Genomic DNA, 55,863 nt, shown 5'->3' on the forward strand with positions numbered 1-55,863 from the left:
CAGGCCGCCCCGTTCCGCCGGATGCATGTCCGCGGCGGCCTCAACCTCTCCCCCACCGGCTATGGCTGGGCCAGCGGCGGCTACATCGCCGACAGCCGCATCGACGGCCAGATCGGCCCGTACTCCCAGCAGCAGTGGTACACCCGGGACAGCTCGGTCGGCAGCTGGCTCAACGGCGTCTGGAACATGGTGTTCTCGGGCGTCGAGGGCGCCCCCGCCCAGAGCTTCCCGAACCCGCCGTACACCACCCTCGACACCACGCCCGTCTCCCGCGAGAAGCCCTTCCTGTATCTCAGCGGCGGCGAGTACCGGGTCTTCCTGCCGTCCCTGCGCACCCGCGCACGCGGGGTGACCTGGGGCAACGGCACACCTCGCGGCAGCTCACTCCCCCTGTCGCGGTTCTACGTCGCCAAGCCGGGTGTCTCGGCGGCGACGCTGAACCAGGCCCTCGCCCAGGGACTGCACCTGCTGCTGACCCCCGGGATCTACCACGTCGACCGGGCGATCCAGGTCAACCGCCCCAACACCGTGGTCCTGGGCCTGGGTTACGCCACCCTCGTGCCGGACAACGGCGTCACCGCGCTGAAGGTCGCCGACGTCGACGGCGTGCGACTGGCCGGCTTCCTGATCGACGCCGGGCCGGTCAACTCCGCGTCCCTGCTGGAGGTCGGCCCGACCGGCGCGTGGCGGGATCACTCCGCCAACCCCACCACCGTGCAGGACGTGTTCATCCGCATCGGCGGCGCGGGCCCCGGCAAGGCCACGACCTCCATGGTCATCAACAACCGGCACACCATCGTCGACCACACCTGGGTCTGGCGCGCCGACCACGGCGAGGGCGTCGGCTGGGAGACCAACCGCGCGGACTACGGCGTGATCGTCAACGGCTCCGACGTCCTCGCCACCGGCCTGTTCGTGGAACACTTCAACAAGTACGACGTCCAATGGTTCGGCGAGCGCGGTCGCACGGTCTTCTTCCAGAACGAGAAGGCGTACGACGCCCCGAACCAGGCCGCGATCCAGAACGGCACGGTCAAGGGGTACGCGGCCTACCGCGTCGGCGACGCGGTGACCGCGCACGAGGGCTGGGGCCTCGGCAGTTACTGCTACTACAACGTCGACCCCACGATCGTGCAGCACCACGGCTTCGCCGCACCGAACCGGCCTGGAGTGCGCTTCCACGACCTGCTCGTCGTCTCACTCGGCGGCAACGGCCAGTACGAGCACGTCATCAACGAGACAGGGGCGGCGACATCGGGCACGTCGACCGTGCCGTCCACCGTGGTGTCGTATCCCTGACGCTTCTTGACGGTACGTCAGGTGCGGGCGGCCACCACGGCCTCCCGCACCGCCGGGGCGATCTCCTGCGCCCAGCGGCCGAGCGTGACGTCGGCCGGGGTGCCGTCGTCCACGCGGAAGTGGACGAACCCGTGAGCGCCGAACTCCAGGACGGCGCCGGTGAGTTCCTCGATCCACTGCGCCACCGAGCCGCCCCGCCACACCCCGTCGGCGTCGCGCGGGGCGGCGACGGAGGTGGCGGTGATGACGCCGGGGAGGTTGTAGACCGTGACGACGTCGGCGGGATCGCGGCCCGCCTTCAGCGCGGCCTCGTCGATGACGGGCCGGGAGTCGCGGTAGCGCGGACTCAGCCAGTCGGCGGCGTGGCCGGGGATCCAGCCGTCGGCCACCCTGCCGGTGGCGGCGAGCGACTTCGGCCCCACCGAGCCGGTCCACACCGGCGGCACCACGACCGCGGCCGGTTCGAGGCCGTGCACCTGGTAGAACTCCCCCTCGAACGTGACCGGTTCGCCGCCACCGCCGAGCAGCCGGATCAGGGTCACGGCCTCCTCGAAGGCCCGCACCGCGGCTCCGGGCCCGAGCCGCTCGACCCCCAGCCGGGCGATCTCGTCCCACAGTCCGCCCGCGCCCATGCCCAGCACCAGCCGGCCGCCGGTCAGCGCGGACAGCGAGGTGACCGTGCGCGCCAGCATCGGCGCGGGGCGGCTGGGCAGGTTGCTGACACTGACCAGGGCCGAGACCCGCTCGGTCCGGCCGAGGACGACGCCGATCTGGGCGTACGCGTCGAGCCTGGCCGCGTAGTAGGGGTGGTCGGAGACGGTGACCAGGTCGAGGCCCTGCCGGTCGGCCTGCACGGCGTGCCGGAGCGACTCCTCGATCTCACCGACAGCGGTGCTGATACCGGTACCGAACAACGGCTTGTGCAATGACATGGCGGATTCCGCCCTCTCCCCGTCGACTGTGTACCCCGTGCCGGAGCACCCTTTCAGTTCGCACCACGAACGTTATTTGTTCGTGGTGCGAACCGACAACGGGACCTGCGACCTAGGTCCGCAGCCCCAGGGCTACACAGCCGTCACTCCGGACGGCGCCGGAGCGTACCCCGTCGGCCGGGCCGTGAACGTGCCCCGGCCCTGGGTCCGGCTGCGCAACCGGGTCGCGTAGCCGAAGAGTTCGGCGAGCGGCACGGTGGCCGTGACGACCACGGAACCCCCGCGCGCCGCCGAGCCGGTGACCCGGCCGCGCCGTGCGGCCAGGTCACCGAGGACTCCGCCGACCGCGGCGTCCGGCACGGTGACCGTGACCTCGGCGACCGGTTCGAGGAGCACCATGGCGCAGGCGCGCAGGGCGTCCCGGAGCCCGAGCCGGCCGGCCGTACGGAAGGCCGTGTCGGAGGAGTCCTTCACATGGGTCGCCCCGTCGGTGAGGGTGACGCGCAGCCCGGTCACGGGGTGACCCGCGAGCGGCCCCTCGGCCAGGGCGTCCCGGCAGCCGGCCTCGACCGCCCGGACATACTCCTGCGGCACCCGTCCGCCGACGACGGCGGAGCGGAACTCGAACCCGGTGTCGCCGTCGCATGACTCCACGTCGAGGACGACATGCGCGAACTGCCCCGCTCCGCCGTCCTGTTTGACGTGCCGGAAGACGAACCCGGACACCCCGCGCCCGACGGTCTCCCGGTGCGCCACCCGCGGTCGCCCGGCGTTGACGTCCAGCCCCTGATCACGCCGTACCTTCTCCAGCGCGACCTCAAGGTGCAGTTCGCCCATGCCGGACAGCACCGTCTGCCCGGTCTCCGGATCGGTCCGCACGACGAGCGACGGGTCCTCCTCGGCGAGCCGGGCGAGCGCCTGGGTCAGCCGGTCGGTGTCGGTGGACCGCACGGCCTCGACCGCCACCGAGACGACCGGTTCGGCGACGCTCGGCGGTTCGAGGACGAGCGTCGCGTCCGGCGCGCACAGGGTCGACCCGGCGCGGGCCGCCTTCAGTCCGACGACCGCCACGATGTCCCCGGCGACCGCCCGCTCCAGCTGGGCGTGCCGGTCGGCCTGCACCCGCAGGATGCGCCCGATGCGCTCGGTACGCCGTACGCCCGAGTCCCACACCGTGTCTCCCTTCTCGATGGTTCCGGAGTAGACCCGCAGGTAGGTGAGCCGTCCGGTGGGGGTGGCGTTCACCTTGAACACCAGCCCCGCGAACGGCGCCGCCGGGTCGGCGGGCCGCTCCTGCCCGTCGCCCTCGCCGGTGCCGCGCACGGCGGGTACGTCGAGCGGGGACGGCAGATACGCCACCAGCGCGTCGAGCAGCGGTTCGACACCGCGGTTGCGGTAGGCCGAGCCGCACAGCACGACGACCCCGTCGCCGGAGCGCGTGAGATCGCGCAGCGCCTCGCCGAGCGTCCGGTCGTCCAGCGCCGAGCGGGCGCAGAACTCCTCCAGCGCCCCCGGATGCAGCTCGGCCACCGCTTCCTCCAGCAGCCGACGCCGCCGCGCCGCTTCCCCGGCAAGCGCCTGCGGGATCTCCCGTACGACCATGTCGTCGCCGTCGGCCCAGGTCAGCGCCCGCATCCGGACCAGGTCGACGACCCCGCGGAAGCCGTCCTCCGCCCCGATGGGCAGCTGCACGACCAGCGGTGCCGGATGCAGCCGCTCCCGGATGGAGGCGACGGCGGTGTCGAGGTCGGCGCCCGCGCGGTCCATCTTGTTGACGAACGCGATCCGCGGGACGCCGTACCGGTCGGCCTGCCGCCAGACGGACTCGCTCTGCGGTTCCACGCCCGCGACGGCGTCGAACACGGCGACCGCGCCGTCGAGCACCCGCAGCGAGCGCTCCACCTCGTCGGCGAAGTCGACATGGCCCGGGGTGTCGATCAGGTTGATGCGATGACCGTCCCAGGCACAGCTGATCGCCGCCGCGAAGATGGTGATGCCCCGGTCGCGCTCCTGGGGGTCGAAGTCGGTGACGGTCGTGCCGTCGTGGACCTCACCGCGCCGGTGCGTGGTGCCGGTGGCGAACAGGATCCGCTCGGTGACGGTGGTCTTGCCCGCGTCGACATGGGCGAGGATGCCCAGGTTGCGGACGGTGGTGAGAGGGTTGATGCGAGTACGCACGGCCCGAGGCCTTTCGAGGTGTTCCGGGAAAAGGGCAGCGCGATTCCCGTACGAGACACTCGACTTGACGGTGCGTCAGGAGTTCGTGACGGGCATCCGGTACCGGCCGCGCAGCAGGTACCGGGCGGCGGGAGACACGAGGATCACCTCGTAGCGGGCACGGGAGGCGACGGCAGCGGTGCGCTCACACACGGCCGGGCTCCCCTCACTCGTCATGGATCTCGTCGTACGGCACACCGAGCCCGGTCAGGGGCGGCGTGCGGTTCGTGGTGAGTGTAGGGAGCGGGCGGGCCGGTCGGCACGCGAATATTCGACCGCCCCCAGGGCATCGCAAAACAGCTTGTGCGGGCCGAGGCGAACCTCGACCCGCACAAGCTGCGGTTACTCTCTGTGTCCGAGGGGGGACTTGAACCCCCACGCCCGATAAAGGGCACTAGCACCTCAAGCTAGCGCGTCTGCCATTCCGCCACCCGGACTAGGTGTCTGCCGCCTGGCCGGGGTGTTCCCCGCGGCGACATGGACAACAATACCAAGCTTTCGGAGCGCCTTTCACCTGCATATCCGTGCACCGGGGAGCCGCTTCGCGCAGACTGCGGGGGCGGGTCGGCCGGGTCACCGTGCGCGACCCGGCGATTGCGCGCGGCGGCTCATTTCGCCCGCTCGTGGTACATCTTCCGCGTGTGCTCGGTGTGGGCCCGCATCGCCTCGGTCGCACGCTGTTCGTCGCGGTCCGCGATGGCCGCGATCAGTTCGCGGTGCTCGATCCAGGACTGCCGGCCGCGCTGCCGGGCGACCGGCGTGTAGTACCAGCGGACCCGCCGGTCGACCTGGGCGGCCAGCTCCGCGAGGACCGCGTTGCCGGCCAGCTCCATGATCTTCGCGTGCAGCCGGGCGTTCATCGCGACGGCGGCGTCCACGTCGTCGGCCGCGACGGCACGCTCACCCTCCGCGCACATCTCCTCCAGGACGGCGATGGCCGCGGTACCGGCGTTGGCCGCGGCGAGCCGGGCCGCCTCGGCCTCCAACAGCGTCCGTACGGTGAGGAGCTGGTCGGCCTCCTCCTCGGTCGGCTCATGCACGAACGCACCCTGCGCGGGCCGAAGATCGACCCACCCCTCGGTACTGAGCCGCTGCAACGCCTCCCGCACCGGCTGCCGCGAGACACCGAGATGCCCGGCGAGCTCACTCTCGACCAGATGCTGGCCGGGCTGGAGAGCACGCGTGGTGATGAGTTCGAGGAGCGCCTCATAGACACGGTCACGCAACGGGCCGGGGCGTTCGAGCTTGGGCACCGCACCCTGCGGCAGGCCAGTCGTCGACAACATCACGGCCCCTCCTCGTCAGCATCGTCGCTGTGTGCAGGAGCCAATTATGAATTGGCTTTCGCCTACAGTCTACGGCGCACAACGCGCCGGAGGACCGGGAGTTGTGGGGCACCGGAGCCGGACCGCGGAGTGGCCTAAGTCTTGCTGCGCTTCATTCCATCCTGTAGACAATATTTCGTCGACACAGTTCGACAGTTCCGCGGTACACCCTCGACCGAACGGAGCTCGCCCCGCATGAAAGTCGCAGTCCTCGGCGCCGGAGCCATCGGCGCCTACGTCGGCGCCGCCCTGCACCGCGCAGGCGCCGACGTACACCTCATCGCCCGTGGACCGCACCTCGCGGCCATGAGGCACCACGGCGTCCGCGTCCTCTCCCCCCGCGGCGACTTCACCGCACACACCCACGCCACCGACAACCCCGCCGACATCGGCCCCGTCGACTACGTCTTCCTCGGCCTCAAGGCCACCTCCTACGCGGCGTGCGGACCACTCATCCAACCCCTGCTGCACGCCGACACCGCCGTCATCGCCGCCCAGAACGGCATCCCCTGGTGGTACTTCCACGCCCACGGCGGCCCCCACAACGGCCACCGGCTCGAAAGCGTCGACCCCGGCGGAACCGTCAGCGCCGTCCTCGCCCCCCAACGCGCCATCGGCTGCGTCGTCTACGCCGCCACCGAACTCGAAGCCCCCGGCGTGGTCCGCCACCTCGAAGGCACCCGCTTCTCCATCGGCGAACCCGACCGCAGCCTCTCCCCCCGCTGCCTCGCCTTCAGCCAAGCCATGCAGGCCGGCGGGTTGAAATGCCCCGTCGAACCCGACCTGCGCAACGACATCTGGCTCAAACTCCTGGGCAACATCTCCTTCAACCCCATCAGCGCCCTCGCCCGCGCCACCATGCGCCAAATGTGCCACCACACCGCCACCCGCACCGTCATCCACACCATGATGGAAGAAACCCTCACCGTCGCCGCAGCCCTCGACTGCCACCCCGACATCACCATCGAACGCCGCCTCGCCGGCGCCGAAAAAGTCGGCGACCACCGCACCTCCACCCTCCAAGACCTCGAAGCCGGCAAACCCCTCGAACTCGACGTCCTCCTCACTGCCGTCATCGAACTCGCCACCCTCACCCACACCCCCGTCCCCACCCTCACCACCATCCACGCCCTCACCGACCTCCTCACCCATCGGGCGGGCACCCCCATGAACGTGCTCGTGGGAGCGGACCGCACAGCCCCTCGGGCCGCGGCCACCCAGGGCTGACCGGCCCCCCGCGACACGGCGGCGGGACCCTGAGCGGCGGGGAGCGCCCCCTGCGCCGCAGGGGTCCCGCCTCAGTCGTGTGTACGGCCCATGGCGCATGGATCTGGATCAGATATGGATCCTGTATACGATCGGCCGTATACTTTGTGCACCAACTGCCCCTACCCGGAGGCGACATGGAAGATCTGCATCCCGAGGTGGTCCTGGCAATGGCCGCCCAGGCGCCCGACGGCATCGTGATCATCGACGGCGAAGGACTCATCCGCTACTGGAACCAGGGCGCTGAGCGCATCTTCGGTTTCTCGGCGGCCGATGTGGACGGCCGGAGTCTGGACGTCATCATCCCCGAGAAGCACCAGAAGCGGCACTGGGACGGATTCCAGGAGGCCATGGACCGCGGGACCAGCAAGTACGGCGAAGCCGACCTGCTGAACGTCCCCGCGCTCGCGGCGGACGGGCGCAGGATCTCCATCGAGTTCAGCGTCGTCATGCTCCCCGCCGCCGACGGCGCCATGTACTGCGGAGCCGTCATCCGGGACGTGACCGCACGGCGTGAGCGGGAGCGGGAGTTGATGCGTCGGCGCGCCGAGGCGGCCGTCTGAATCGCTCCACGCGCAACTGAGTGGGGGCCGTTGCCCGAAGGCAACGGCCCCCACTCAGTTGTCCCTGCCTACACGATGACGCCGCTCTCCTTCAGGCGGCCGATGGTCTCCTCGTCGTAGCCGAGTTCGACCAGCACCTCGGAGCTGTGCTCGCCCAGCAGCGGGGCGCCGGTGATGTCGGGCTTGAAGGAGGAGAACTTCACCGGGCTGCCCACGGTGAGGTAGGTGCCGCGTTCCTTCTGCTCGACCTCGACGACCGTGCCGCTCTTGCGCAGGTCCTCGTCGTAGGCGATCTCCTTCATGCTCATCACGGGGGCGCAGGGCACCTCCCATTCGCGCAGGATGTCGACCGCCTCGTACTTGGTCTTGTCCGCGAGCCACTTCTCGATCTCACCGAAGATCTCGAAGATGTGCGACTGACGGGCGCGCGCGGTGGCGTACTCGGGGTCCTCGGCCCATTCGGGGTGGCCGATCACCTCGGCGGTGCGCTTCCAGTTCTGCTCCTGGACGGTGAAGTAGATGTAGGCGTTCGGGTCGGTCTCCCAGCCCTTGCACTTGAGCACCCAGCCGGGCTGGCCGCCGCCGCCCGCGTTGCCGCCGCGCGGGACGACGTCGGTGAACTCGCCGTTGGGGTACTGCGGGTACTCCTCCAGGTGGCCGACCCGCTCCAGGCGCTGCTGGTCGCGCAGCTTGACGCGGCAGAGGTTGAGGACGGCGTCCTGCATGGAGACGGAGACCTTCTGGCCCTTGCCGGTCTTGTTGCGGTCGATGATCGCGGTGAGGATGCCGATCGCCAGGTGCATACCGGTGTTGGTGTCGCCGAGGGCGGCGCCGGAGATGGTCGGGGGGCCGTCCCAGAAGCCGGTGGTGGAGGCGGCGCCGCCGGCGCACTGGGCGACGTTCTCGTAGACCTTGAGGTCGTTCCAGGACGACTGGTCGTTGAAGCCCTTCACCGAGCCGAAGATCAGGCGCGGGTTGAGTTCCTGGATACGCTCCCAGGTGAAGCCCATGCGGTCGAGGGCGCCCGGCGCGAAGTTCTCCACCAGGACGTCGGCGTCCTTGATGAGCTTCTCCAGGACCTCCTTGCCCTCGGCGGTCTTGGTGTTGATGGCGAGGGAGCGCTTGTTGCTGTTGAGCATGGTGAAGTAGAGGGCGTCGAGGTCCTCGATGTCCCTGAGTTGACGGCGTGTCACATCACCGCCGTTGGGGCGCTCGACCTTGAGCACGTCGGCGCCGAACCAGGCGAGCATCTGTGTGCAGGCGGGACCGGCCTGGACCCCGGTGAAGTCGATCACCTTGATTCCGGCGAGCGGCTTTTCACTCATGTCTGCTTCCTTTACGTGAAGTTACGTGGTCGAGGCGGTTGTCCGGGCGGTCACTTCTTGGCCGGCGTGATGTTGCCGACGGTGATGCCCTTGGGGTTGAGGTGTGAGATGTGGCCGCTCTCGGTGCCGGCCGAGGGGTCGATCACGCAGTCGATGAGCGCCGGGCCGCCGGAGGCGAGGGCCTCGGTGAGGGCGGCGGTGACCTCGGCGGGGGTGGTGGCGCGGTAGCCCTTGCCGCCGAACGCCTCGATGAGGAGGTCGTGGCGGGCCGCCGACATGAGGGTGGTGGGCGAGGGGGCGTCGTCGTACGGGTTGGTGTCGTCGCCTCGGTAGACGCCGCCGTTGTTCATGATCACGGTGACGACGGGGAGCCGGTAGCGGCAGATCGTCTCGATCTCGATGCCGCTGAACCCGAAGGCGCTGTCGCCCTCGACGGCCACGACCGGCTGTCCGCTCTCGACGGCGGCGGCTATGGCGTACCCCATGCCGATGCCCATGACGCCCCAGGTACCGCTGTCGAGGCGGTGGCGCGGTACGTGCATGTCGATGACGTTGCGCGCGATGTCCAGGGCGTTGGCGCCCTCGTTGACGAGGTAGGTCTCCGGGCGGGCGTGGATGACGTCGCGTACGGCCTTCAGGGCGCCCATGAACTGCATGGGGTGCGGGTCGGCCGCCAGGCGCTGGGCCATCTTGGCGACGTTCTGCGCGGAGCGCGCCCCCAGTTCGTCGCGCCAGGCCGAAGGGGCCTGGATCTGGCCGGGCTTGGTGCGTTCGGCGAGGGCGTCGAGCACCGACTCGATGTCGCCGACGAGCGGGGCGGCGATGGGCTGGTTGCTGTCCATCTCCTTGGGGTCGATGTCGATCTGGACGAACTTGGCGTCCGGGTTCCAGCCCGCCTGGCCGTGGCCGAGGAGCCAGTTGAGGCGGGCGCCGATCAGCATCACGACGTCGGCCTTCTTCAGCGCCAGGGAGCGGGCGGTGGCGGCCGACTGGGGGTGGTCGTCGGGCAGCAGGCCCTTCGCCATCGACATCGGTACGTACGGGATGCCCGTCGACTCGATGAACTCCCGTACCTTGTCGTCCGCCTGGGCGTAGGCCGCGCCCTTGCCGAGGACGACCAGCGGGCGCTCGGCGGAGGCCAGCAGCTCGATCGCGCGGTCCACCGCCTCCGGCGCGGGGAGCTGGCGCGGCGCGGGGTCGACGAGGCGGCTGAGGGTGCGGTCGCCCTCCGCCTTCGGCAGGATGGCGCCGAGCACGGCGGCAGGAATGTCGAGATAGACGCCGCCGGGGCGCCCGGAGATGGCGGTACGCAGGGCGCGGGCGATACCGCGGCCGATGTCCTCGACGCGGCTCACGCGGTAGGCGGCCTTGACGAACGGCTGCGCGGCGGCGAGCTGGTCCATCTCCTCGTAGTCGCCCTGCTTGAGGTCGACGAGGTGACGCTCGCTGGAGCCGGAGATCTGCACCATGGGGAAGCAGTTGGTGGTCGCGTTCGCCAGGGCGACCAGGCCGTTGAGGAAGCCCGGTGCCGACACCGTCAGGGCCACGCCCGGTTTCTTGGTGAGGTAGCCGGCGGCGGCCGCCGCGTGTCCGGCGTTGCTCTCGTGCCGGAAGCCGATGTAGCGGATGCCCTGGGCCTGGGCGAGACGGGCGAGGTCGGTGATCGGGATGCCGACGACCCCGTAGATGGTGTCGACGTCGTTCATCTTGAGCGCGTCGACGACCAGGTGGTACCCGTCGGTGAGCTCGGTCGGCACGTCGGCTGCTGCCGCGGTCTCCTGTGTCGAGGGGGCGGTCATGGTCCGGGGTCCTCCTTGGGCAGGTCCTGCCGGTGCGGCTACTCCTCTCACCATCCGCAGCGCGTGCGCGCCCGTCCAAGACCCATCGGCGACCAGCCGATAAGCAACTTCTATCGAGAGCCGTGGAAGGGGCTCGCAACTCCCTTGATAGAGGCCCGTTATCGACCGTTCGGCAGTGCGTATTGGACGCCCGCCGAAGGCCGCCGCAGGCTCGCAGAGGACTGTTCCGTCGGACCTGGCGCTAGGGGGTGGGGGCATGGCCGCTGTGATCGCGGCATCCGTGCGCGGCGCGGGCCGGTACCGGCCTCCGGCACTCACCGGTCTCGTCGACCTGCTCGACCGGCAGGTCCGGGAACGTCCCTACGCCCGTGCCCTCGTCGTCGGTGGCGGGCGGGTGCAGCTGTCCTACCGGGCGCTCGCCGGGCTGGCCGACGACCTGGCTGCCCGGCTCGGCGGGGCGGGGCTGGGGCGGGGTGACGCGGTCGGGGTGCTGTCCGCCAACACCGCGGAGTTCGTGGTGGCGTTGCTCGGTGCGGCGCGGGCGGGGCTGGTGGTCGCGCCGCTCGACCCGGCCCTGCCGGGGACACAACTGTCGGCGCGGATCGGGGCCTTGGGGGCGAGGGCGGTCCTCGCGGGGCCGCCGGTGAGCGATGTCCGGCCGCCCGTTCCTGTCTGGCCACTGCGGGTGGATGCCTCGCGAGCGGGTTCGGCGTCGGTCGCGCTGGCCCCCGGGCAGGCGCCGCGGGTGCTGGGCGCCTCGGCCGAGTTGTCGGGTGATGACGCCCTGGTTCTCTTCACCGCCGGGACCACCGCCCTCGCGAAGATGGTTCCGCTCACCCACGCGAACGTGACGGCGTCCGTGCAGAACATCTGCGCCACCTACGAGTTGGGGCCGGGTGACGCGACGGTCGCGGTGATGCCGTTCTTCCACGGGCACGGGCTGTTCGCGGCGCTGCTGTCGTCGCTGGCGAGCGGCGGCTGTGTGCTGCTGCCCGAGAGGGGGCGGTTCTCGGCGGGGACGTTCTGGGACGACATGCGGGCCGTGGCCGCCACGTGGTTCACCGCGGTGCCTGCCATTCACGAGATCCTGCTGGACCGCTCGGAGCAGGAGTACCCGGGGCCGCAGGCGCCGCCACTGAAGTTCGTCCGCAGTTGCAGCGCGCCGCTCAACACGGCGACGCAGCGGGCGTTGGAGCGAACGTTCGGCGCGCCCCTGCTCTGCGCGTACGGGATGACCGAGGCCTCCCATCAGGCGACCAGCGAACCCCTGCCGGGGCGGGGCGAGTTGCGGCAGGGGTCCGTCGGCCGGCCGACCGGGGTCGAGGTGCGCGTCGTCGACCGCGACGGACGCACCTGTCCCGTGGGCGTGGAGGGCGAGGTGTGGGTGCACGGTCCCACCGTCGCCCGTGGCTATCTCGCCGACCCGGACGAGTCGTCGTACAGCTTCGTCGACGGGTGGCTGCGCACGGGTGACCTCGGCACGCTGGACGAGGACGGGTATCTGTCGCTGACCGGGCGGATCAAGAACCTCATCAACCGGGGCGGGGAGAAGATCGCGCCCGAGCATGTCGAGGACATCCTCGCCGGGTGCCCGGGGGTGGCGGAGGCGGCCGTGTTCGCCGTACCGGACGGGACGTACGGGCAGCTGGTGGGTGCGGCCGTGGTGGTGCGGGACGGTGACGTCGGGGTCGCGGAGATCCTGCGGTACTGCCGGGACCGGCTCGCCGCGTTCGAGGTGCCCGACCGGGTCGAGGTGGTCGCCGCGCTGCCGTACACCGCCAAGGGAGGGCTGGACCGCAAGGCCGTACAGGCGCGGTATGCGCCGTGAGCGTCAGGGGACGGCCTGGACGAGGGGGGCGGTGGTCGGGAGGGGGCGGGCGAAGACGTCGTCCAGGGACAGGCCCGTCGCCGCGTCGACGAAGGCGCGGGCGGCGACCGAGCCGGGGGTGCCCGCGTGGATCGCCACCGAGACCTGGGCGCCGGCCGCCGGGTCCACGAGGGGCAGCGCCCGGGTCCGGCCCACGACCGGCAGCGCCCGCAGCCAGGTGTGCGGCACGATGCTCGCCCAGCCGCCACCGCCCACGTGTGCGTAGAGGGAGGCGATCGAGTCCGTCTCGATCTGCGGGGTCACCACGAACCCCTTCTCGGCGAAGACGGTGTCGACGATCTGCCGGATCCGCATGTCGGGCGTCAGCATCGCGAGCGGCAGCTGGGCCGCGTCCGCCCAGGAGACGGTGGCGGACTGGGCGACGGGCTGGTCGTGGGAGACCAGCAGCATGTACCGCTCCTGGTAGAGGGGGACGACCTGGAGTCCCTCCTGGTCGCCGGGGTCGAAGTGGGCGATCGCCACGTCGAGTTCGAAGTCCCTCAGCTGGCGGTGGAGTTCCTTCGTCGACAGCCGGGAGCGGACCTGCACCTTGGCCAGCGGGTGGGCGGCGCAGAACGCGGCGACGGGCAGCGCCAGGGTCGTGGACGCCGTGGGGTCGGTGCCGAGCCGCAGCGTGCCCGTGATGCCGGACTGGACGGCGGCGACCTCGGCCTTGAAGGCGTCCTGCTCGGCGAGGATCCGCTTGGCCCATACGACGAGACGCTCGCCCTCCGGGGTGAGGCCCTGGTAGGTGTGGCCTCGGTTGATCAGCGTGACGTTGAGCTCCCGCTCCAGCTTGGCGATCGCCGCCGAGAGCGCCGGCTGCGACACGAAGCAGGATTCGGCCGCCCGGGCGAAGTGCCGTTCCCTCGCCACCGCCACGAAGTACTCAAGCTGCCGGAACAGCATGAACGACTCCTCTCTCGCCGGGCAGGCCGGGACTGTAGACGGTCGACGCAGATACTGTATGCAGTATCCGTTCGACGTGTACAGCCCCGGACACGCCCCGCGTCAAGGTCGACGCCGCTCAGCGCAGGAGCTTCACCGCGGCGACCACCAAGGGGTCAAGACCCTCCGCCCCGGCATCGGCGTACTCGTACAGCCGGGCCCGCATCCGCGGGTCCCAGAACCGGCCGATGTGCCCCGCGATCTCCTCGGCGGCCCGCTCCTCGGGCAGATGCCGGAGGTTCCTGGCGATGTCGTTCGCCATCCGCTGCTCGGACGGCACGGTCGCTGTCATCTCAGGCCCCCACCGTCGCGAGGCCCACCTGCACGGCGGTCACCTTGTACTCCGGGCAGTTGGTCGCCCAGTCGGAGTTCTCGGTGGTCACGACGTTCGCACCGGTCACCGGGTGGTGGAAGGTCGTGTAGACGACCCCGGTCGGCATCCGGTCGGAGATCTCCGCCCGCAGGGTGGTCTGTCCCACCCGGCTGGCCAGGGTGACCATGTCACCGTTCTTGATGCCGCGGTCCTCCGCGTCATGCGGATGCAGCTCCAGGATGTCCTCGGCGTGCCAGGCGACGTTGCCGGTACGGCGGGTCTGCGCACCGACGTTGTACTGGCTGAGGATGCGGCCGGTCGTCAGGACCAACGGGAAGCGCCGGGTGCTGCGTTCGTTGGTCGGCACGTACGACGTGACCACGAACTTCCCCTTGCCGCGCACGAATTCGTCCACGTGCATGATGGGCGTACCCTCCGGGGACTCCTCATTGCACGGCCACTGGACGCTGCCCAGCTTGTCGAGCAGGTCGAAGGAGACACCGGTGAACGTCGGAGTGACGGCGGCGATCTCGTCCATGATCTGGCCCGGGTGGTCGTACGCCATCGGGTACCCCATGGCGGTGGCGATCTCGCTCACGATCTGCCACTCGTGCTTGCCCGTCTTGGGCTTCATCACCGCGCGGACACGGTTGATGCGGCGCTCGGCGTTGGTGAACGTGCCGTCCTTCTCCAGGAACGAGGCTCCCGGCAGGAAGACGTGCGCGAACTTGGCCGTCTCGTTGAGGAACAGGTCCTGGACGACGACGAGTTCCATCGCCTCCAGGGCGGCGGTGACATGCTTCAGGTTGGGGTCGGACTGGGCGATGTCCTCGCCGTGGACGAACAGGCCGCGGAAGGTGCCGTCGATGGCCGCGTCGAACATGTTGGGGATGCGAAGTCCCGGCTCGGCGAGGAGGGTTCCGCCCCAGAGGTTCTCGAAGACGGTGCGGACCGCGTCGTCCGAGACGTGGCGGTAGCCGGGGAGTTCGTGCGGGAAGGAGCCCATGTCGCAGGAGCCCTGGACGTTGTTCTGCCCCCGCAGCGGGTTCACTCCGACGCCGTCGCGGCCGATGTTGCCGCAGGCCATCGCGAGGTTGGCCATACCCATGACCATGGTCGAGCCCTGGCTGTGCTCGGTGACGCCGAGGCCGTAGTAGATGGCGCCGTTGGGGGCCGTCGCGTACAGCCGTGCGGCGGCGCGGAGTTCGGCGGCCGGTACGCCGGTGATCTCCTCGACCGCCTCGGGGCTGTTCTCCGTCCGCGCGACGAACTCGGCCCAGTCGTCGAAGCCTTCACAGCGGGCGGCCACGAAGTCCCGGTCGACCAGCCCCTCGGTGACGACCACGTGGGCCATGGCGTTGACCACCGCGACATTGGTGCTGGGCCGCAGCTGGAGGTGGTGCTCGGCCTCGATGTGCGGGGAGCGGACCAGGTCGATGCGGCGCGGGTCCACGACGATGAGCTTGGCGCCCTCGCGCAGCCGGCGCTTCATACGGGAGGCGAACACCGGGTGGCCGTCGGTGGGGTTGGCGCCGATGACCATGATGACGTCGGCCTGCGCCACGGAACGGAAGTCCTGGGTGCCCGCCGACTCGCCGAAGGTCTGCTTGAGGCCGTATCCCGTCGGGGAGTGGCAGACGCGGGCACAGGTGTCGACGTTGTTGTTGCCGAAGGCCGCGCGGACCATCTTCTGGACGACGTACACCTCCTCGTTGGTGCAGCGGGAGGAGGTGATGGCGCCGACCGCGCCCGAGCCGTGCCGGTCCTGGATCTCGCGCATACGGCGGGCGACCGTGCCGATCGCCTCGTCCCACTCGACCTCGCGCCACGGGTCGGTGATCCGGTCACGGACCATGGGCTTGAGTCGGCGGTCGGGGTGGGTGGCGTAGCCGAAGGCGAAGCGGCCCTTCACACAGGAGTGGCCCTCGTTGGCGCCGCCGTCCTTGTACGGGACCATGCGCACGAGTTCGTCGCCGCGCAGCTCGGCCTTGAAGGAGCAGCCGACACCGCAGTACGCGCAGGTGGTGACAACGGACCTGGTGGGCATGCCGAGTTCGACGACCGAGCGCTCCTGGAGCGTGGATGTCGGGCATGCCTGGACGCAGGCGCCGCAGGAGACGCACTCGGAGTCCATGAAGGACTCCCCCGCGCCCGGCGAGACCTTGGACTCAAAGCCGCGCCCCTCGATGGTGAGCGCGAACGTGCCCTGGACCTCACCGCAGGCGCGGACACAGCGGGAGCAGGCGATGCACTTGGCCGGGTCGAAGTCGAAGTAGGGGTTGGAGGTGTCCTTCTCGGCATCGAGGTGGTTGGCGCCCTCGTAGCCGTAGCGGACCTGCCTGAGGCCCACCACGCCTGCCATGTCCTGGAGTTCGCAGTCGCCGTTGGCGGGGCAGGTGAGGCAGTCGAGGGGGTGGTCGGAGATGTAGAGCTCCATGACGCCCTGGCGGAGTTTCTCCACCTTCGGCGTCTGGGTGCTCACCTGCATGCCGTCGGAGCAGGGGGTGGTGCAGGAGGCCGGGGTGCCGCGGCGGCCGTCGATCTCCACCACGCACAGACGGCAGGAGCCGAAGGCGTCCAGGCTGTCGGTGGCGCAGAGTTTGGGAATGTCGACCCCGGCCTCGGCGGCGGCGCGCATCACCGAGGTGCCTTCGGGCACCGTCACCGGCAGTCCGTCGATCTCGACGGACACCGTGGCCGGGCCCGGTCGCTCCGGTGTTCCGAAGTCGGGTTCCTTGAGGAGCGTCATACCGTGCCCTCCGTCCTCGTGTTCACGGGGTGGATGTCCAGGAGCCTGCGCCCGCCGAGGAAGTCGTCGGGGAAGTGGGCGAGCGCGCTGCGCACGGGCATCGGGGTCAGCCCGCCCATGGCGCAGAGCGAACCGTCGGTCATCAGGTCGCAGAGGTCTTCGAGCAGGGCGAGGTTCTCGTCGCGGTGCGTGCCGGCGACGATCTTGTCGATCACCTCGACACCGCGTACGGCCCCGACCCGGCAGGGGGTGCACTTGCCGCAGGACTCCTCCGCGCAGAACTCCATCGCGAACCGGGCCTGCGCGGCCATGTCCACGCTGTCGTCGAAGACGACGACACCGCCGTGCCCGAGCATCGCGCCGGCCTCGGCGAACGCCTCGTAGTCCATGGGCAGTTCGAACTGCGACTCCGGCAGATACGCGCCGAGCGGCCCGCCGACCTGAACCGTTCGCACCGGGCGTCCGGTGCGGGTGCCGCCGCCGTAGTCCTCGATCAGCTCGCGCAGCGTGATGCCGAACGCGGTCTCCACGATCCCGCCGCGCGCGATGTTGCCGCCGAGCTGGAAGACCTGGGTGCCGCGGGAGCGGCCGACGCCGAGGTCCTGGTAGGCCTGGGGGCCGTCGGCGAGGACGACGGGGACGGTGGTGAGGGTCAGGACGTTGTTCACCACGGTCGGCTTGCCGAACAGGCCCTCGATCGCCGGGATCGGCGGTTTCGCCCGGACCATGCCGCGCTTGCCCTCCAGGCTCTCCAGCATGGAGGTCTCCTCACCGCAGATGTACGCGCCGGCGCCGACGCGTACATGCAGGTCGAAGTCGAGCGTCGAACCGAGGATGCCCTGGCCCAACCAGCCCTGCTCGCGGGCGAGTTCGATGGCCTCGCGCATCGTGGCGATGGCGTCCGGGTATTCGGAGCGGATGTAGAGGTAGCCCTCGGTCGCGCCGACGGCGTGGGCGGCGATGGTCATGCCCTCGATCAGCAGGAACGGGTCGCCCTCCATGACCATCCGGTCGGCGAAGGTCCCGCTGTCGCCCTCGTCGGCGTTGCAGCAGACGAACTTCAGCTCGTCGGCGCAGTCCAGGACCGTCTTCCATTTGATGCCGGCCGGGAATCCGGCGCCGCCGCGACCGCGGAGTCCCGACTCGGTGACGGCGGCGACGACCTCGGAGGGGGCCATGTCGAGGGCGGCGCGGAGTCCCTTGAGCCCGCCGTGTTCGACATAGTCGGCCGGGGAGAGGGGGTCGGTGATGCCGACCCGGGCGAAGGTGACCCTCGTCTGCCGTGCCAGCCAAGGGAGTTCGTCGACGAGGCCGAGACGCAGCGGGTGGTCCGCGCCGTCGAGCAGGCCGGCGGCGAGAAGTCCGTCGACGTCCTCGGGGGCCACGGGGCCGTAGCCGACACGGCCCCGCGGGGTGACCACCTCGATCATCGGCTCCAGCCAGAGCATGCCGCGCGATCCGTTGCGTACGACGTCGATCGCGAAGTCGCCGCGTGTGGCGGCGCCTTGAAGAGCGGCGGCGACCTCGTCCGCGCCGACGGAGCGGGCCGCCGAGTCGCGGGGGACGTAGACCACGGCCGCGGAGTGGGAAGCGTCGCTCATCATCACACCGTCCCGTTGAGGATCGAGCCCAGGCGGGCCGGGCCCACCCTTCCGTACAGCCGACCGTTCGCCTCGACCGAGGGCCCCAGTGCACAGTTGCCCAGGCAGAAGACCTGCTCGACGGTGACCGTGCCGTCCGCCGTGGTCTCGCCGAGCGTCAGTCCGGCCTCGCGCGCATAGCTCACCAGACCGTCGGCGCCCAGCGCCTGGCAGGCCTCGGCCCGGCAGATGCGGACCGTGGTGCGGCCCGCGGGCTCGCGGCGGAAGTCGTGGTAGAAGGTCACCACTCCATGGACGTCCGCCCGGGAGAGGTTGAGTTCGTCGGCCAGGACCGGGATCGCCTCTTGTGGCACATGCCCCAACTCGGCCTGCACGGCGTGCAGTACGGGCAGCAGCGCGCCGCGTTGACCCCGGTGATCGGCCACCACCCTCCGGACCACGCTCTCGACCGTCACATCACTCCCGCTGGTCGTCATGATCGCTTCGCCTTCCGTCACACGGGTCCCCGGCGAGGGCTGAAGGAGACTGAGACAATACCTCATACAGGCTTCTGTATACAGACGACAGTCGCAGAAGACCGTGGCTCTCGGCAGGCGTCCCGCGCCGATGGTCTACAGGCCACGCCATGTTGCATACCAAAACCTGTATCCTGACGCCGTCGTCGGCAACGCCCGGCGGCTGACCCTCTCGACGGCAGAACAGGACGACCATGCGCGAGGCACTCACGGCTGCGGCGACCCGGCGCGTCACCCGCCCGGCACCACTGCGCCAGGCCGTGTACGACGCCCTGACCGAGCTGATCGTCAACGGCTCCCTCAAGCCCGGCCAGCACCTGGTCGAGGCCGAGCTCGCCGAGCACCTCGGGGTCAGCCGCCAGCCGGTGCGCGAGGCCCTCCAGCGCCTCCAGACCGCCGGCTGGGTCGATCTGCGGCCCGCCCAGGGCGCGTTCGTGCACTCCCCCACCGAGGAGGAGGCGGCCCAACTCCTCGGCGTCCGCGCGGTCCTGGAGACCTACTCGGCACAACTCGCCGCCCAGAACGCGAAGCCCGAGGACGTCGAGCGCCTCTGGGAGCTCCACCAGGAGGGCGTCGACGCGCTCGCCGAGGGTGACGTCGATCGGCTGGTCGCCGCCAACACGACCCTGCACTCCTTCATCACCTCCGTGGCCGCCAACGACGTCCTCGCCGAAATGCTCGGCCAGGTGGGCCAGAAGGTGCGCTGGTACTACACGCCCATCGCCAAGCCCCGCGGCAAGGAGGCCTGGAACGAGCACAGCCAGCTCATCAAGGCCGTCGCCAAGGGGGACGCGGACCGGGCGGGCGAGGTGATGCGCAAGCACGCCGAGCGCACGGCCGACTTCTACCGCAAGCAGTTCGCCGCAAAGACGGAGCGGGGCTGACACAACTCGTCGCCTTCCTAAGGGAGTTCCGGATTTCGGAGTCCCGAATGCCGGGAGTACCGGATGCCGGGAGTTCAGGCCGGCTTGGGTTCCGGACGGCGGGAGTTCCGGACGGGCGGGGGTTCAAGACGGCGGGGGTTCAAGACGGCGGGCGTTCAAGACGCCGGGCGTTCAAGACGGCGGGCGTTCAAGACGGCGGGCGTTCAAGACGGCGGGCGTTCAAGAGGGCGTCAAGGAGGCGGTCGGGCGGGAAGCGGTGACGCCGACCGCCTGCGGGGCCTGAACTCCCGTGCTCCCGGCGGCCCGTAGCTCGCGCAGCCACGGCAGGACCGTACGCCGCACGATGTCCTGCCCGGCACCGTCCGCGCCGAGCATCGCGTCGGCAGGGACGAGAACCGGGTCGGCGAACACCGTGGACGTCCCACTGCCGTACGGCCCCGCGCCGCCGGGCCGGGCCGGCACGAACAGGTCCGGGGCATGCGCCGGAACACCCCACAGCGTGAGACCGTCGGGCGTGGCGAGCGGACGGGAGGACCACACATAGCTGTCGGCCTCCCCGGCCGCCACCACCCGGTGCTTACGGGCCCGCAGCGCGACGACGCCACCGGACCGGACGGCACTGGAGTGCGGCGCGAGCAGGTCGTCCTCCCCTTGCGCCTCCGTCTCCGCGAGGGCGAGGCTGCTGAGATGGCGGCCGGCCGCGATCTCCGTACGCACCCACGAGCCGCCGTACGCCTCGATGACGGCGACCGCCGCGTAGTGGGACCCGAGGACGGCCGCCGTGGCCGGGCAGACGCGTGCGGTACGGGCCACCACCTCGGCGGCCTCCGGCAGCCCCTGTCCCCCGCCGCCGTACGACGTGGAGACGGTGAGCCCCAGCAGCCGGGCACGTCCGAGGGCCGTCACCGCGGCGCGGGGGAACCTGCCCCGCACGGCTGCCAGTTCGGCGGCCGGAGTGACGACACTGGTCAGGACTTCTGAGAGAGCGGTGCGGTAGGACACGGGGCGACCCCCTCGGGAGTGGCTGTTGGACCACTGTTGGACTACTGCCGATCGATGATTGCATACAGTATTCTGCATCCGTGTCCCGGCACCAGAGGTCGGGGCCGGGAAATTCCTTGCCACTTCCACGTCACGTCCACGAGGGAGAGAGGGCCCATGCCCGACACACCCGCAGTGACAGCCCACGGCCCCATCGCGCGACCCGCACCGCTCCGCCAGGCCGTCTACGACGCCCTCACCGAGCTGATCATCAACGGCTCCCTCAAGCCCGGCCAGCACCTCGTCGAGGCCGAGCTCGCCGAGGAACTCGGCGTCAGCCGCCAGCCGATCCGCGAGGCGCTGCAACGACTCCAGACCGCCGGCTGGGTCGATCTGCGCCCTTCCCAGGGGGCCTTCGTGCACTCCCCCACGACCGAGGAATGCGCCCAACTCCTCAGCGTCCGGGCCCTGCTGGAGACCCGCTCGGCGCGGGACGCCGCCCGGCACGCCACCGCGCGCGACGTCGCCCGGCTGTGGGAGCTCCAGCAGGCCGGCCTCACCGCCCTCGCGGCCGGGGACGCCCGCGCGATCGTGGAGGCCAACGCCGACCTCCACGGCCACATCACGCTCCTGTCCCGCAACGCGGTCCTCGCCGAGCTCATCCCGCAGGTCGACCGCCGCGTCCGCTGGTACTACATGCCGATCGCCAAGCCCCGCGGCCAGGACGCCTGGCACGAGCATGCCCTGATCATCCAGGCCATCGCCGACGGCGACCCCGACCTGGCCGAGGACCTCATGCGCCGGCACACGCGGAACACGACCGACTTCTACTGCGAGCAGATCGCGGCGGTGACCGGGTCAACGCGTCGGGTCGACCTCGTGTAGCCGACCCGTCTTCACGTCGAAGACGAAGCCGCGCACGTCGTCGGTGTGCAGCAGGAACGGGCTGGTGCGCACCCGCTGCATGGACTGCCGTACGTCCTGGTCGACGTCCCGGAAGGACTCCACGGCCCAGGCCGGGCGCTGGCCGACCTCCATCTCCAGCTCGGTGCGGAAGTCCTCGGTGATCGCCTCCAGACCGCAGCCGGTGTGGTGGATCAGGACGACGCTCCGGGTGCCCAGCTTGCGCTGGCTGATGGCGAGGGACCGGATCACGTCGTCGGTCACCACCCCGCCCGCGTTCCGGACGGTGTGACAATCACCGAGTTGCAGCCCCAACGCGGCGTGCAGATCGATGCGCGCGTCCATGCACGCCACGACGGCCACCCCCAGAACCGGGCGGGCGTCAATGCCTGGGTCGGTGAACCCGGTCGCGTAGTCCCGGTTGGACTTCACGAGCTGGTCGGTGACCGACATCAGATGACCCCCTGCGTCTTGAGCAGCGGCAACTCGTCCAGCGTCAGGCCGAGTTCACCGATGTAGATCTCCTCGTTGTGTTGGCCGAGGAGGGGTGAGGGGGTGATGTGGGTGGGTGAGTCGGAGAGTTTGAGGGGGTTGCCCACGGTGGTGTAGGCGCCGCGTTCGGGATGCTCGACGGTGACGATCATGTCGTTCGCGGCGAGTGAGGCATCCTCGATGATCTCCCTGGTCGACAGGATCGGCCCGCAGGGAATGTTGTGCGCGTTCAGCTGCTCCAGCACGGCCCACTTGGGCAGGGTGACCGTCCATTCCTCGATCAGCTGGAACATCTTCGCCAGCTTCGGCAACCGCGCCTGAGGAGTCGCCCACTCAGGATCCTCGGCCAGCTCCGGGCGGCCGATCAGCTCACTGAGGGGCTGCCAGCCGACCGGCTGGACGATGACATACACGTAGTCGTTGGGCCCGCCCGGAGCACACCGCACCGCCCACCCCGGCTGCCCGCCCCCCGAGGCATTGCCCGAACGCGGGACCTCGTCCCCGAAATCATCGTTCGGATACTCGGGCAGCGGCCCGTGGGCGAGACGCTGCTGGTCACGCAGTTTGACGCGGCACAGGTTCAACACCGCATGCTGCATCGCCACGTTCACCCGCTGACCCCGCCCGGTGTGCCGACGCTGCAACAGCGCCGCCAGAATCCCCGCCACCGCGTGGATGCCGGTCCCGGAGTCACCGATCTGCGCACCCGTCGCCATCGGCGGCCCGTCCGCGTCCCCGGTCGTCGCCATCGACCCGCCCATCGCCTGCGCCACCACCTCGTACGCCTTGAAACCGGTGTACGGGCCCTCACCGAAACCCTTGATCGACGCATACACGATCCGCGGATTGATCTCCCTGATCCGCTCCCACGTGAACCCCATCCGGTCCACCGCCCCCGGCCCGAAGTTCTCCACCAGCACATCCGACCCACGGATCAGCTCCGTCAGGATCTCCTTGCCCCGCTCCGTCTTCGTGTTCAGCGTGATGCTGCGCTTGTTGCAGTTGAGCATCGTGAAGTACAGCGAGTCGACACCCGGGACGTCCCGCAACTGCCCGCGCGTGATGTCCCCGCCCGGCGCCTCCACCTTCACCACATCCGCCCCCAGCCACGCCAGCAACTGCGTCGCCGACGGACCCGACTGCACATGCGTCATGTCCAGGACACGAACACCCTCAAGAGCCATTGTCATGCTCGCCACCCCATCCCTATTCGTTTTGCATATTGCATACCGGCAGAGAGTTGAGTTCGTCGCTGCCGGGCGGCGCCCTCGCGGGGCGCCGCCCGGGGCGTGCCTCACGGCATGAGCTGGTACTCCGGGAAGTTCCCGGGGAGGCGTTCGTCCGCAGGGCCCTGGGTCACCGCGCGCACCAGCAGCTCACCGCCGACGAACGCGCCGCGCCAAGAGGCGCCGAAGCCGCCGAACAGTTCGTCGCGGTCGCCGCGGGAGCGCGGCTTGCCGTGGCCGACCTTGAACGCGCGGATCTGGGGTGAGAGCCGGTCGAAGGTCGACTGGTCGTCCGTGGACAGGGTGGCGACCAGGGCGCCGTTGGAGGCGTTCATGGCGGCCAGCAGTTCGGCCTCCGTGTCGACCAGGACGATGGTGTCGACCGGGCCGAACGGTTCCGCGTGGTGCAGCGGGGAGGACGGGGGCGGGTTGAGCAGGGTGACGGGCTGGACGTAGGCCGAGGTGTCCTGCCCGGGCAGGAAGCGGGCCTCCTCGGGCGCGCCGCGGTGCAGCGGAACGGCGCCGCGGTTGATGGCTTCGGCGATCTGGTCGTGCAGTTCCTTGGCCTTGGCCGCGTTGATGACCGGGCCGAAGTCGAGGGCCGGGTAGGGGTCGTCGGCCTTCGCCACGGCCAGCGGGTGTCCGACGCTCAGTGAGCGCACGGCCGGGAGGTACGCCGTGAGGAACTCGTCGAACAGCTCGCGCTGGACGACGAAGCGCGGGTACGCGGTGCAGCGCTGCTTGCCGTAGTCGAAGAGCTTGGGGATGACCGCCGTGAGCGTGTCCCAGTCCGAGTAGTTCCAGATGCCCCAGGTGTTGAGTCCTTCCTGTTCGAGGATGTGCCGCTTGCCGAGGTCGGCGACGGCCGTGGCCACCGCGGCGCCGGTGTCGCGGCCGCCGACGAAGGAGACGCAGCCGATCTCGGGCGCCTTCACCAGCGCCTCCGACAATTCGCCGCCGCTGCCGCTGACGAGGGTGACGGGTATCCCCTCGCGGGCGGCGAGTGCGCAGGCCAGGGTGAGACAGGCGACGCCACCGTCGGTCGGGGTCTTGGCGATGACCGCGTTGCCCGCCAGTGCCTGGACCAGCAATGCGTGAACGAGCACGCTCATCGGGTAGTTCCAGCTCGCGATGTTGGACACCGGGCCGTCCAGCGATGCCCGGCCCTCGACCATCGGCTCGATGCCGTCGACGTACCAGCGCACCCCGTCGATGGCCCGGTCGACGTCGGCCTGGGCGAGCCGCCAGGGCTTGCCGATCTCCCAGACGAGGAGCAGGGCGAGGAGCTCGCGGTGCTGGGTGAGGGCGTCGAGGGTGGCCGCGACACGGGCCCGGCGCTCGGCGAGCGGGATGTGCCGCCAGGCCCGGTGCTGGTCGAGGGAGGCGCGGACGGCGTGGTGGGCGGCTTCCCGGTCGAGGCGGGGCGGGCCGGCGATGGGGCTGCCGTCGACGGGGCTGGTGGCGGGCAGCGCCCGGCCGTCCGCCTGCCAGGCGGAGTTCCAGAGGTTGAGGACGCGGTCGTCACGGAACGCCTCGGGGGCGACGGCGAGGCAGCGCTGCCAGGCGTCGTCCCAGGTCGTACCGGACTTCACCACGAGGGGGGTGGAGTTGAGGCTCGAGTTGAGGGTGGATGTCATGCGGTGTCTCCGCTCTCGGTGCACAGTCGGGGGCGGGGGGGGTGAGGTGTGCTGGGATTCCGTGTCGAGCAGGCCTGGTGTCAGCGGCCTGATTCCAGTCGGGCGAGCACCAGGCGGGCCGTCTCGGTCGGGGTGTCTCCGACCTGGACGCCGGCTGCCTCCAGGGCCGCCTTCTTCGCCTGCGCCGTGCCGGAGGAGCCGGACACGATGGCGCCCGCGTGGCCCATGGTCTTGCCCTCGGGCGCGGTGAAGCCGGCGATGTAACCGACGACCGGCTTGGTGACGTGGTCGCGGATGTAGGCGGCGGCGAGCTCCTCGGCGTCGCCGCCGATCTCCCCGATGAGCACCACGAGTTCGGTGTCGGGGTCGTCCTGGAAGGCGGCCAGGCAGTCGATGTGGGTGGTGCCGACGACGGGGTCGCCGCCGATGCCGACACAGGTCGAGAAGCCGATGTCGCGCAGCTCGTCCATGAGTTGGTAGGTGAGCGTGCCCGACTTGGACACCAGGCCGACGCGGCCGGACCTGGTGATGTCCGCGGGGATGATGCCCGCGTTGGACTGGCCCGGAGTGATCAGGCCAGGACAGTTGGGGCCGATGATCCGGGTGCCCTTCCCCTTCGCGTACGAGGTGAAGGCCACGGAGTCATGGACGGGGATGCCCTCGGTGATGACGACGGCCAGCCCGATGCCGGCGTCGGCGGCCTCGACGACGGCAGACTTGGCGAAGGCGGGCGGTACGAAGACGACGCTGACGTCGGCGCCGGTCGCCCGGATGCCCTCGGCGACCGATCCGAAGACAGGGACGGCTCGTTCGTCGAAGTCGACGCTCTGCCCGGCCTTGCGAGGGTTGACGCCGCCGACGATGTTCGTGCCGGCCGCGAGCATGCGCCGGGTGTGCTTCATGCCCTCGCCGCCCGTCATGCCCTGGACGAGGACCTTGGACTCCTTGGTGAGAAAGACGGCCATGCGCCGCTCCTTCAGCTGGTGTTGGCGAGTTGGGCGGCGCGGCGGGCGGCGCCGTCCATGGTGGTGGCCTGCTGCACCAGGGGGTGGGCACGGCCGTCGAGGATGGCGCGGCCCCGGGCGGCGTTGTTGCCGTCGAGCCGCACCACGAGCGGTTTGGTCAACTCGACCGCTTCCAGGGCCTGCACGATGCCGTCGGCGACGGCGTCGCAGGCCGTGATCCCGCCGAAGACGTTGACGAACACCGACTTCACGGCCGGGTCGGAGAGGATGACGGACAGGCCGTCGGCCATGATCCGGGCCGAGGCGCCGCCACCGATGTCGAGGAAGTTGGCAGGGCGGGCGCCGCAGCCGGCGACTACGTCGAGCGTCGACATGACCAGGCCCGCCCCGTTGCCGATGACGCCGACCTCGCCGTCCAGCTTGACGTAGTTGAGTCCCTTCGCGGCGGCCGCCGCCTCCAGCGGATCGTCGTGCGCGACACTCTCGTCACCCCAACGGGCCTGCCGGAAGCGGGCGTTGTCGTCCAGGGTCACCTTGCCGTCCAGGGCGAGGATCTGCCCCTGCCGGGTCCGCACGAGCGGGTTGACCTCGACGAGAACGGCGTCCTCGCGGACCAGCACCTGCCACAGCCGTACGAGGACGTCGACGGTCTGTGCCGGCAGCCCGGCCGCGTCGGCGATCTCCCCCGCCTTCGCGGAGGTGACACCCTCGACCGGGTCGACATGGATGCGCGCGACCGACTCCGGTCGGCTGGCGGCGACTTCCTCGATGTCCATACCGCCCTCGGCGGAGGCGATGGCGAGAAACCTGCCCGCCGCGCGATCGAGGACGTACGAGACATAGAACTCGGCCTCGATGTCCACGGGTTGGGCCAGCATGACCTGCCCGACCGTGTGTCCCTTGATGTCCATGCCGAGGATCTGACGTGCCGTCAGCTCCGCCGTGGGCGGATCGGCGGCGAGCCTCACACCGCCCGCCTTGCCCCGACCCCCGGTCTTCACCTGCGCCTTGACTACTGCACGGCCACCGAGCCTGCGGGCGATCTCGCGTGCTTCCGCCGGCGAGTCGGTGACCTCCGCACGCGGCACCGGGATGCCGTGTTCCTGGAAGAGCCTCCGGGCCTGGTGCTCGTAAAGGTCCATGATTCGGCTCCCGTCTTAAAAGTGGTGCACGACCCCTGGACATCACCCATCGGATGCGGGATAACAATCTTCATACAGTATTCGTCGACTGTATGCAATGTGCCAAGCGAGGTGACCATGACAGCGATGGCTCTTGAGGGTGTGCGTGTCCTGGACATGACGCATGTGCAGTCGGGTCCGTCGGCGACGCAGTTGCTGGCGTGGCTGGGGGCGGATGTGGTGAAGGTGGAGGCGCCGGGCGGGGACATCACGCGCGGGCAGTTGCGGGACGTCCCGGGTGTCGACTCGCTGTACTTCACGATGCTCAACTGCAACAAGCGCAGCATCACGCTGAACACGAAGACGGAGCGGGGCAAGGAGATCCTGACGGAGCTGATCCGTGGGTCGGATGTGCTGGTGGAGAACTTCGGGCCGGGGGCGGTGGACCGGATGGGGTTCACGTGGGAGCGGATCAGGGAGATCAATCCGCGGATCGTGTATGCGTCGATCAAGGGTTTCGGTGAGGGCCCGTACACCGGTTTCAAGGCGTACGAGGTGGTGGCGCAGGCGATGGGCGGGTCGATGGCGACGACCGGGGACGCGGAAGGGCCGCCGATGGCGACGGGTGCGCAGATCGGTGACTCCGGGACCGGCATCCACGCGGTGGCGGGGATTCTGGCGGCGCTGTTGCAGCGTCGGCACACCGGGCGGGGTCAGCGGGTGAACGTGGCGATGCAGCATGCGGTGTTGAACCTGTGCCGCGTCAAACTGCGTGACCAGCAGCGTCTCGCCCACGGGCCGCTGCCCGAGTATCCGAACGATGATTTCGGGGACGAGGTCCCGCGTTCGGGCAATGCCTCGGGGGGCGGGCAGCCGGGGTGGGCGGTGCGGTGTGCTCCGGGCGGGCCCAACGACTACGTGTATGTCATCGTCCAGCCGGTCGGCTGGCAGCCCCTCAGTGAGCTGATCGGCCGCCCGGAGCTGGCCGAGGATCCTGAGTGGGCGACTCCTCAGGCGCGGTTGCCGAAGCTGGCGAAGATGTTCCAGCTGATCGAGGAATGGACGGTCACCCTGCCCAAGTGGGCCGTGCTGGAGCAGCTGAACGCGCACAACATTCCCTGCGGGCCGATCCTGTCGACCAGGGAGATCATCGAGGATGCCTCACTCGCCGCGAACGACATGATCGTCACCGTCGAGCATCCCGAACGCGGCGCCTACACCACCGTGGGCAACCCCCTCAAACTCTCCGACTCACCCACCCACATCACCCCCTCACCCCTCCTCGGCCAGCACAACGAGGAGATCTACATCGGTGAACTCGGGCTGGGTGACGAGGAATTGCGGCTTCTCAAGACAAGCGGGGTGATCTGACGTGACCTGAGTGAGGGAGGGGCCGAGCGACGGTGCGCGTCGGCAAGGCCCCGGGACCCGTGTGCGCACGAAAGGCATTTGGACAGGGGGCGCTGGCCAGATCTTTCGACGCAAGGAGTGCTTGACCAAGATGACAACCATCGACTACTCGACGTCCGTCCCGTATCGGGAGGTGACGGACCACAATGGCCGCGTGTATCGCATCGGAGAGTCCGATGTCGACATCATGGGCCGCCGGCGCAGGTGGATGGTCCTCCTGCCGTGGGTGGGCATGATGGGCATCAGCTCCGCCGAGTACGCGTTCACGTCGGCGGAGGACACCCTCCACGATGCTCATCTGTGGAGCAGCGGACACATCTTCTGGCTGATGGGCGTCTGGGTGTTCTTCCAGGCGGCCGTGGCCTTCCCCGCCGGGCAGTTGCGCGAGAGCGGCAAACTGCCCGCCCGTACGGCGATGATGCTCGGCGCCGTGGGCACGATGCTCGGCTATCTGTCGCTGGCGTACGCGCCGAACGTGCTCGTGGCCTACTTCGGCTTCGGCATGTGCAGCGGTATCGGCGCCGGTCTCGTCTACGCGACCTGCGTCAACATGGTCGGCAAGTGGTATCCGGAGCGCAAGGGCGGCAAGACCGGCTTCGTCAACGGCGGGTTCGCCTACGGCTCGGTGCCCTTCGTGTTCCTGTTCACCTCGTACATGGACCTGAGCAACTACCAGACCGTGCTCGCCTGTGTGGGCATCGGCCTGTGCCTGGTCGTGGCGTCGGCCGGCTGGTTCTTCAAGGACCCGCCGAAGAACTGGTGGCCCGCGCACGTCGACCCGCTCAAGGTCACCGACGACCCGAAGATCCGCCGGGCGCTGGAGAAGAACCCGCCGTCGCCCAAGCAGTACACCCCCAAGGAGGCCTCTCGTCAGCCCGTTCTGTGGATGATGTGGTTCTGCCTGCTGTGCACGGCCGGCATCAATATCTTCGGCATCGCCTTCCAGGTGCCGTTCGGCAAGGACATGGGCTTCGCGGGCGGGATCGTGGCCACCGCGATGTCCCTGAAGGCCATCGTCAACGGCACCGGCCGTGGCGTCATCGGCTGGATATCCGACCGCTACGGACGCCGCAACACGCTGATCATCGTGTGTCTGGTGCTGGGCAGCGCGCAGTTCGGCGTGCTGGTCTCGGGCCAGATGGGCAGCATGCCGTTCTTCCTCTTCTGCTCCATGGTCTCCGGCTTCGGCGGCGGCGCGATCTTCCCGCTGTTCGCGGCCATGACAGCCGACTATTTCGGTGAGAACAACAACGCCTCCAACTACGGCATGGTCTACAGCTCGAAGCTCATCTCCGGTCTCGTGGGCTCCGGAATGGGTGCGATCGTCGTCGACGCATGGGACTACAAGGGCGCGTTCGTGCTGGCCGGCTCCATCGGCCTGTGTTCCGCCGTGCTCGCCGTGTTCCTGAAGGCGCCCGGCACGCCGAGGACCAGCCGCGGTATAGCCCCCAACCCCCAGCCGCTCGGCGAGGAAATGGCCTGACCCGCATCGTCTGAAACGTATGGCCTGACACGGAGGAATTGGCCTGCAATGACGGCAGATCCGATCGCAACGAACAGCTCCCCCGACGCCGCACACCGTCCCTACCGAGAAGTGACCGACGCACACGGCCGTGTCTTCCGCGTCGGCGAGACCGACCGGGACATCCTCGGTCACTCCCGCAAGCTCATGGTGTATCTGCCGTGGATCGCCATGATGGCCATCAGTGTCTTCGAGTACGCGTACGGCTCGGCGGAGGACACCCTGTCCCACGCCCATGGCTGGACGCAGAGCAACACCTTCTGGATCCTCAGCGTCTGGGTCTTCTTCCAGGCCGGTATCGCCTTCCCGGCGGGCTGGCTGCGGGAGAAGGGCCTGCTGACGGCCCGTCAGGCCATGTACGTCGGCTCAGGTCTGTGCGCCATCGGGTTCCTCGCCCTGTCGCACATGAGCAACGTATGGCCGGCGATCCTGGGCTTCGGCGTCGTCGGGGGCATCGGCGCCGGGCTCGTCTACGCGACCTGCATCAACATGGTCGGCAAGTGGTTCCCCGAACGCCGGGGAGCGCGAACGGGGTTCGTCAACGGCGGCTTCGCGTACGGGTCACTGCCGTTCATCTTCATCTTCAACTACGGCTTCGACACCGCCAACTACCACCGGGTCCTGGACCTGATCGGCTGCTACATCATGATCGTGGTCTTCGGGTCCGCGTTCTTCTTCAAGGATCCGCCGAAGAACTGGTGGCCCGCGGACATCGATCCGCTGACGTACGCGGGCAACGGCAAGAACGCGACAAGCCTCGCCAAGAACCCTCCGGCGGCGAAGCAGTACACGCCCAAGGAGGCCATCAGGACCGGCATGCTCCCCCTGATGTGGGTGTCCATCGTGATGACCGCGGGGGTGTCGATCTTCGGGATCTCCTTCCAGGTCGACTACGCGAAGGAGGTCGGCTTCGGCCCGCTGGTGGCGGCCTCCTCGATGGGTGTCATGGCGGTCATCAACGGCATCGGCCGCGGTGTCGTGGGCTGGCTGTCCGACAAGTGGGGCCGTAAGCCGACCCTGGTGTTCGTGATCGTCGTGCTGGGCCTGGCCCAGTTCGGCGTGATCTGGGCGGGCGACGTCAGGAGCGAGTCGCTGTTCCTGTTCTTCGCCTTCCTCTCCGGTTTCGGCGGCGGCGCCTTCTATCCGCTCTTCGCGGCGCTCACGCCGGACTACTTCGGGGAGAACTACAACGCCACCAACTACGGCCTGGTGTACAGCGGCAAGCTGATCAGCGGCCTGTTCGGCGGTGGTCTGGGCTCCATGGTGGTCGCGGCCTGGGGCTACGACGGGGCGTACGCCCTGGCCGGCGCCGTCTCCATGCTGGCGGCGGTGCTCGCCCTGCTGCTGCGGCAGCCGGGCCGGACGCCGGTGCCGAGGCCGGAGCCCGTGGCGTAACGGCACGCGCGCGTGAGGAGGCCCTCCCCGGGAGCAGTCGGCGGGGAGGGCCTCCTCACGTGGGTCTGTGAGCGCGGCCCGTCAGCACTTCTCGCGCAGGGAGTGCAGATAGGCGCTGGAACGGCGGGCGAACGTGAACGACTCGGTGGGCTGGTCGTGTTCGGCCTGCCAGTGGTGGGCCAGGCGTTCACCGCGCAGCCGGGTCACGGCGGAGAGGAAACGCTGGTAGTCGATGTCGCCGTCACCGACGTCGGTCATGCGGTAGCCGTAGGTGTCGGCCGGGTCGCTGACCCCGTCCTTGACATGGAACAGCGGGTAGCGGTGGGGCTGCCTGAGGACGTAGTCCAGCGGCTCGAAGGGGGCCGGGCTGCCGTCGGGGCGCTTGGAGAAGCGGAACTGGCCCGAGTACGCCCAGAAGATGTCCATCTCCAGGAACACCAGGTCAGGGTCGGTCTCGGCGAGCAGGACGTCGTAGAGGCGGACCTTGGGGTTGTCGGTGGCGAAGGAGAATTCCTCGGAGTGGTTGTGCTGGTAGAACTTCATGCCGCGGGCCTTGGCCGCCGCGCCGTAGGTGTTGAAGTCCTCGGCCGCTCGTTTCCAGGCGTCGACGGTCGAGCCGTAGCGGAACGGGCCGGAGGCGGTGCCGATGTGCCTCAGGCCGAGGGCCTGGGCGTCGTCGAGGACCTTGGTGAGGTTGTCCGCGAAGGTGTAGGCGTTGGGGTCGTCGGCGTAGTAGCCGACGTGGCTGCCGATCGGGTTCAGCCCGTGGTCCCTGGCCAGCCGTCTGAGCTGGGCGAGGGTGATGGGGCCGGCCGAGCCCTGGGTGTAGCCGGCGAACTCGACCTCGTCGTAGCCGTACTTCTCGAGTTCGGCGAAGACGGGGGCGAAGCCGAGGGTGGAGACCTTGTCGCGCAGGCTGTAGAGCTGGATGCCGAGGCGTCCGGGCGGCAGGACGGGCCGGCCGCGCCCGGCCGCCGTGGAGGTGGGCGCGGTGGCGGCGGTCGCCGGGGTGGCGGCGGCGCCCAGCAGAGCGGCGGCGGTGGCGCCGGCGGCCACGCCGAGCATGCCTCGTCTGCTGAGGCGGTGGGTGAGTTCGGGGTCGGGCTGGGAGAAGCGGCTCATGCGTGGAACTCCTCGGGGTCGGAGGGTGCTGTCAGTGGTGAGTGCTTCACTGGTGACAGGTCCGGAGAGACCGGCCGGTGGGGGCAGGAGTGCTTTCACATCGGTGGCCGCGACGCGGTCGCCGACAGCTCGGGGGCGGGTGGAGCAGTCGGGTGCGGCTGCTCATGGGAGTTCCTTCAGGCCGAGGTCGGTCAGCAGGTCGCGGGCGAGGGTGAGTTCGGCGGCGATGCCGTCGGCGAGCTGGGTTCTGGTGCGGGGGCGCAGCTTGGGTGGCAGGGCCTGCCAGGTGTAGGTCTCGACCTCCAGATGGCGGGTGAGCGGGTGCGGGCCGCCGACCAGCCGGGTCAGGGCCGCCTTGAGGACGGGGAGTGTGGAGGTGAGGGGTGCGGCGGGGGCCGCGTGCAGGGGGACGTGGAAGTGGGCGCGCCAGGGCGCCCCGTCGGGCAGGGACTCGCCGGCGAGTGCCTCGCCGAGGTCGTCGGTGCCGCGCAGGCCGGCGGCGGTGGCGGTACGGGTCTGGTGCAGGAAGCGGGGTTCGGCGAAGGCGGCGAGGGCGGAGCGGACCTCGGGGAGGTGGGGGTGCTCGGCGTGCAGGGCGGCGGACAGCTGGGACTTGACGACGGTGACGCCGGCCGTGGTGAGGGCGTCGATGGCGGTGTGCGGGTCTTCGAAGGAGGTGGCGAGGTGACAGGTGTCGACACAGATGCCGATGCGAGGGTGGGCGAGCGCGGTGAGCGGGGCGAGGGCGTCGCGGGTGGTCTCGACGATGCAGCCGGGCTCGGGTTCGAGGCCGACACGGACAGAGCGGCCGGTCAACTCCCGTAGTGCGTCGAGGCGTTCGGCCAGGGTGCGCAGGGCGTTCTCGGTGCGGTCGGCGTCGTGTGCGGTGCGCCAGGCGAGCGGCAGGGTGGAGATGCTGCCCTCGGTGACGTCGTCGGGGAGGAGTCCGGTCAGGACGCGGGCGAGGGCGGTGGTGTGCTCCAGGCGCTCGGGGTCGGCCCAGTCCGGTGTGTAGACGCGGTACTTGACCTCTTCGGCGCCGAAGCCTTCGTAGGGGAAGCCATTGAGGGTGACGACTTCCAGCCCGCGCCGGTCGAGTTCGCCGCGCAGGGTACGCAGGGCCCCCGGGTCGGAGTCGAGGGTGCGGGCGGCGTCGGCGGCCAGCCACAGACCGATGCCGAGGCGGTCACGGCCGAGGCGGCGGCGGACGGGTTCACAGTGGTCGCGGAGCTGCGCGAGCACGCCGTCCAGGGTTTCGGCGGGATGAACATTGGTGCAGTAGGCGAGATGGACGATGGAGCCGTCGGGATGGCGGAAGCGCATGCCCTACTCGCCTCCACGCAGGATGGAGCTGCCCACATGAGTAACGCCGGTGGCCGCGTTGTCGCCGGTGTCGAGGTCCTCGTAGTCGTCGGTGGTGCGGGGCCTCATATGGATGTGGGGGTCGCGGATGCGCATCGGGACTCCTCGCCGTCGGTGCCGCGCGGGCCGGGATCGGTGCCCCGTGCGGGTGGGGTGGCCGTGGGGTCGGTGGGGGCGAGGGTCCGGCGTCCCCCGCCCGTCGTCGCTCAGTCGCCCCGCGAGGTCTTCGCGGGCAGTTCCTTGATCCGGACGTTGCGGAAGGACACCTGGTCGTCGGCGCCGTGGTTCTGGATGCCGATGTGGCCCTCGCGCAGACTCCGGGCCGGATCGGTGTTGGTGAAGTCGTTGATCTTCACGCCGTTGAGCCAGACGCGGAGTCGTTCGCCCTCCACGCGGATCTCGTACGTGTTCCACTCCCCCGGCGGATTCAGGGCGCGGTCGCGCTTCTTCGTGTCGGCGGACCGGAAGCCGTAGACGGACCCCGTCGTCTTCTCGGGTTCGTCGGTGGCGTCGATCTGGATCTCGTAGCCGTTGTTCACCGCCGACCACGGATCGTCCGAGGGCGGGAAGCCCACGAACACACCGGAGTTGTCGTCCCCGTCGGGACCTGCCATCGTCCAGTCGAGTTTCAGGGAGTACGAGGCGAAGCCCGACGCGGCGTACCAGAGCATCCCCATGCCGCCGGACGAGGTGAGCGTGCCGTCGTCGGAGAGGGTGAAGGAGCCCGGGCCGGCCTGCCGCCAGCCGTCGAGCGAGGCGACCGTACCGTCGAAGAGGGGCCGGTAGCCGTTCTCCGGACGGCAGTCGGCGTGGGCGGCGCCGATCGCGTAGCGGATGCCGCCGGCCAGGTGCGCGCGGAACCGCGGGTCGGCGTACGACTCCTTCGTATGGCCGCCGCCCGTGTAGAAGGCGCGCCCGCCCTGGTAGTTCTGGCACCAGGCGATCGGATGGTCGCCGTTCATCGTGCCGCCGGTGTACGACGACTCGTCGAGGGAGGCGAGGACGTGGGCCCGTTCCCGGGGGTTGGAGCGGTAGTTGTACCACTCGTCGGTCCGGTTCCAGGAAGGCGCCAGCCCCGCGGTGGACGGGTGGGCGCGGTCCTCGACGGTCACCGTCGCCGGCTGGATCGCCGGATGCGACTGGAAGTAGGCGCCGGCGAGACCGCCGTAGAACTCCCAGTCGTACTCGGTGTCGGCGGCGGCGTGGATGCCGACGTAGCCACCGCCGTGCCGGATGTAGCCCTCGAAGGCCGTCTGCTGGGCGGCGTCCAGGACGTCGCCGGTCGTCGACAGGAAGACGACCGCGTCGTAGCGGCGGAGATTGCCGAAGGTGAAGGCGCCGGAGTCCTCGGTGGCGTCGACGGTGAAGCCGTTCGTGTCGCCGATCTCCTTCAGGGCCGCGACCCCGTCCGGGATGGAGTCGTGCCGGAAGCCGGCGGTCTTGGAGAAGACCAGCACCCGTGTGCCGTCGTCGCCGCCCTGTGAGGCGGCCGGTCCGGAGACGCAGCCCAGGAGCACCGCTGCTCCCGCGACTGCCGTTGCCATGCGGCTGGTTGTACGCATCGCGTATCGCACCTCTCAATTGGTCGCGGGGCCGGTCGTGAAGGTGAAGTCGTCCACGTCGAACAGGGCTCCGTCGCCGGTGCCGCCCTTGAAGACGAGGTAGAGGGTGGTCGTGCCTCTGGGCGCGCGGGACAGGCCGGCGGTGATGTCCTGGAAGTTCTCCCAACCGCCGGTCACGGGCACGGTCGCGTTGCCGAGAAGCGGGGCCGGTTGTACGGGCGGGTGCGGTACGAAGGGGTCAGTTGCCGAACGCGGCGTCGAACGAGGTCGACGGGGGCTCGAAGTCGAACCGCTTCAGATGGGCGAGTGCCTCGGGGGCGCCTTGGAGCCGGTCCATGCCGGCGTCCTCCCACTCGACGGAGATCGGGCCGTCGTAGCCGATGGAGCGGAGCATGCGGAAGACGTCTTCCCAGGGGACGTCGCCGTGACCGGCGGAGACGAAGTCCCAGCCGCGGCGTGGGTCGCCCCAGGGCAGATGGGAGCCGAGGCGGCCGTTGCGGCCGTCGAGGCGCTTGCGGGCTTCCTTGCAGTCGACGTGGTAGACGCGGTCACGGAAGTCGTAGAGGAAACCGACCGGGTCCAGGTCCTGCCACACGAAGTGGGAGGGGTCGAAGTTGAGGCCGAAGGCGGGCCGGTGGTCAACGGCCGCCAGCGCGCGCTGGGTTGTCCAGTAGTCGTAGGCGATCTCGCTGGGGTGGACCTCGTGCGCGAAGCGGACGCCCTGGGCGTCGAAGACGTCGAGGATCGGGTTCCAGCGGGTGGCGAAGTCCTCGTAACCGCGCTCGATCATCGCCTCGGGGGCGGGCGGGAACATGGCGACCAGGTGCCAGATGGCGGAGCCGGTGAAGCCGATGACGGTGTCGACGCCGAGGGCGGACGCGGCGCGCGCGGTGTCCTTCATCCGGGCCGCCGCCCGCTGCCGTACCCCTTCCGGGTCGCCGTCGCCCCATACCTCGCCCGGCAGGATCGCCTGGTGGCGTTCGTCGATGATGGCGTCGCAGACGGCCTGGCCGACGAGATGGTTGGAGATCGCCCAGCACTTCAGGCCGTATTTTTCCAGGAGTTGATGACGGGAGGGCACATAGCCGGGATCGGCGAGGGCCTTGTCGACCTCGAAGTGGTCGCCCCAGCAGGCGAGTTCGAGACCGTCGTAGCCGAAGTCCCGGGCCAGGCGGCAGACCTCCTCCAGGGGGAGGTCCGCCCACTGGCCGGTGAAGAGCGTGAACTGACGTGACATCTCGGAGACCCTCCTCAGACGACGACGGGCGTGTAGACGGAGTTCTTCTCGGCGCTCTCCTCCACCGCGGCCAGCACCCGCTGAACCTGGAGACCGTCGGCGAACGACGGGTCGGGGCGGCGGCCTTCGGCGACGGCCCGGACGAGGTCGCGGGCCTGGTGGACGAAGGTGTGCTCGTAGCCGAGGCCGTGTCCGGGCGGCCACCAGGCGTCCAGGTAGGGGTGGTCGGGTTCGGTGACGAGGATGCGGCGGAAACCGGCGTGCGTGCCGGGCTCGGTGCCGTCGTGGTACGAGAGTTCGTTGAGACGTTCCAGGTCGAAGGCCAACGAGCCGTGCTCCCCGTTGAGTTCGATACGCAGGGCGTTCTTGCGGCCGGTGGCGTAACGGGTCGCCTCGAAGGAGGCGAGGGCGCCGGAGGTGAAGCGGCCGGTGAACAGGGCGGCGTCATCGACGGTGACCGGGCCGGTGCCTGAGGCCGGGACGGCCGACAGGCCCTTCACCGCGCCCGCCGACAGGGGCCGTTCGCGGATGAAGGTCTCCGTCAGGGCGGACACCCCGGCCAGCCGCTCCCCCGCCAGGTACTGGGCGAGGTCGACGATGTGGGCACCGAGGTCGCCGAGCGCGCCCGAACCGGCAAGCTCCTTGCGCAGTCGCCAGGTGAGCGGGAACTCCGGGTCCACGAGCCAGTCCTGAAGGTACGTCACCCGCACATGCCGCAGGGTGCCGAGCCGGTCCTCGGCGACCATGTTCCGGGCGAGGGCGGTCGCGGGCACCCGGCGGTAGTTGAAGCCGACCATCGCCAACTGGCCGCGGCCGTAGGCCTCCTCGGCGGCCTCCGCCATCGCCGAGGCTTCCTCGACCGTGTTGGCGAGGGGCTTCTCGCACAGCACGTGCTTGCCCGCGGCCAGCGCGGCGATCGCGATCTCGGCATGGCTGTCGCCCGGGGTGCAGATGTCGACGAGGTCGACGTCGTCCCGGGCGATCAGCGCACGCCAGTCGGTCTCGGCCGCCGCCCAGCCGTGCCGGTCGGCCGCCGCCCGCACGGCGTCCGGGTCGCGCCCGCAGATCGCGGCCAGCACCGGCCGCCTGGGCAGGTCGAAGACGCGCCCCACGGTGCGCCAGCCCTGGGAGTGCGCGGCGCCCATGAAGGCGTAGCCGACCATGCCCACCCGGAGCGGCGGCTTCTCGCCCCCTTCTGACTGCTGCGGCTGTGCCATGCGCAATGTCCTCCTCGTCGTCGTGGCGCGGTGGGGGGGTGCGACCCGCCCGACGGGCCGGTGCGGCTCGTCGGGCAGGACGGCTCACTTGAAGCCGGTGGACATGTACTGGTCGACGTTGGTCTTGTCGACGACGGCCGAGTAGAGGGTGATCGAGGCCGGGATCTCGAACTCGGCGAGGCCGCCGACGCCCTTGCTCTGGCCGAGGGCGCGGGCCAGGTCGATCGCGGAGGCGGCCATGGTCGGCGGGTACAGGACGGTCGCCTTCAGGACACCGTCGTCCTGCTTGATGGCCTGGAACGCGGACAGGGCGCCTGCGCCGCCGACCATCAGGAAGTCGTCGCGCCCGGCCTGCTCGATGGCCCTGAGCGCGCCCACGCCCTGGTCGTCGTCGTGGTTCCACAGCGCGTCGAACTTCGACTGCGCCTGGAGGAGTTGGGCCATCTTGGCCTGCCCGGACTCCACGGTGAACTCGGCGGCCTGCCGGGCGACCTTCTTGATGTTGGGGTAGTTCTTCAGGGCGTCGTCGAAGCCCTTGGTGCGCTGCTGGGTCAGCTCCAGGTTGTCGAGACCGGCCAGCTCGATGACCCGGGCGTCGGACTTCCCCTTGAGCTTCTCGCCGATGTAGTGCCCGGCGTTGAGGCCCATGCCGTAGTTGTCGCCGCCGATCCAGCAGCGGTAGGCCTGCGGGGAGTTGAAGATCCGGTCGAGGTTGATGACCGGTATTCCGGCGCGCATCGCCTTGAGGCCGACCTGGGTGAGGGCCTTGCCGTCGGCGGGCAGCACCACCAGGACGTCGACCTTCTTGTTGATGAGGGTCTCGATCTGGCCGATCTGGGCGGCGGTGTCGTTGGAGCCCTCGGTGATCTCCAGGGTCACGTCCGAGTACTTCTTCCCCCGGCTCTTGGCGTTGTCGTTGATGGCGTTGAGCCAGCCGTGGTCGGCCTGCGGGCCGGCGAAGCCGATGGTGACCTGCTTGCCGGGCTTGTCGTCCGCGGCGGGCTGGTCGTTCGCGGACGGTTCGTCGTCGGAGTCGTTACTCGTGCAACCCGCGAGGACGGCACCCGCGGAAACGGCGGCGGCCCCGAAGAGCAGTCCTCTGCGTGTGGGGAGCTGTGTCATGGCGGTGAACCCTTTCCTCAGGTCGTGCTGAGCGGGAGCGGTACGACCCTCAGGTCGTGCTTGCGGTACGGCGCTGGACCAGCACGGCGGCGACGATGATCGCGCCCTTGGCGATCTGCTGGACGTCGCTCTGCAGGTTGTTCAGGGCGAAGATGTTGGTGATCGTGGTAAAGATCAGCACGCCGAGCACGGAGCCGGTGATGGTGCCCCGGCCGCCGCTGAGCAGCGTGCCGCCGATGATCGCGGCGGCGATCGCGTCCAGCTCGTAGAGGTTGCCGTTGGTGTTCTGGCCCGAGCCGGACAGGATGATCAGCAGGAAGGCGGCGATGCCGCAGCACAGCCCGGACAGCAGGTAGAGGTAGAGGCGCTGGCGGCGCACGTCGATGCCGGCGAGGCGGGCGGCCTCCGCGTTGCCGCCGACCGCGACCGTGCGGCGGCCGAAGGTGGTGCGGTTGAGGACCAGCCAGCCGATGACGGTGACGACGGCGAAGACCATGACGAGCGGCGGGACTCCGAGGACGTACGCGTCGCGCAGGCCGAGGTCGAGGACGCTGTCGACGGTGACGATCTGCGTCTTGCCGTCGGTGATCTGCAACGCGAGGCCCCGCGCCGAGGCGAGCATGGCGAGGGTGGCGATGAACGGGACCATCCCGCCGTACGCGATGAGCAGTCCGTTGACCAGGCCGCAGCCGAGGCCGACCAGCACCGCGGTCAGGAGGATGCCGCCGAAGCCGTACTCCTGGGTGGCGACGGTGGTCGCCCAGACGGAGGAGAGGGCGACGATCGCGCCGACGGACAGGTCGATCCCGCCCGACATGATCACGAAGGTCATGCCGACCGTGACGACACCGATCACGGAGGCCTGGGTGAGGACGAGTTGGAGGTTGCGGGTGTCGAGGAACTCGTCGGGTTTGGTGATTCCGCCGACCAGGATCAGCGCGGCGAGGACACCGAGCAGCGAGAGGGTGCGGACGTCGGCGTGCGCGAACAGGCCGCGCCACACGGGGGATTGACCGGCCGACGGCACCTTGTGGGTGTTGTCCCGCGGTGGGGAGGCATGCTGCGTCATGACGCCGGGCTTCCTTCCATGACGAGGTCGAGTACGCGGTGTTCGTCGAGTTCGCGGGCGGGCGCGGTGTGGATGACGCGCCCTTCACGGAGCACGAGGACGCGGTCGGCGAGACCGAGCACCTCGGGGACCTCGCTGGAGACCAGCAGCACGGCGAGGCCCTCGTCGGCGAGGCGGCGGATGACCGCGTACAGCTCGGCGCGGGCGCCGACGTCGACGCCGCGGGTCGGCTCGTCGAGCAGCAGTACCCGGCAGCCGCGCAGGAGCCAGCGGGCGAGGACGGCCTTCTGCTGGTTGCCGCCAGACAGGGTGCGGACCGGCGCGGAGGGGTTGTCGGGGCGCAGCGACAGTTCGCGCGTGGCCGCCCGGGCAGCGCCCCGCTCCGCGCTCCGGTCGAGCCAACCGCCGTGCGAGAAGCGGGATATGGAGGAGACGGAGACGTTGCGGGTGACGGACTCCAGCATGAGCAGTGCCTGCGCCTTGCGTTCCTCGGGGGCGAGCCCGAGTCCGGCCCGGACGGCGGCCCGCACGCTCCCGGTCCGCAACGGCCGTCCGTCGACGCTCACTTGACCGGCCGACGGCTTCCGGGCCCCGTAGATCGTCTCCAGGATCTCGGAGCGCCCCGAGCCGACCAGTCCGGCGAGCCCGACGATCTCCCCCGGGTGCACGGTGAGGTCGAGGGGCTCGAACTCGCCGTCCCGCGCGAGCCCCCGTACCTCCAGGACCGATGTGCCCTCGGGAGTCGAGACGGGCCGGTCCGGGAACACGTACTCGACGTTCCGCCCGGTCATCATCGCGACGACGTCACGCGTCGGCGTGGTCTTGGCGGGCAGCCCGCCGGCGACCGCCCGGCCGTCCTTCAGCACGGTCACCCGGTCGCCGATGCGCCGGATCTCCTCCAGCCGGTGGGAGATGTAGACGACGGCGACGCCGTCGGCGGTCAGATCGCCGACGATGCGGAAGAGGTTGTCGACCTCGTCCGGGTCGAGGGCGGCGGAGGGCTCGTCCATGACGATGAGCCGTACGTCGTGGGAGAGGGCCCGCGCCATCGACACGATCTGCTGCTGGGCCGCGGACAACTCGCCGACCAGGCGCGCCGGATCGATCTCCGGGTGCCCGAGTCGATTGAGCAGCTGGGCCGTTGAAGCCCGCGCGCTGCGCCGTCGTACGACAAAACCGGCAGCCGTCGGCTCGTGGCCGAGGTGGACGTTCTCGGCCACGGACAGATGCTCCACCAGATCGAGTTCCTGGTAGATGGTGGCGATGCCGAGGCGCATGGCGGCGATGGGCGAGCGCAGGGTGACCGGTTCACCGCGCCAGTTGATGACCCCGTCGTCGGGCTGGTGGGCGCCGGCGAGGACCTTGATGAGGGTGGACTTTCCGGCCCCGTTCTGGCCGAGCAGGCAGTGCACCTCACCGGCCTGGACCTCCAGGTCGACGCCGTCGAGGGCGCGGACGCCGGGGAACGACTTGGTGATTCCGGACATGCTGAGCAGCGGTGGTTCTGGTGCCATGAGGTCCCCTTGGCGGGCGTGCGGGCCGGTTTCAGGGCAGGGCGGGGCAGCGAGTGGCGGGGCAGGGTGGAGCAGTGGCTGGCGTGGCAATGGCTGTCGGGGCAGGGCGAGGCAGCGCGTCGTACCGAGAGGCGGCGAAGTGGATTACGCGGGCGAGAACAGGTGGTCGCTGATCAGTCGGGCCGCGCCGATGACTCCGGCGGTGGGACCCAACTCCCCCAGAACAATGGGCAGGTTGCCGGTCGCGAGAGGCAGCGACTGGCGGTAGACCTGGGTGCGGATCGCGGCGAGCAGGGTGTGGCCGAGACCGGTCACCCCACCGCCGATCACCACCAGGCCGGGGTTGAAGAAGCTGACCAGGCCGGCGATGACCTGGCCGGTGTGGTTGCCGCCCTCGCGGATCAGGTCGAGGGCGGTGGCGTCACCGGCGGCGGCCGCGGCGGCGACGTCGACGGCGCTGAGACCACCGTTCGCCGTCAGGCGGCTCGCCAGTTCGTCCGACAGCCCCTGCTGGGCCGCCTCGACGGCGTCCCGGGCGAGGGCCGCCCCGCTGAAGTGGGCTTCCAGACAGCCCCGGTTGCCGCAGGCGCACGGACGCCCGTCGGGTACGGCCTGGATGTGCCCGATGTCGCCGGCGCTGCCGGTGACACCGCGGTGGACGTTGCCGCCGACGACGATGCCGCAGCCGATACCGGTGCCGATCTTGACGCAGAGGAAGTCGCCCACGGAACGGGCGACGCCCGCGTGCTGCTCCCCCATCGCCATCAGGTTCACGTCGTTGTCGACCATCACCGGACAGCCGAGTTCCTGACTGAGCGCCTCCCGCACCGGAAAACCGTCCCAGCCCGGCATGATCGGCGGCGCCACCGGAACACCCTCGGGGAAACGGACCGGACCCGGAACACCGATCCCGGCACCGTCGAAACCCTCCGCGAGCCCCGTCGCCCGCAACTTGGCGGCCATCGCCAGCACCTGCTCGAAGACCGCGACCGGCCCCTCACGCACGTCCATCGGCTGGTTCAGATGGCCGAGGATCTCCAGTTCGGCGTTGGTGACGGCGACGTCGACCGAGGTCGCGCCGATGTCCACGCCGAGGAAGCGGAGCCCGGGGTTGAGCCGGATGTTGTGGGAGCGACGGCCACCGCGCGAGGCGGCGAGTCCGTCGGCCACGACCAGGCCCGTCTCCAGCAGCCGGTCCACCTCCACGGCCAGCTTGGACCGCGACAGGTCGACCTGATCGCCCAGCTGCGCACGGGAGTTGGGACCCCCGTCGCGCAACAGCTTGAGCAGCCGGGCCTGATGCGCGTTCGCGGGACGTGCCGTCATACGTCTCACATGCCCCTCCCCGCCTGGATCGGCCGCCAACTGTCGGGCTTTCGAGGGGAACGTAGCAGTGACCGCCGAACCTGGGAAGAAGCTGTGCACGAGTTACCGGCGACTTTTCCCACTCGCAGGACAAAGACCGGAGTCATGCCGCGCTCCCCATACGATCTGATCAACGTCGACACAGGGGGACCACATGAACTCGGCAGTGAGGGAACCGGTAGACGAACCGAGCCCGGAGCCGGACCGGGAGTCGCGCCGGGAGCCGGAGCGGGACCGGGAGCCGGACCGCAGGGTCACGACGCTCGAACTCTTCTTCGACCTCGTCTTTGTCTTCACCCTCACCCAGCTCACCGTGCTGCTCGCGGGCGATCTCTCCTTCGCCACGGCCGGCCGCGTCGCGCTCATCTTCCTCGTGCTCTTCTGGATGTACGGGGCGTACGCGCACCTCACCAACCAGGTCCCGCCGGACCGTCCGTCACGACGCCTTGGGCTCATGCTCGGCATGGGCGGGTTCATGGTCTGCGCGCTGGCGGTGCCGCGGGTCTTCGACGACTCCGGCGTCGTCTTCGGGCTCGGTTTCCTGCTCGTGGTCGTCGTGCACACCGCGCTCTACACCCGCAGCCACGGCCGGGACTCGATCTGGTACGGCGCCCCGAACGCGCTGGCCGGCCTCTCGGTGACGGTCGCCGGCCTGCTGGACGGCCTGGCCGCGGACGGGCTGTGGCTCCTGGCACTGGCCCTACAGTTCGTGACGCCGTACATAGCCGAACGGGGCCCGGGCCGGTCGGACGGCCGCGCTCCCGAGGCGCTGCGCGCCCAGCTCGGCAGCCTCAACCCCGCGCACCTCGTGGAGCGGCACGGGCTGCTGCTCATCGTCGCGTTCGGCGAGTCCGTCATCGCGATCGGCATCGGCATCGGCGATCTGCCGCTCACGGCGGGCCTGTTCGGCGGCGCGTTCCTCGCCCTCGCACTGGCGACGGCCCTGTGGTGGACGTACTTCGTCCGGGACGAGGAGCTGGCCGAGGAGGTCTTCCGCGCGACGCCCGCCCCGGCCCGGTTCCGGCTGGCGATGAACGCGTACTACTACGCCTTCCTGCCGATGCTGCTGGGCATCGCCTTCCTCGCCGCGGGCGTGAAGAAGACCCTCGGCCATCTCACCGAACACCTCCACACGGGCCCGGCGTTGGCCCTGGCGGGCGGGGTTGCCCTGTTCCTCACCGGAGACGTCGCCTTCCGCGCAACACTGCGCCTGCACCCCGTACGCTTCCGCGCCACGGCCGCACCGGTGGCCCTGGCGACCGCCCTACTGGGCCTACACACCTCGTCCGCCGCCGAACTCCTCGCACTGGTGGCGGTGTTGGTGACGATGCTGGCAGTGGAGGCACGGTGGTGCGGGAGAGACGCGGAGGCCCAGGACCTGGCGCGCGCGTGAGGCGAGAACCCGCACCGAGGCCCAGCACTTGGGGCGCGCGTGACACGAACGCCCCTGCCGGTACTGAGACTTAGGTCGCACGTGACGCAAAGGCCCACGCCGGCGCTCTGACTTGCAGCGCACGTGACACGAACGCCCCTGCCGGTACTGAGACTTAGGTCGCACGTGACGCAAAGGCCCACGCCGATGCTCGGACTTGCAGCGCGCGTGACACGAACGCCCCTGCCGGTGCTGAGACTTAGGTCGCACGTGCCGCAAAGGCCCGCGCCGGTGCTCGGACTTGGAGCGCACGTTACCCAAAGGCCCGCGCCGATGCTCAGACTTGGAGCGCACCTGACGCGCGGGCCCCCGCCCCCGCTCAGGACTTGGCACGCGCGTGATACGAACGCCTCGTGTGCTCCGTGTGTTCGCGCATGAGGCGGGTTGCCAGGGTCTCGTCGTGCGCCTCGATCGCCGCGATCAGGTCGCGGTGCTCGATCCAGGACTGGCGCCCGCGCTGCCGGGCGACCGGCGTGTAGTACCAGCGGACCCGCCGGTCGACCTGGGCGGCCAGCTCCGCGAGGACCGCGTTGCCGGCCAGCCGCATGACCGTGGCGTGGAAACGGGCGTTGAGGACGACGGCGGCGTCCACGTCGTCCGCGGCGACCGCCGCCAGGCCCTCCTCCAGTATCTCCCGCAGGGCCGCGAGTCCGCCGCCGTCCGCGTGCACCGCGGCGAGCCGGGCCGCCTCGGCCTCCAACAGCGTCCGTACGGTGAGGAGCTGGTCGGCCTCCTCCTCGGTCGGCTCATGCACGAACGCGCCCTGCGCGGGCCGAAGATCGACCCACCCCTCAGTGCTGAGCCGCTGCAACGCCTCCCGCACCGGCTGCCGCGAGACACCGAGGTGCCCGGCGAGCTCGCTCTCGACCAGATGCTGGCCGGGCTGGAGAGCACGCGTGGTGATGAGTTCGAGGAGCGCCTCATAGACACGGTCACGCAACGGGCCGGGGCGTTCGAGCTTGGGCACCGCACCCTGCGGCAGGCCAGTCGTCGACAACATGGTCCGTCCCCCTCCGGTCGGCGCGGGCGGTCGCAGCCGAAAGCCAGTATGAATTGGCTTTCGTCTACAGTCTACGGTGCCTGTCCCGCCATGGGCCCGTTCAGGGGCACCGCACGACCTGGCCCGCGTACGACAGGTTCCCACCGAACCCGAACAACAGCACCGGATCCCCGGAGGACAGCGCCCCCTGCTCCACCAGCTTGGAGAAGGCGAGCGGAATGCTGGCCGCCGACGTGTTGCCCGACTCGGCGACATCACGGGCCACGACCGCGTTGACGGCGCCGATCTTCTGGGCGAGCGGCTCGATGATCCGCAGGTTGGCCTGGTGCAGCACGACCCCGGCGAGATCCTCGGGCGCGAGCCCCGCCTTCTCGCAGGCCTTGCGGGCGATGGGCGGCAGCTGGGTGGTCGCCCACCGGTACACGCTCTGCCCCTCCTGGGCGAACCGCGCGGGCTGCCCCTCGATCCGCACCGCGTGCCCCATCTCGGGCACCGACCCCCACAGCACCGGCCCGATACCGGCTTCCTCACCCGGCGCGCAGGCCTCGACGACCGCGGCCCCCGCCCCGTCCCCGACGAGCACACAGGTGGTGCGGTCGGTCCAGTCGGTGACCTCGGACATCTTGTCGGCACCGATGACGAGCGCCCGGGCCGAGGCCCCGGCCCGCACGGCGTGGTCGGCGGTGGCGAGCGCGTGCGTGAAGCCCGCGCAGACCACGTTGACGTCCATCGCGGCCGGCGAGGGAATGCCGAGCCGGGCGGCGACCCGGGCGGCCATGTTCGGGGACCGGTCGACGGCGGTCGACGTGGCCACCAGCACCAGGTCGATGTCGCCGGGGGCGAGACCGGCCGCGGCCAGCGCCTTGGCGGCGGCATGCGCGGCCAGCTCGTCGACGGGCTCGTCGGGCCCGGCGATGTGCCGCGTACGGATACCCACCCGGCTCCTGATCCACTCGTCACTGGTGTCCACCAGGCCCGCCAGGTCCTCGTTGGTGAGTACCTTGGCGGGCTGGTAGTGGCCGACGGCGGCGATACGCGAGCCGTTCATTGGGTGGTCCCTCTCGTTGCCTTGGGTAGCGCGATCCACCAGTCTGATCAGTGACTCACGGGTACGACGTCAGGTAAGGCGACAGGAAACAGGCGCCGGGGTTGTCGGCTTCTGTCAGGCCCTCGGACGCCCGACCACCTGACGGTCGGACGCCCGAACACCTACCGAACAGTCACCCGGTGAACAGCTGAGTCGCCTTCTGTACGAGCTCGTACACCCCGTAGGCGAGCGGTGCACCCACCCACAGCCAGGCGAAGGCGATCAGCGGCCGCCGGTCAGGCGGACTCTGCGGACTGCTGTCGTTCTGCGACATCGGCGGCCTCCCTCGGTGCGGGGATGTGGTGACGGGAGTGGACGGGACGGACCAGTTCGTTGGCCACGAACCCGATCGCCAGCAGCCCGATCATGATGAACAGGGACAGGGTGTAGAGGGAGGAACCGCTCTTGCCCGCCTCCTCCTGCCGGTCGGCGATCCAGTTGACGATCAGCGGCCCGAGGACACCGGCCGTGGACCAGGCGGTGAGCAGCCGCCCGTGGATGGCGCCGACCTGGTAGGTCCCGAAGAGGTCCTTCAGATAGGCGGGGATGGTCGCGAAGCCGCCGCCGTAGAAGGAGAGGATCACCAGCGCGCAGAGGATGAACAGCGGCTTGGACGAGTCGCCGACCAGCGCGATGAGCAGGTACATCACGGCGCCCGCGCCCAGATAGAGGCGGTAGATGTTCTTGCGGCCGATCAGGTCCGAGGTGGACGACCAGCCGATCCGGCCCGCCATGTTGGCCGCCGACAGCAGCGCGACGAAACCGGCCGCCGCGGACGCTGACACCGTTGTCGAGCTGTTCTTGAAGAAGTCCGTGATCATCGGAGCGGCCTTCTCCAGGATGCCGATGCCCGCGGTCACGTTCATGCAGAGCACGACCCACAGACACCAGAACTGCGGGGTGCGCACCGCGCTGCGCGCGGAGACCTGCGGCCCCGAGGTGATGCTCGGCGCCCCCTCGACCGGCTTCTCGGTGCGCGGCACCCGCACGAGCAGCACGCCGAGCGTCATGAAGACGGCGTACGACAGCCCGTGCACGAGGAACGCCAGCGCGATCCCGGAGCTGTCGGAGCCGAACGACTCCAGCATCTGCGCCGACCAGGGCGAGGCGATCAGCGCACCGCCGCCGAAGCCCATGATGGCGATGCCGGTGGCCATGCCGGGCCGGTCCGGGAACCACTTGATCAGCGTGGAGACCGGCGAGATGTAGCCGATGCCGAGACCTATGCCGCCGACGAAGCCGTAGCCGAGGACGATCAGCCAGTACTGCTCGGTGGCCGCGCCCAGCGCGGAAAGCAGGAAGCCGGACGAGAAGCAGATCAGGGCGACGGTCATCGCCCACCGCGGCCCGTTGCGCTCGACGAGCGTGCCGCCGAAGGCGGCGGACAGGCCGAGCATGACGATGCCGAGCTGGAAGGGCAACGCGCTCTGGGTGCCGCTCAGACCGAGCGCGGACTCCAGGGGCGGCTTGAACACGGACCAGGCGTAGGCCTGGCCGATGGAGAGGTGGACCGAGAGGGCGGCGGGGGGAACGAGCCAGCGGCTCCAGCCGGCCGGTGCGACAGGGGGACTCATGATCCCGGACAGTAGGGAGATACACGGGAGTTGAGAAGGCGGCACGTCGACCGTATGCGATGAGCGGTACGCGGGGCGCGCCGAACGGTCAGACCACCCGGTTTCCCGACCTCCGCGGAACCGCACGGTGCCGTCCCGACCCTTGCCGCCTGATCTCACATACTGTAGACAATATGTCGTCGACACAGTTCGACAGTTCCGCGGTACACCCTCGACCGAACGGAGCTCGCCCCGCATGAAAGTCGCAGTCCTCGGCGCCGGAGCCATCGGCGCCTACGTCGGCGCCGCCCTGCACCGCGCAGGCGCCGACGTACACCTCATCGCCCGTGGACCGCACCTCGCGGCCATGAGGCACCACGGCGTCCGCGTCCTCTCCCCCCGCGGCGACTTCACCGCACACACCCACGCCACCGACAACCCCGCCGACATCGGCCCCGTCGACTACGTCTTCCTCGGCCTCAAGGCCACCTCCTACGCGGCGTGCGGACCACTCATCCAACCCCTGCTGCACGCCGACACCGCCGTCATCGCCGCCCAGAACGGCATCCCCTGGTGGTACTTCCACGCCCACGGCGGCCCCCACAACGGCCACCGGCTCGAAAGCGTCGACCCCGGCGGAACCGTCAGCGCCGTCCTCGCCCCCCAACGCGCCATCGGCTGCGTCGTCTACGCCGCCACCGAACTCGAAGCCCCCGGCGTGGTCCGCCACCTCGAAGGCACCCGCTTCTCCATCGGCGAACCCGACCGCAGCCTCTCCCCCCGCTGCCTCGCCTTCAGCCAAGCCATGCAGGCCGGCGGGTTGAAATGCCCCGTCGAACCCGACCTGCGCAACGACATCTGGCTCAAACTCCTGGGCAACATCTCCTTCAACCCCATCAGCGCCCTCGCCCGCGCCACCATGCGCCAAATGTGCCACCACACCGCCACCCGCACCGTCATCCACACCATGATGGAAGAAACCCTCACCGTCGCCGCAGCCCTCGACTGCCACCCCGACATCACCATCGAACGCCGCCTCGCCGGCGCCGAAAAAGTCGGCGACCACCGCACCTCCACCCTCCAAGACCTCGAAGCCGGCAAACCCCTCGAACTCGACGTCCTCCTCACTGCCGTCATCGAACTCGCCACCCTCACCCACACCCCCGTCCCCACCCTCACCACCATCCACGCCCTCACCGACCTCCTCACCCATCGGACCGCCGCATGAACCGCGACGCCCGAGGAGGCAACCCCAGGCTCACGCACCCGCTCGTGCGGGACGGGCGCGACGAGCCTTTGCGCAGGGCGAGTTGGGACGAGGCGCTGGACCGGGCCGCACGGGGACTTCGGCGCGGTCGCGGCGCGTTCGGGATGCTCGCCTGCGCCCGTGCGACCAACGAGACGAACTATCTGGCGCAGAAGTTCGCCCGGGTCGTGATGGGCACCAACAACGTCGACTCCGTCGACCGCAGGAGCCACGCGGCGAGCGTCGCGGGCCTGGCGGCGGTGTTCGGTTCGGGTGGCGGTACGTCGTCGTACGGCGAGGTCGAGCACACCGACGTCGTGGTGATGTGGGGTTCCAACGCCCGGGTTGCGCACCCGGTGTTCTTCCAGCGCGTACTGAAGGGCGTTCACGGTGGCGCCCGGCTGTACGCGGTCGACCCGCGGCGGGCGTCCACGGCGGAGTGGGCGGAGGGCTGGCTCGGGCTCAACGTCGGTACGGACATCGCGCTGGCACACGCGATCGGCCGGGAGATCATCCAGGCGGGTCTGGCCAACGAGGCGTTCGTGGAGCGTGCGACGAGCGGTTTCGAGGAGTACCGGGCGCTGGTCGAGCCGTGGACGCTGTCGCTCGCGCAGAAGGTGACCGGCGTACCGGCCCCGGCCATAAGGGAGTTGGCGCACGCGTACGCCAGGGCGGAGCGTGCCCAGATCTGCTGGACCCTGGGCGTCACCGATCACCACAACGGCACGGCCGTCGTGCGGGCGTTGATCGACCTGGCGTTGCTGACCGGCCATGTGGGCCGCGAGGGCTCGGGACTTCAGCCGCTGTGCGGGCGGAACAACGTCCAAGGCGCCGTCGACATGGGAGCCGTGCCGCACCGCCTGCCCGGCTTCCAGGACGTCCTCGATCCCGATGCCCGGCTGCGGTTCGAGTCCGCGTGGGACACCGCTTTGCCGCCGCACTACGGGCTGAACCTGGCCGAGATGTTCGAGGAGATGGAGACGGGCGGCGTGCGGGCCGTCCACTGCCTCGGCGAGAACCCGGCGCCCTCCGAGGCGCGGCGCCTCAAAGCCCTGGACTTCCTCGTCGTACAGGACATGTTCCGCACGAGCACGGCCGAGCTGGCGGACGTCGTCCTGCCCGCGACGGCCGGCTGGGCGGAGTCCGAGGGGACAACCACCAACAGTGAGCGGCGAGTTCAGCGGGTCCGCAAGGCGGTCGAGCCGCCCGGCGAGGCCCGCGACGACATCGACATCCTCTGCGACCTGGCCCGGCGCCTCGGGCATCCGTGGGAGTACGCCGGCGCCGAGGCCGTCTGGAACGAGGTGCGGTCGGTGTCGCCGGACCACTACGGGATGACGTACCGACGACTGGAGGCGGAGAAGGGACTTCAGTGGCCGTGTCCGACCACGGACACCGTCGAACCGCCCTATCTGCACGGCCGGTTGTGGGCGGACGACCCGGCGCTGCGGGGCCGGCGCGCACCCTTCGGGCTGGTGCGGCATGTCCCGCCGGTCGACCTCACCGACGAGCGGTTCCCGATCCGGCTGACCACAGGGCGACGGCTCGACTCCTCCAACTCGGCCGGACAGCAGGGTGGTTCCCCGCGTCGGGGCGAGTTCGTGGAGCTGTGCCCGGAGGACGCGGAACGCTACGGAGTCGTGGTCGGTGAGAAGGTGCAGATCACCTCACGGCACGGCTCGGTCGTCGTGTCCGTGTGGATCGACACCGCCCTGCGACCCGGGCTGGCCTTCACGACACTGCGCCTCCCGGACCACAACGACACCGACCAGCCGACCTCGGCCGCCCGTTGCCCGATCGCGGGGACGGCCGAGTACAAGGCGACGGCGATCCGGATCGACAAGCTCCCGCTCGTCACCTACGTGGGGTGACGGGATGGACCTGCGCTTCGGGGACAGCCAACCGACGGACGACGAACGCGCGGCCGTCGATGAGTTGTTGGGCCCTCCCGCGTCCTCGTGGGAGGGCGCGGAGCGGACCGCGGAGAACCTCAGGTACTCCCGGGGCGGACATGCGGCCCGGGATCGCCGCGACCTGCTGCTGCCGGGGCTGCACGCGCTCAACGACCGGATCGGCTGGATCAGCAGGGGCGCCCTCGCCCATCTGTGCCGAAGGCTCACCGTGCCGCCCGCGGAGGCCTACGGAGTCGCCACCTTCTACGCCCTGTTCTCGGTGTCCCCCCGCCCCACGACCGTGCTCCACGTCTGCACGGACCTGACCTGCACGGCCGCCGGAGCAGCCGCCCTGTGCGCCGGGCTCGAGTCCCGCCTGGAGGGCGACGACCGGGTCACGGTCCGCCGCGCCCCCTGCCTCGGCCTGTGCGAGCGCGCTCCGGCAGCCCTCACCATCAAAGCGGGCGATCCGGCGCGTACGGCGGTGTCGGCGCCGGCGACGGTCGAGGCCGCCGTCCTCGCCGCGACCGCCCCCGACTCGGCACCGGAGGAACCACCGACGGAGGCGGCGGCACCGCAAGCGGGCGATCGGAGGCAGACCGGCGCGCCCGCCCCGTCGTCGCCGCCGCAGAAACAAACGGGCCTGCCTGCCCCGCCGCCGCTGCCGCCGCAGAAACACACCGCCGTGCCTGCCCCGCCGCCGCTGCCGCCGCTGCCACTCCTGACGCGAGTCGGCGTCGTCGATCCGTCCTCGCTCGACGACTATCGCGCCCACGGCGGCTACACCGCGCTGCGCCGGGCCTTCGTGCTCGGTCCCGCCGCCGTCCTCCGCGAGATCGTCGACTCCGGCCTGGTCGGGCACGGCGACGCCGCCTTCCCCGGCGGCCCTGACCCGCGGGCCACCCCCATCGGCCTCGCATGGCGGGCCGCGGCGTCCCGGCCCGACCACCCGCACCACCTCGTGTGCAACGCGGGCGGATCCGGGCCGGGCGCCTTCACGGACCGCGTGCTCATGGAGGGCGACCCGTACGCACTGGTGGAGGCGATGACGATCGTGGCGTACGCCGTCGGCGCGCCCCACGGCTACCTCTACCTGCGCGGCGAGCACCCGCGGGCGGCACGGCGGATGCGCCGAGCCGTCGAGCGGGCACGCGCGCGTGGGCTGCTCGGCGACGACATCCTCGGCCGGGGCCACTCCTTCGACATCGAGATCCGGCGCGGCGCGGGCGCCTACGTCTGCGGCGAGGAGACCGCCGTGCTCCGTTCCATCGAGGGGTACCGCCCGGAGCCGCGTCCGACGCCGCCCTTCCCGACGCAGAAGGGTCTGTTCGGCCGACCGACGGTCGTCGCGGACGTCGAGACGCTGCTCGACGTACTGCCGATCCTCACCGGCGGGCCGGCCGCGTACAGGTCGAGGCTCGTCTCCGTGTCCGGCAGCGTGGAGCGGCCCGGTGTCTACGAGCTGCCGTCCGGGACGACCCTCGGCGAGCTGCTCGCCCGGGCCGGTGTACGGCCGGACCTGCGGGCGGTCCTGGTCGGCGGGGCCGCCGGCCGCTTCGTACGCCCCGACGAGGTGGACGTACCGCTCCGGTCCGGCGTCGTCATCGCCTTCGACGGCACCGTGCCGCTGCCCCGGCTGCTGCTGCGCGTCGCGGAGTTCTTCCGGGACGAGTCCTGCGGACAGTGCGTGCCGTGCCGGATCGGGACCGTGCGGCAGGAGGAGGCGCTGCGCCGGATCGTGGACCGCGCGGGCCCGGCCGCGGCCGACGATGTCGCGCTGCTCGGGGAGGTCGGCCGGGCGATGCGGGACGCCTCGCTGTGCGGGCTCGGGCGGAACGCGTGGAACGCCGTGGAGTCGGGTGTGGAGCGGCTGGGGGTGTACGGATGACCGTGACGTCTCTCGGCGTCCCCCGTCGGCTGCTCGACCTCACCCTCGACGGGGAGCCGGTGCGTGCCCCCGAGGGCACGACACTCCTGGACGCGTGCCGGGCGGCCGGCAAGGACCTCCCGGCCCTCTGCCACGTCGACGCCCGCACCCCGGCGTCCGCCTGCCGCCTCTGTGTCGTCGAGGTCGCGGGCTCCCGCGCCCTCGTGGCGGCCTGCTCCCGCGAGGCCGAACCCGGCATGGACGTACGGACCGACACTGAGCGCACCCGCCACAGCCGCCGGATCGTCCTCGAACTCCTCGCCTCCTCGGTCGACTTGTCGACCACACCCGGCATCGCGGAGTGGATCGAGGAGTACGGGGCCCGGCCGGACCGGTTCGGCACGGACGCGGCCCGCCTCGAACGGGAACCGATCATCGACAACGGTCTGCTCGTGCGCGAAGACGGCAAGTGCCTGCGCTGCGGCCAGTGTGTGCGGGCGTGCGGTGGCCAGGGACAGCACACCTTCGCCCTCTCCGTCTCCGGCCGCGGCTTCGGCTCCCGTGTCGGCGTCGAGTACGACGCTCCGCTCACCGACTCGGCCTGCGTGTTCTGCGGGGACTGCGTCGACGTGTGCCCAACGGGGGCGCTGTCGGTCAGGTCGGAGTTCGACCTGCGTACGGCGGGCACCTGGGACGAACCGGCACAGGCCGTCACGACCACGGTGTGCGGGCACTGCGGGGTGGGCTGCGAGCTGACCCTGCACGTGCAGGACAATGAGATCGTGAAGGTCACCTCCCCGCCCGACAGTCCGGTGGCCCACGGCAATCTCTGCATCAAGGGCCGCTTCGGCCACCAGTACATACAGAACCGGGACTGAGCAGCCATGGGACGAGTCACGGAACGACGCAAGGTGATCCGCATCCGGGACGGGGCGGTCTCCACCCGGCCCGACACCCTGGTCGCCGAGGAGCCACTGGAGATCCGGCTGAACGGCAAGCCGCTCGCGATCACCATGCGCACCCCCGGCGACGACTTCGCGCTGGCCGCGGGCTTCCTCGTCAGCGAGGGGGTGCTGGCCGAGCAGGGTGATCTCCAGAACATCGTGTACTGCGCGGGCGCCACGGTGGACGGCTCCAACACCTACAACGTGGTCGACGTGCGGACCGCGCCGGGTGTGCGGATCCCCGACATCACCCTCGAACGGAACGTCTACACGACCTCGTCCTGCGGCCTGTGCGGCAAGGCGAGCCTGGATGCGGTGCGGACCACGGCCCGCTGGCCCATCTCCGACACTCCCCCGGTCCGGGTCGAGCCCGAACTGCTCGCGAGCCTCCCCGACCGGCTGCGCGCGGCGCAGCGGGTCTTCGACCGGACCGGGGGCCTGCACGCCGCCGCGCTCTTCACCGAGGACGGGGAACTGGTGGACATACGAGAGGACGTGGGGCGGCACAACGCGGTCGACAAACTGGTGGGGCGAGCCCTCCAGAACGGCGCACTGCCGCTGTCGCGGACGATTCTGCTGGTGTCGGGGCGGGCGTCGTTCGAGCTGGCGCAGAAGGCCGTGATGGCGGGCATCCCGGTGCTGGCGGCCGTCTCGGCGCCGTCCTCGCTGGCCGTGGACCTGGCCGCGGAGACGGGCCTGACGCTGGTGGGGTTCCTGCGGGGCGCGTCCATGAACGTGTACGCGGGCGAGGAGCGCATCGCCCTCCAAGCGACGCCCGCCCCACGGTGAACAGGTCGCTCAGGGCGCCGCGAAGGCCTCTCAGCCCGCCGTGAAGTGCACCTCCGCCGCCCGCACGACCGTGCCGAGCCGCGGGAAGTCCAGCCGGACCGACGCGTCGTGCTCCGCCGCCGTGAGCGCCGCCATCGCGTCCTCGACGAAGACCAGGTCGTAGCCCAGGTCACCGGCGGCCCGGGCCGTGGACTCGACGCCCAGATTGGTGGCGATACCGCCGAACACGAGGGTGGTGACGCCGCGTTCGCGCAGGCACTCGTCCAGATCGGTGCCCTGGAAGCCTCCGATGGTGCGCTTGACGACCTCGACATCGCCGTCCTCGGCCAGGCCCGCCACCAGCCCGCTGCCGGGCGGCTGTTCGGGAACGCCGGGCCGCTCGACGCGGACGAGGACGACATGGGCGCCGGCCGCGCGGAACGCGCCCGCCAACTCCCGTGCGGTCGTGAGGACTTCGGCGCCCTTGCGGGGCTCCAGGGGCAGCGCGACGATCCGGTCCATCAGATCGACGAGCACGAGGGCGCTGCGCGCGGGGTCGAGCGCGAGGGGTGCGGTCATGACGGAACGTTATCCGCCGTCAGCCCTCCGTACCGGAAATCCGGATCAACAGGTCCATGAAACGGTCGCGTTCGGTCGGCGACAGCGGGGCCAGCAGCTCGTCGTTGGCCTTCCGGGCGGCCTTCTCGCAGCGCTTCAGCAACCGCGCGCCGGCCTCGGTGAGTGAGACCGCGTTCTTGCGGCGGTCGCGCGGATCGAGGTCGCGTACGACGAGTCCCTCGGCCTGGAGATCGTTGAGGACACCCACCAGGTCCTTGGGGTCAAGTCCGACACCGCGTCCGATGTCGGCCTGGGCCACGGGTTGGAGCTCCCGGACGGCGGAGAGGACGACGTGGTGCCACATCTTGACGCCCTCGGCCGCCAGCGCGTCGGCCACCAGGCCCCGCCCGCGCGCGGCGGCCCGGCCGAGCAGCCAGCTGGGGAGGGAACGGATCTCGGCGAGGGGGGCTTCGGACATGGGCGGAGCCTAGCAAGAAATCCATGGGCCCTCCCAATGAAAATTCATTGGACGCCCCCACGATCTCGCTCATATCATTGGGCCTCCCCACGATTTCTGGAGGTGCGATGCGCCGTATCCGGTACGAGTCCACCGGCGGCCCCCTGTTCCTGGAGCAGGTGGCCGTCCCCGAGCCCGGCCCCGCCGAACTCCTGGTCCGCTGCGAGGCGATCG

At 70.2% G+C, this 55,863-nt stretch carries 49 protein-coding genes, 1 tRNA gene and 1 pseudogene (2 of these 51 only partly in view); 16 read left to right on the top strand and 35 right to left on the bottom strand.

Annotated elements, in window-relative coordinates; translation table 11 throughout:
• Nucleotides 1-1,299, top strand: partial view of a coagulation factor 5/8 type domain-containing protein gene (locus OG866_RS07530; RefSeq protein WP_329332658.1) — the 3' portion only. Its footprint begins 447 nt before the window's first position; the window shows 1,299 of its 1,746 coding nt (coding positions 448-1,746); its start codon lies off the left edge, out of view; its stop codon occupies nt 1,297-1,299.
• Between the two features lie 17 nt (nt 1,300-1,316).
• Here the strand turns inward: OG866_RS07530 and OG866_RS07535 are convergent, their stop codons facing one another.
• The 5 genes from OG866_RS07535 to OG866_RS07555 all read right to left on the bottom strand — a co-directional run bounded on the left by OG866_RS07535 (nt 1,317) and on the right by OG866_RS07555 (nt 5,734).
• A complete protein-coding gene (locus tag OG866_RS07535) occupies nt 1,317-2,231 on the bottom strand; it encodes an LLM class flavin-dependent oxidoreductase (RefSeq protein WP_329332659.1) in 915 nt (304 codons plus the stop codon).
• Between the two features lie 132 nt (nt 2,232-2,363).
• A complete protein-coding gene (fusA, locus tag OG866_RS07540) occupies nt 2,364-4,409 on the bottom strand; it encodes an elongation factor G (RefSeq protein ID WP_329332660.1) in 2,046 nt (681 codons plus the stop codon).
• A gap of 75 nt (nt 4,410-4,484) precedes the next feature.
• A complete protein-coding gene (locus OG866_RS07545) occupies nt 4,485-4,625 on the bottom strand; it encodes a hypothetical protein (RefSeq protein ID WP_329332661.1) in 141 nt (46 codons plus the stop codon).
• 175 nt (nt 4,626-4,800) lie between these two features.
• A tRNA-Leu gene (locus OG866_RS07550) sits at nt 4,801-4,885 on the bottom strand.
• Nucleotides 4,886-5,056: 171 nt separating this feature from the next.
• Nucleotides 5,057-5,734: a GntR family transcriptional regulator gene (locus OG866_RS07555; protein WP_329332662.1), complete on the bottom strand. Its 678-nt coding sequence runs from the start codon at nt 5,732-5,734 to the stop codon at nt 5,057-5,059.
• 234 nt (nt 5,735-5,968) lie between these two features.
• Between OG866_RS07555 and OG866_RS07560 the strand changes: the two genes are divergently transcribed.
• Together OG866_RS07560 and OG866_RS07565 are read left to right on the top strand one after the other, a co-directional pair.
• Nucleotides 5,969-7,000 carry a 2-dehydropantoate 2-reductase gene (locus tag OG866_RS07560; protein WP_329332663.1) on the top strand — a complete coding sequence of 344 codons (1,032 nt, stop codon included), beginning with the start codon at nt 5,969-5,971 and terminating at the stop codon, nt 6,998-7,000.
• A gap of 176 nt (nt 7,001-7,176) precedes the next feature.
• The gene (locus OG866_RS07565; protein WP_329332664.1) at nt 7,177-7,602 is read left to right on the top strand and encodes a PAS domain S-box protein; all 426 of its coding nucleotides are present in this window, start codon (nt 7,177-7,179) and stop codon (nt 7,600-7,602) included.
• Between the two features lie 68 nt (nt 7,603-7,670).
• On the opposite strand, the gene frc (OG866_RS07570) is transcribed toward OG866_RS07565, so the two are convergent.
• Nucleotides 7,671-8,927, bottom strand: a complete 1,257-nt coding sequence (gene frc / locus OG866_RS07570; RefSeq protein ID WP_329332665.1) for a formyl-CoA transferase — start codon at nt 8,925-8,927, stop codon at nt 7,671-7,673.
• Between the two features lie 50 nt (nt 8,928-8,977).
• Nucleotides 8,978-10,726: an oxalyl-CoA decarboxylase gene (oxc, locus tag OG866_RS07575; protein ID WP_329332666.1), complete on the bottom strand. Its 1,749-nt coding sequence runs from the start codon at nt 10,724-10,726 to the stop codon at nt 8,978-8,980.
• 256 nt (nt 10,727-10,982) lie between these two features.
• Between oxc and OG866_RS07580 the strand changes: the two genes are divergently transcribed.
• Nucleotides 10,983-12,554, top strand: a complete 1,572-nt coding sequence (locus OG866_RS07580; RefSeq protein ID WP_329332667.1) for a FadD7 family fatty acid--CoA ligase — start codon at nt 10,983-10,985, stop codon at nt 12,552-12,554.
• A 3-nt stretch (nt 12,555-12,557) separates the two neighbouring features.
• Here OG866_RS07580 and OG866_RS07585 read toward each other — a convergent pair whose 3' ends face one another.
• The 5 genes from OG866_RS07585 to OG866_RS07605 all read right to left on the bottom strand — a co-directional run bounded on the left by OG866_RS07585 (nt 12,558) and on the right by OG866_RS07605 (nt 18,680).
• Complete coding sequence (locus tag OG866_RS07585; RefSeq protein WP_329332668.1) at nt 12,558-13,502, bottom strand: LysR family transcriptional regulator; 945 nt, start codon at nt 13,500-13,502, stop codon at nt 12,558-12,560.
• Between the two features lie 118 nt (nt 13,503-13,620).
• Complete coding sequence (locus OG866_RS07590; protein WP_329332670.1) at nt 13,621-13,833, bottom strand: formate dehydrogenase subunit delta; 213 nt, start codon at nt 13,831-13,833, stop codon at nt 13,621-13,623.
• A 1-nt stretch (nt 13,834) separates the two neighbouring features.
• A complete protein-coding gene (fdhF, locus tag OG866_RS07595; protein WP_329332672.1) occupies nt 13,835-16,603 on the bottom strand; it encodes a formate dehydrogenase subunit alpha in 2,769 nt (922 codons plus the stop codon).
• A complete protein-coding gene (locus tag OG866_RS07600; RefSeq protein ID WP_329332674.1) occupies nt 16,600-18,204 on the bottom strand; it encodes a formate dehydrogenase beta subunit in 1,605 nt (534 codons plus the stop codon). Before OG866_RS07600 ends, fdhF begins: the two co-directional genes overlap by 4 nt.
• A gap of 2 nt (nt 18,205-18,206) precedes the next feature.
• Entirely contained in the window at nt 18,207-18,680 is a 474-nt protein-coding gene (locus OG866_RS07605) for an NAD(P)H-dependent oxidoreductase subunit E (RefSeq protein ID WP_329332676.1), read from the bottom strand.
• A gap of 233 nt (nt 18,681-18,913) precedes the next feature.
• Here OG866_RS07605 and OG866_RS07610 point away from each other — a divergent pair, with 233 nt between their 5' ends.
• Nucleotides 18,914-19,603, top strand: coding sequence for a GntR family transcriptional regulator (locus tag OG866_RS07610; protein ID WP_329332678.1), 690 nt, complete (start codon nt 18,914-18,916; stop codon nt 19,601-19,603).
• Nucleotides 19,604-19,822: 219 nt separating this feature from the next.
• Here the strand turns inward: OG866_RS07610 and OG866_RS07615 are convergent, their stop codons facing one another.
• Entirely contained in the window at nt 19,823-20,605 is a 783-nt protein-coding gene (locus OG866_RS07615; protein ID WP_329332680.1) for an acyl-CoA dehydrogenase family protein, read from the bottom strand.
• Between the two features lie 156 nt (nt 20,606-20,761).
• Between OG866_RS07615 and OG866_RS07620 the strand changes: the two genes are divergently transcribed.
• The gene (locus tag OG866_RS07620) at nt 20,762-21,469 is read left to right on the top strand and encodes a GntR family transcriptional regulator (protein WP_329332682.1); all 708 of its coding nucleotides are present in this window, start codon (nt 20,762-20,764) and stop codon (nt 21,467-21,469) included.
• Here the strand turns inward: OG866_RS07620 and OG866_RS07625 are convergent.
• The 5 genes from OG866_RS07625 to sucC form a co-directional block, all read right to left on the bottom strand.
• A complete protein-coding gene (locus tag OG866_RS07625; RefSeq protein WP_329332684.1) occupies nt 21,443-21,940 on the bottom strand; it encodes a beta-class carbonic anhydrase in 498 nt (165 codons plus the stop codon). The genes OG866_RS07620 and OG866_RS07625 overlap by 27 nt on opposite strands.
• Nucleotides 21,940-23,169: a formyl-CoA transferase gene (frc, locus tag OG866_RS07630; RefSeq protein WP_329332686.1), complete on the bottom strand. Its 1,230-nt coding sequence runs from the start codon at nt 23,167-23,169 to the stop codon at nt 21,940-21,942. The genes OG866_RS07625 and frc (OG866_RS07630) overlap by 1 nt, the downstream gene beginning before the upstream one ends.
• 104 nt (nt 23,170-23,273) lie before the next feature.
• Entirely contained in the window at nt 23,274-24,842 is a 1,569-nt protein-coding gene (locus OG866_RS07635) for an aldehyde dehydrogenase family protein (RefSeq protein WP_329332688.1), read from the bottom strand.
• Between the two features lie 80 nt (nt 24,843-24,922).
• On the bottom strand, nt 24,923-25,807 hold the full coding sequence (gene sucD, locus OG866_RS07640; RefSeq protein ID WP_329332690.1) for a succinate--CoA ligase subunit alpha: 885 nt from the start codon (nt 25,805-25,807) through the stop codon (nt 24,923-24,925).
• 11 nt (nt 25,808-25,818) lie between these two features.
• Nucleotides 25,819-26,949, bottom strand: coding sequence for an ADP-forming succinate--CoA ligase subunit beta (gene sucC / locus OG866_RS07645; protein ID WP_329332693.1), 1,131 nt, complete (start codon nt 26,947-26,949; stop codon nt 25,819-25,821).
• A 117-nt stretch (nt 26,950-27,066) separates the two neighbouring features.
• On the opposite strand from sucC, the gene frc (OG866_RS07650) reads away from it, so the two are divergent.
• The 3 genes from frc (OG866_RS07650) to OG866_RS07660 all read left to right on the top strand — a co-directional run bounded on the left by frc (OG866_RS07650) (nt 27,067) and on the right by OG866_RS07660 (nt 31,255).
• Nucleotides 27,067-28,299 carry a formyl-CoA transferase gene (gene frc / locus OG866_RS07650; protein WP_329332695.1) on the top strand — a complete coding sequence of 411 codons (1,233 nt, stop codon included), beginning with the start codon at nt 27,067-27,069 and terminating at the stop codon, nt 28,297-28,299.
• A 130-nt stretch (nt 28,300-28,429) separates the two neighbouring features.
• Nucleotides 28,430-29,821 (top strand): OFA family MFS transporter, encoded by a 1,392-nt coding sequence (locus OG866_RS07655; RefSeq protein ID WP_329343976.1) that lies wholly within the window; start codon nt 28,430-28,432, stop codon nt 29,819-29,821.
• Nucleotides 29,822-29,869: 48 nt separating this feature from the next.
• Entirely contained in the window at nt 29,870-31,255 is a 1,386-nt protein-coding gene (locus OG866_RS07660; RefSeq protein WP_329332697.1) for an OFA family MFS transporter, read from the top strand.
• An 81-nt stretch (nt 31,256-31,336) separates the two neighbouring features.
• Here the strand turns inward: OG866_RS07660 and OG866_RS07665 are convergent, their stop codons facing one another.
• From OG866_RS07665 to OG866_RS07715, 11 genes and pseudogenes are all read right to left on the bottom strand, one after another.
• The gene (locus tag OG866_RS07665; protein WP_329332699.1) at nt 31,337-32,377 is read right to left on the bottom strand and encodes a sugar phosphate isomerase/epimerase family protein; all 1,041 of its coding nucleotides are present in this window, start codon (nt 32,375-32,377) and stop codon (nt 31,337-31,339) included.
• Nucleotides 32,378-32,539: 162 nt separating this feature from the next.
• Entirely contained in the window at nt 32,540-33,700 is a 1,161-nt protein-coding gene (eboE, locus tag OG866_RS07670) for a metabolite traffic protein EboE (protein ID WP_329332702.1), read from the bottom strand.
• 3 nt (nt 33,701-33,703) lie between these two features.
• Complete coding sequence (locus OG866_RS07675; RefSeq protein WP_329332704.1) at nt 33,704-33,835, bottom strand: hypothetical protein; 132 nt, start codon at nt 33,833-33,835, stop codon at nt 33,704-33,706.
• Nucleotides 33,836-33,945: 110 nt separating this feature from the next.
• Nucleotides 33,946-35,301, bottom strand: coding sequence for a ThuA domain-containing protein (locus OG866_RS07680; protein ID WP_329332706.1), 1,356 nt, complete (start codon nt 35,299-35,301; stop codon nt 33,946-33,948).
• 15 nt (nt 35,302-35,316) lie between these two features.
• Nucleotides 35,317-35,502: pseudogene (locus OG866_RS07685) on the bottom strand (carbohydrate-binding protein); the annotation flags it as partial.
• 37 nt (nt 35,503-35,539) lie between these two features.
• Nucleotides 35,540-36,538, bottom strand: coding sequence for a sugar phosphate isomerase/epimerase family protein (locus OG866_RS07690; protein ID WP_329332708.1), 999 nt, complete (start codon nt 36,536-36,538; stop codon nt 35,540-35,542).
• Nucleotides 36,539-36,552: 14 nt separating this feature from the next.
• Nucleotides 36,553-37,755 (bottom strand): Gfo/Idh/MocA family protein, encoded by a 1,203-nt coding sequence (locus OG866_RS07695; protein WP_329332711.1) that lies wholly within the window; start codon nt 37,753-37,755, stop codon nt 36,553-36,555.
• An 84-nt stretch (nt 37,756-37,839) separates the two neighbouring features.
• On the bottom strand, nt 37,840-38,877 hold the full coding sequence (locus OG866_RS07700; protein ID WP_329332713.1) for a substrate-binding domain-containing protein: 1,038 nt from the start codon (nt 38,875-38,877) through the stop codon (nt 37,840-37,842).
• A 49-nt stretch (nt 38,878-38,926) separates the two neighbouring features.
• The gene (locus OG866_RS07705) at nt 38,927-39,946 is read right to left on the bottom strand and encodes an ABC transporter permease (protein ID WP_329332715.1); all 1,020 of its coding nucleotides are present in this window, start codon (nt 39,944-39,946) and stop codon (nt 38,927-38,929) included.
• Complete coding sequence (locus OG866_RS07710) at nt 39,943-41,460, bottom strand: sugar ABC transporter ATP-binding protein (RefSeq protein WP_329332716.1); 1,518 nt, start codon at nt 41,458-41,460, stop codon at nt 39,943-39,945. Before OG866_RS07710 ends, OG866_RS07705 begins: the two co-directional genes overlap by 4 nt.
• A gap of 144 nt (nt 41,461-41,604) precedes the next feature.
• Nucleotides 41,605-42,786 carry an ROK family transcriptional regulator gene (locus OG866_RS07715; RefSeq protein ID WP_329332718.1) on the bottom strand — a complete coding sequence of 394 codons (1,182 nt, stop codon included), beginning with the start codon at nt 42,784-42,786 and terminating at the stop codon, nt 41,605-41,607.
• Nucleotides 42,787-42,979: 193 nt separating this feature from the next.
• On the opposite strand from OG866_RS07715, the gene OG866_RS07720 reads away from it, so the two are divergent.
• On the top strand, nt 42,980-44,218 hold the full coding sequence (locus OG866_RS07720) for a low temperature requirement protein A (protein WP_329332720.1): 1,239 nt from the start codon (nt 42,980-42,982) through the stop codon (nt 44,216-44,218).
• A 358-nt stretch (nt 44,219-44,576) separates the two neighbouring features.
• Here OG866_RS07720 and OG866_RS07725 read toward each other — a convergent pair whose 3' ends face one another.
• The 4 genes from OG866_RS07725 to OG866_RS07740 form a co-directional block, all read right to left on the bottom strand.
• The gene (locus OG866_RS07725; RefSeq protein ID WP_443063638.1) at nt 44,577-45,254 is read right to left on the bottom strand and encodes a GntR family transcriptional regulator; all 678 of its coding nucleotides are present in this window, start codon (nt 45,252-45,254) and stop codon (nt 44,577-44,579) included.
• A gap of 103 nt (nt 45,255-45,357) precedes the next feature.
• On the bottom strand, nt 45,358-46,305 hold the full coding sequence (locus OG866_RS07730; protein WP_329332724.1) for a beta-ketoacyl-ACP synthase III: 948 nt from the start codon (nt 46,303-46,305) through the stop codon (nt 45,358-45,360).
• A gap of 172 nt (nt 46,306-46,477) precedes the next feature.
• Nucleotides 46,478-46,618 carry an MFS transporter small subunit gene (locus tag OG866_RS07735; protein ID WP_165951368.1) on the bottom strand — a complete coding sequence of 47 codons (141 nt, stop codon included), beginning with the start codon at nt 46,616-46,618 and terminating at the stop codon, nt 46,478-46,480.
• Nucleotides 46,581-47,918, bottom strand: coding sequence for an OFA family MFS transporter (locus OG866_RS07740; RefSeq protein ID WP_329332726.1), 1,338 nt, complete (start codon nt 47,916-47,918; stop codon nt 46,581-46,583). The genes OG866_RS07735 and OG866_RS07740 overlap by 38 nt, the downstream gene beginning before the upstream one ends.
• A 235-nt stretch (nt 47,919-48,153) precedes the next feature.
• On the opposite strand from OG866_RS07740, the gene OG866_RS07745 reads away from it, so the two are divergent.
• Genes OG866_RS07745 through fdhD form a run of 5 tightly spaced genes read left to right on the top strand, consistent with a single transcriptional unit; the run spans nt 48,154 to nt 54,635 of the window.
• Nucleotides 48,154-49,125, top strand: coding sequence for a 2-dehydropantoate 2-reductase (locus OG866_RS07745; protein WP_329332727.1), 972 nt, complete (start codon nt 48,154-48,156; stop codon nt 49,123-49,125).
• On the top strand, nt 49,122-51,014 hold the full coding sequence (locus tag OG866_RS07750) for a molybdopterin oxidoreductase family protein (protein ID WP_329332729.1): 1,893 nt from the start codon (nt 49,122-49,124) through the stop codon (nt 51,012-51,014). The genes OG866_RS07745 and OG866_RS07750 overlap by 4 nt, the downstream gene beginning before the upstream one ends.
• 4 nt (nt 51,015-51,018) lie before the next feature.
• Entirely contained in the window at nt 51,019-52,923 is a 1,905-nt protein-coding gene (locus OG866_RS07755) for an NAD(P)H-dependent oxidoreductase subunit E (protein WP_329332730.1), read from the top strand.
• Nucleotides 52,920-53,780 (top strand): 2Fe-2S iron-sulfur cluster-binding protein, encoded by an 861-nt coding sequence (locus OG866_RS07760; protein WP_329332732.1) that lies wholly within the window; start codon nt 52,920-52,922, stop codon nt 53,778-53,780. Before OG866_RS07755 ends, OG866_RS07760 begins: the two co-directional genes overlap by 4 nt.
• 6 nt (nt 53,781-53,786) lie before the next feature.
• Nucleotides 53,787-54,635 carry a formate dehydrogenase accessory sulfurtransferase FdhD gene (gene fdhD, locus OG866_RS07765; RefSeq protein ID WP_329332734.1) on the top strand — a complete coding sequence of 283 codons (849 nt, stop codon included), beginning with the start codon at nt 53,787-53,789 and terminating at the stop codon, nt 54,633-54,635.
• A 30-nt stretch (nt 54,636-54,665) separates the two neighbouring features.
• On the opposite strand, the gene OG866_RS07770 is transcribed toward fdhD, so the two are convergent.
• Both OG866_RS07770 and OG866_RS07775 read right to left on the bottom strand, forming a co-directional pair.
• Nucleotides 54,666-55,193 (bottom strand): isochorismatase family protein, encoded by a 528-nt coding sequence (locus OG866_RS07770; protein WP_329332736.1) that lies wholly within the window; start codon nt 55,191-55,193, stop codon nt 54,666-54,668.
• Nucleotides 55,194-55,212: 19 nt separating this feature from the next.
• Nucleotides 55,213-55,650 carry a MarR family winged helix-turn-helix transcriptional regulator gene (locus OG866_RS07775; RefSeq protein WP_329332738.1) on the bottom strand — a complete coding sequence of 146 codons (438 nt, stop codon included), beginning with the start codon at nt 55,648-55,650 and terminating at the stop codon, nt 55,213-55,215.
• Nucleotides 55,651-55,757: 107 nt separating this feature from the next.
• On the opposite strand from OG866_RS07775, the gene OG866_RS07780 reads away from it, so the two are divergent.
• Nucleotides 55,758-55,863, top strand: the start of a protein-coding gene (locus OG866_RS07780) for a quinone oxidoreductase family protein (RefSeq protein WP_329332740.1). The gene runs 812 nt beyond the window's last position; the window shows 106 of its 918 coding nt (coding positions 1-106); its start codon is at nt 55,758-55,760; its stop codon lies beyond the right edge, outside the window.

Source organism: Streptomyces sp. NBC_00663, from assembly GCF_036226885.1.
Taxonomy (GTDB): Bacteria; Actinomycetota; Actinomycetes; order Streptomycetales; family Streptomycetaceae; genus Streptomyces.

What these genes read in the sequence shown, in the direction of transcription:
- OG866_RS07700 (WP_329332713.1), bottom strand. Translation starts at nt 38,877, where the DNA reads ATGACACAGCTCCCCACACGCAGAGGACTGCTCTTCGGGGCCGCCGCC.
- OG866_RS07720 (WP_329332720.1), top strand. Translation starts at nt 42,980, where the DNA reads ATGAACTCGGCAGTGAGGGAACCGGTAGACGAACCGAGCCCGGAGCCG.
- OG866_RS07655 (WP_329343976.1), top strand. Translation starts at nt 28,430, where the DNA reads ATGACAACCATCGACTACTCGACGTCCGTCCCGTATCGGGAGGTGACG.
- OG866_RS07690 (WP_329332708.1), bottom strand. Translation starts at nt 36,538, where the DNA reads ATGTCACGTCAGTTCACGCTCTTCACCGGCCAGTGGGCGGACCTCCCC.
- OG866_RS07535 (WP_329332659.1), bottom strand. Translation starts at nt 2,231, where the DNA reads ATGTCATTGCACAAGCCGTTGTTCGGTACCGGTATCAGCACCGCTGTC.
- frc (WP_329332695.1), top strand. Translation starts at nt 27,067, where the DNA reads ATGACAGCGATGGCTCTTGAGGGTGTGCGTGTCCTGGACATGACGCAT.
- OG866_RS07730 (WP_329332724.1), bottom strand. Translation starts at nt 46,305, where the DNA reads ATGAACGGCTCGCGTATCGCCGCCGTCGGCCACTACCAGCCCGCCAAG.
- frc (WP_329332665.1), bottom strand. Translation starts at nt 8,927, where the DNA reads ATGAGTGAAAAGCCGCTCGCCGGAATCAAGGTGATCGACTTCACCGGG.
- OG866_RS07580 (WP_329332667.1), top strand. Translation starts at nt 10,983, where the DNA reads ATGGCCGCTGTGATCGCGGCATCCGTGCGCGGCGCGGGCCGGTACCGG.
- oxc (WP_329332666.1), bottom strand. Translation starts at nt 10,726, where the DNA reads ATGACCGCCCCCTCGACACAGGAGACCGCGGCAGCAGCCGACGTGCCG.
- OG866_RS07665 (WP_329332699.1), bottom strand. Translation starts at nt 32,377, where the DNA reads ATGAGCCGCTTCTCCCAGCCCGACCCCGAACTCACCCACCGCCTCAGC.
- OG866_RS07745 (WP_329332727.1), top strand. Translation starts at nt 48,154, where the DNA reads ATGAAAGTCGCAGTCCTCGGCGCCGGAGCCATCGGCGCCTACGTCGGC.
- OG866_RS07760 (WP_329332732.1), top strand. Translation starts at nt 52,920, where the DNA reads ATGACCGTGACGTCTCTCGGCGTCCCCCGTCGGCTGCTCGACCTCACC.
- OG866_RS07715 (WP_329332718.1), bottom strand. Translation starts at nt 42,786, where the DNA reads ATGACGGCACGTCCCGCGAACGCGCATCAGGCCCGGCTGCTCAAGCTG.
- OG866_RS07560 (WP_329332663.1), top strand. Translation starts at nt 5,969, where the DNA reads ATGAAAGTCGCAGTCCTCGGCGCCGGAGCCATCGGCGCCTACGTCGGC.
- OG866_RS07625 (WP_329332684.1), bottom strand. Translation starts at nt 21,940, where the DNA reads ATGTCGGTCACCGACCAGCTCGTGAAGTCCAACCGGGACTACGCGACC.
- OG866_RS07605 (WP_329332676.1), bottom strand. Translation starts at nt 18,680, where the DNA reads ATGACGACCAGCGGGAGTGATGTGACGGTCGAGAGCGTGGTCCGGAGG.
- fdhF (WP_329332672.1), bottom strand. Translation starts at nt 16,603, where the DNA reads ATGACGCTCCTCAAGGAACCCGACTTCGGAACACCGGAGCGACCGGGC.
- fdhD (WP_329332734.1), top strand. Translation starts at nt 53,787, where the DNA reads ATGGGACGAGTCACGGAACGACGCAAGGTGATCCGCATCCGGGACGGG.
- OG866_RS07740 (WP_329332726.1), bottom strand. Translation starts at nt 47,918, where the DNA reads ATGAGTCCCCCTGTCGCACCGGCCGGCTGGAGCCGCTGGCTCGTTCCC.
- OG866_RS07610 (WP_329332678.1), top strand. Translation starts at nt 18,914, where the DNA reads ATGCGCGAGGCACTCACGGCTGCGGCGACCCGGCGCGTCACCCGCCCG.
- OG866_RS07705 (WP_329332715.1), bottom strand. Translation starts at nt 39,946, where the DNA reads ATGACGCAGCATGCCTCCCCACCGCGGGACAACACCCACAAGGTGCCG.
- OG866_RS07750 (WP_329332729.1), top strand. Translation starts at nt 49,122, where the DNA reads ATGAACCGCGACGCCCGAGGAGGCAACCCCAGGCTCACGCACCCGCTC.
- OG866_RS07775 (WP_329332738.1), bottom strand. Translation starts at nt 55,650, where the DNA reads ATGTCCGAAGCCCCCCTCGCCGAGATCCGTTCCCTCCCCAGCTGGCTG.
- OG866_RS07660 (WP_329332697.1), top strand. Translation starts at nt 29,870, where the DNA reads ATGACGGCAGATCCGATCGCAACGAACAGCTCCCCCGACGCCGCACAC.
- OG866_RS07675 (WP_329332704.1), bottom strand. Translation starts at nt 33,835, where the DNA reads ATGCGCATCCGCGACCCCCACATCCATATGAGGCCCCGCACCACCGAC.
- OG866_RS07600 (WP_329332674.1), bottom strand. Translation starts at nt 18,204, where the DNA reads ATGAGCGACGCTTCCCACTCCGCGGCCGTGGTCTACGTCCCCCGCGAC.
- OG866_RS07710 (WP_329332716.1), bottom strand. Translation starts at nt 41,460, where the DNA reads ATGGCACCAGAACCACCGCTGCTCAGCATGTCCGGAATCACCAAGTCG.
- OG866_RS07770 (WP_329332736.1), bottom strand. Translation starts at nt 55,193, where the DNA reads ATGACCGCACCCCTCGCGCTCGACCCCGCGCGCAGCGCCCTCGTGCTC.
- OG866_RS07680 (WP_329332706.1), bottom strand. Translation starts at nt 35,301, where the DNA reads ATGCGTACAACCAGCCGCATGGCAACGGCAGTCGCGGGAGCAGCGGTG.
- OG866_RS07620 (WP_329332682.1), top strand. Translation starts at nt 20,762, where the DNA reads ATGCCCGACACACCCGCAGTGACAGCCCACGGCCCCATCGCGCGACCC.
- sucC (WP_329332693.1), bottom strand. Translation starts at nt 26,949, where the DNA reads ATGGACCTTTACGAGCACCAGGCCCGGAGGCTCTTCCAGGAACACGGC.
- OG866_RS07735 (WP_165951368.1), bottom strand. Translation starts at nt 46,618, where the DNA reads ATGTCGCAGAACGACAGCAGTCCGCAGAGTCCGCCTGACCGGCGGCCG.
- OG866_RS07695 (WP_329332711.1), bottom strand. Translation starts at nt 37,755, where the DNA reads ATGGCACAGCCGCAGCAGTCAGAAGGGGGCGAGAAGCCGCCGCTCCGG.
- OG866_RS07755 (WP_329332730.1), top strand. Translation starts at nt 51,019, where the DNA reads ATGGACCTGCGCTTCGGGGACAGCCAACCGACGGACGACGAACGCGCG.
- frc (WP_329332686.1), bottom strand. Translation starts at nt 23,169, where the DNA reads ATGACAATGGCTCTTGAGGGTGTTCGTGTCCTGGACATGACGCATGTG.
- OG866_RS07635 (WP_329332688.1), bottom strand. Translation starts at nt 24,842, where the DNA reads ATGACATCCACCCTCAACTCGAGCCTCAACTCCACCCCCCTCGTGGTG.
- sucD (WP_329332690.1), bottom strand. Translation starts at nt 25,807, where the DNA reads ATGGCCGTCTTTCTCACCAAGGAGTCCAAGGTCCTCGTCCAGGGCATG.
- OG866_RS07565 (WP_329332664.1), top strand. Translation starts at nt 7,177, where the DNA reads ATGGAAGATCTGCATCCCGAGGTGGTCCTGGCAATGGCCGCCCAGGCG.
- OG866_RS07590 (WP_329332670.1), bottom strand. Translation starts at nt 13,833, where the DNA reads ATGACAGCGACCGTGCCGTCCGAGCAGCGGATGGCGAACGACATCGCC.
- eboE (WP_329332702.1), bottom strand. Translation starts at nt 33,700, where the DNA reads ATGCGCTTCCGCCATCCCGACGGCTCCATCGTCCATCTCGCCTACTGC.
- OG866_RS07585 (WP_329332668.1), bottom strand. Translation starts at nt 13,502, where the DNA reads ATGCTGTTCCGGCAGCTTGAGTACTTCGTGGCGGTGGCGAGGGAACGG.
- OG866_RS07545 (WP_329332661.1), bottom strand. Translation starts at nt 4,625, where the DNA reads ATGACGAGTGAGGGGAGCCCGGCCGTGTGTGAGCGCACCGCTGCCGTC.
- OG866_RS07555 (WP_329332662.1), bottom strand. Translation starts at nt 5,734, where the DNA reads ATGTTGTCGACGACTGGCCTGCCGCAGGGTGCGGTGCCCAAGCTCGAA.